General features: G+C 72.0%; 52 protein-coding genes (1 of these 52 cut by a window edge). 21 read left to right on the top strand and 31 right to left on the bottom strand.

Going from position 1 to position 56,188, the window contains the following annotated elements; translation table 11 throughout:
- The 3 genes in view from ABT170_RS34650 to ABT170_RS34640 are tightly spaced (each overlapping or abutting the next) and all read right to left on the bottom strand, a layout consistent with a single transcriptional unit that may run on beyond the window.
- Window positions 1–1,067 carry the 5' portion of an L-aspartate oxidase gene (locus ABT170_RS34650; protein WP_351874175.1) on the bottom strand. It extends 661 nt beyond the left edge of the window, so only the first 1,067 of its 1,728 coding nucleotides appear in the window; the start codon lies at window positions 1,065–1,067; its stop codon lies off the left edge, out of view.
- Window positions 1,064–2,146, bottom strand: coding sequence for a pantoate--beta-alanine ligase (panC, locus tag ABT170_RS34645; protein WP_329942992.1), 1,083 nt, complete (start codon window positions 2,144–2,146; stop codon window positions 1,064–1,066). The genes ABT170_RS34650 and panC overlap by 4 nt, the downstream gene beginning before the upstream one ends.
- A complete protein-coding gene (locus tag ABT170_RS34640) occupies window positions 2,143–3,078 on the bottom strand; it encodes a Rossmann-like and DUF2520 domain-containing protein (RefSeq protein WP_329942991.1) in 936 nt (311 codons plus the stop codon). Before ABT170_RS34640 ends, panC begins: the two co-directional genes overlap by 4 nt.
- A 261-nt stretch (window positions 3,079–3,339) precedes the next feature.
- Here ABT170_RS34640 and ABT170_RS34635 point away from each other — a divergent pair, with 261 nt between their 5' ends.
- Window positions 3,340–4,506, top strand: coding sequence for a threonine aldolase family protein (locus ABT170_RS34635; RefSeq protein WP_351874171.1), 1,167 nt, complete (start codon window positions 3,340–3,342; stop codon window positions 4,504–4,506).
- A gap of 113 nt (window positions 4,507–4,619) precedes the next feature.
- Here ABT170_RS34635 and ABT170_RS34630 read toward each other — a convergent pair whose 3' ends face one another.
- On the bottom strand, window positions 4,620–4,787 hold the full coding sequence (locus ABT170_RS34630; protein ID WP_351874168.1) for a hypothetical protein: 168 nt from the start codon (window positions 4,785–4,787) through the stop codon (window positions 4,620–4,622).
- Window positions 4,788–4,890: 103 nt separating this feature from the next.
- Between ABT170_RS34630 and ABT170_RS34625 the strand changes: the two genes are divergently transcribed.
- Window positions 4,891–6,003: a DUF5937 family protein gene (locus ABT170_RS34625; RefSeq protein ID WP_329943032.1), complete on the top strand. Its 1,113-nt coding sequence runs from the start codon at window positions 4,891–4,893 to the stop codon at window positions 6,001–6,003.
- Window positions 6,004–6,049: 46 nt separating this feature from the next.
- Here the strand turns inward: ABT170_RS34625 and ABT170_RS34620 are convergent, their stop codons facing one another.
- Window positions 6,050–6,724, bottom strand: a complete 675-nt coding sequence (locus ABT170_RS34620) for a response regulator transcription factor (protein WP_329942988.1) — start codon at window positions 6,722–6,724, stop codon at window positions 6,050–6,052.
- A 61-nt stretch (window positions 6,725–6,785) separates the two neighbouring features.
- Complete coding sequence (locus ABT170_RS34615; protein ID WP_329942987.1) at window positions 6,786–7,988, bottom strand: sensor histidine kinase; 1,203 nt, start codon at window positions 7,986–7,988, stop codon at window positions 6,786–6,788.
- A 96-nt stretch (window positions 7,989–8,084) separates the two neighbouring features.
- Between ABT170_RS34615 and ABT170_RS34610 the strand changes: the two genes are divergently transcribed.
- Window positions 8,085–9,107, top strand: coding sequence for an SAM-dependent methyltransferase (locus tag ABT170_RS34610; protein ID WP_351874163.1), 1,023 nt, complete (start codon window positions 8,085–8,087; stop codon window positions 9,105–9,107).
- A gap of 147 nt (window positions 9,108–9,254) precedes the next feature.
- Window positions 9,255–10,397 carry an NADH-quinone oxidoreductase subunit D gene (locus ABT170_RS34605; protein WP_329942985.1) on the top strand — a complete coding sequence of 381 codons (1,143 nt, stop codon included), beginning with the start codon at window positions 9,255–9,257 and terminating at the stop codon, window positions 10,395–10,397.
- A gap of 88 nt (window positions 10,398–10,485) precedes the next feature.
- On the opposite strand, the gene ABT170_RS34600 is transcribed toward ABT170_RS34605, so the two are convergent.
- The 4 genes from ABT170_RS34600 to ABT170_RS34585 all read right to left on the bottom strand — a co-directional run bounded on the left by ABT170_RS34600 (window position 10,486) and on the right by ABT170_RS34585 (window position 14,326).
- The gene (locus ABT170_RS34600; protein ID WP_351874160.1) at window positions 10,486–11,553 is read right to left on the bottom strand and encodes a hypothetical protein; all 1,068 of its coding nucleotides are present in this window, start codon (window positions 11,551–11,553) and stop codon (window positions 10,486–10,488) included.
- 217 nt (window positions 11,554–11,770) lie between these two features.
- A complete protein-coding gene (locus ABT170_RS34595; RefSeq protein ID WP_329942983.1) occupies window positions 11,771–12,745 on the bottom strand; it encodes an ABC transporter substrate-binding protein in 975 nt (324 codons plus the stop codon).
- 117 nt (window positions 12,746–12,862) lie between these two features.
- Entirely contained in the window at window positions 12,863–13,537 is a 675-nt protein-coding gene (locus ABT170_RS34590) for an ABC transporter permease (RefSeq protein WP_329942982.1), read from the bottom strand.
- 3 nt (window positions 13,538–13,540) lie between these two features.
- Window positions 13,541–14,326 (bottom strand): ABC transporter permease, encoded by a 786-nt coding sequence (locus tag ABT170_RS34585; protein ID WP_329942981.1) that lies wholly within the window; start codon window positions 14,324–14,326, stop codon window positions 13,541–13,543.
- A gap of 141 nt (window positions 14,327–14,467) precedes the next feature.
- On the opposite strand from ABT170_RS34585, the gene ABT170_RS34580 reads away from it, so the two are divergent.
- Entirely contained in the window at window positions 14,468–15,649 is a 1,182-nt protein-coding gene (locus ABT170_RS34580; RefSeq protein ID WP_329943031.1) for an ABC transporter ATP-binding protein, read from the top strand.
- A 28-nt stretch (window positions 15,650–15,677) separates the two neighbouring features.
- Here the strand turns inward: ABT170_RS34580 and ABT170_RS34575 are convergent, their stop codons facing one another.
- Window positions 15,678–16,799 carry an alpha/beta hydrolase gene (locus ABT170_RS34575; RefSeq protein WP_329942980.1) on the bottom strand — a complete coding sequence of 374 codons (1,122 nt, stop codon included), beginning with the start codon at window positions 16,797–16,799 and terminating at the stop codon, window positions 15,678–15,680.
- Between the two features lie 143 nt (window positions 16,800–16,942).
- Between ABT170_RS34575 and ABT170_RS34570 the strand changes: the two genes are divergently transcribed.
- The 6 genes from ABT170_RS34570 (at window position 16,943) to ABT170_RS34545 (ending at window position 21,848) form a co-directional block, all read left to right on the top strand.
- Complete coding sequence (locus tag ABT170_RS34570; RefSeq protein WP_329942979.1) at window positions 16,943–18,772, top strand: phosphatidylglycerol lysyltransferase domain-containing protein; 1,830 nt, start codon at window positions 16,943–16,945, stop codon at window positions 18,770–18,772.
- 30 nt (window positions 18,773–18,802) lie between these two features.
- The gene (folP, locus tag ABT170_RS34565) at window positions 18,803–19,663 is read left to right on the top strand and encodes a dihydropteroate synthase (protein ID WP_502970607.1); all 861 of its coding nucleotides are present in this window, start codon (window positions 18,803–18,805) and stop codon (window positions 19,661–19,663) included.
- A complete protein-coding gene (locus tag ABT170_RS34560; protein ID WP_329942978.1) occupies window positions 19,660–20,133 on the top strand; it encodes a nuclear transport factor 2 family protein in 474 nt (157 codons plus the stop codon). Before folP ends, ABT170_RS34560 begins: the two co-directional genes overlap by 4 nt.
- A 191-nt stretch (window positions 20,134–20,324) precedes the next feature.
- On the top strand, window positions 20,325–20,684 hold the full coding sequence (gene folB / locus ABT170_RS34555; protein ID WP_329942977.1) for a dihydroneopterin aldolase: 360 nt from the start codon (window positions 20,325–20,327) through the stop codon (window positions 20,682–20,684).
- Window positions 20,681–21,292: a 2-amino-4-hydroxy-6-hydroxymethyldihydropteridine diphosphokinase gene (gene folK / locus ABT170_RS34550; RefSeq protein ID WP_329942976.1), complete on the top strand. Its 612-nt coding sequence runs from the start codon at window positions 20,681–20,683 to the stop codon at window positions 21,290–21,292. Before folB ends, folK begins: the two co-directional genes overlap by 4 nt.
- A gap of 73 nt (window positions 21,293–21,365) precedes the next feature.
- Window positions 21,366–21,848: a DUF3180 domain-containing protein gene (locus ABT170_RS34545; protein ID WP_329942975.1), complete on the top strand. Its 483-nt coding sequence runs from the start codon at window positions 21,366–21,368 to the stop codon at window positions 21,846–21,848.
- Between the two features lie 61 nt (window positions 21,849–21,909).
- Here ABT170_RS34545 and folE read toward each other — a convergent pair whose 3' ends face one another.
- The 6 genes from folE to dacB form a co-directional block, all read right to left on the bottom strand.
- Window positions 21,910–22,515, bottom strand: coding sequence for a GTP cyclohydrolase I FolE (folE, locus tag ABT170_RS34540; protein WP_329942974.1), 606 nt, complete (start codon window positions 22,513–22,515; stop codon window positions 21,910–21,912).
- 161 nt (window positions 22,516–22,676) lie between these two features.
- Window positions 22,677–24,734 (bottom strand): ATP-dependent zinc metalloprotease FtsH, encoded by a 2,058-nt coding sequence (gene ftsH / locus ABT170_RS34535; protein WP_329942973.1) that lies wholly within the window; start codon window positions 24,732–24,734, stop codon window positions 22,677–22,679.
- 221 nt (window positions 24,735–24,955) lie between these two features.
- Window positions 24,956–25,495: a hypoxanthine phosphoribosyltransferase gene (gene hpt, locus ABT170_RS34530; protein ID WP_073719669.1), complete on the bottom strand. Its 540-nt coding sequence runs from the start codon at window positions 25,493–25,495 to the stop codon at window positions 24,956–24,958.
- 99 nt (window positions 25,496–25,594) lie between these two features.
- Window positions 25,595–26,704 (bottom strand): tRNA lysidine(34) synthetase TilS, encoded by a 1,110-nt coding sequence (gene tilS / locus ABT170_RS34525; RefSeq protein WP_351874150.1) that lies wholly within the window; start codon window positions 26,702–26,704, stop codon window positions 25,595–25,597.
- Between the two features lie 184 nt (window positions 26,705–26,888).
- On the bottom strand, window positions 26,889–28,025 hold the full coding sequence (locus ABT170_RS34520) for an Rv3626c family coenzyme F420 biosynthesis-associated protein (protein ID WP_329942971.1): 1,137 nt from the start codon (window positions 28,023–28,025) through the stop codon (window positions 26,889–26,891).
- A 49-nt stretch (window positions 28,026–28,074) separates the two neighbouring features.
- A complete protein-coding gene (gene dacB, locus ABT170_RS34515) occupies window positions 28,075–29,592 on the bottom strand; it encodes a D-alanyl-D-alanine carboxypeptidase/D-alanyl-D-alanine endopeptidase (protein WP_351874146.1) in 1,518 nt (505 codons plus the stop codon).
- A gap of 86 nt (window positions 29,593–29,678) precedes the next feature.
- Here dacB and ABT170_RS34510 point away from each other — a divergent pair, with 86 nt between their 5' ends.
- Both ABT170_RS34510 and ABT170_RS34505 read left to right on the top strand, forming a co-directional pair.
- Complete coding sequence (locus ABT170_RS34510) at window positions 29,679–30,173, top strand: inorganic diphosphatase (RefSeq protein ID WP_003968257.1); 495 nt, start codon at window positions 29,679–29,681, stop codon at window positions 30,171–30,173.
- Window positions 30,174–30,376: 203 nt separating this feature from the next.
- Window positions 30,377–32,107 (top strand): threonine/serine exporter family protein, encoded by a 1,731-nt coding sequence (locus ABT170_RS34505; protein WP_329942969.1) that lies wholly within the window; start codon window positions 30,377–30,379, stop codon window positions 32,105–32,107.
- A 138-nt stretch (window positions 32,108–32,245) separates the two neighbouring features.
- Here the strand turns inward: ABT170_RS34505 and ABT170_RS34500 are convergent, their stop codons facing one another.
- Window positions 32,246–32,962 carry a DedA family protein gene (locus ABT170_RS34500; RefSeq protein ID WP_329942968.1) on the bottom strand — a complete coding sequence of 239 codons (717 nt, stop codon included), beginning with the start codon at window positions 32,960–32,962 and terminating at the stop codon, window positions 32,246–32,248.
- Between the two features lie 145 nt (window positions 32,963–33,107).
- Between ABT170_RS34500 and ABT170_RS34495 the strand changes: the two genes are divergently transcribed.
- From ABT170_RS34495 to gad, 4 genes are all read left to right on the top strand, one after another.
- Entirely contained in the window at window positions 33,108–33,473 is a 366-nt protein-coding gene (locus ABT170_RS34495; protein WP_266922612.1) for a YbjQ family protein, read from the top strand.
- Window positions 33,474–33,544: 71 nt separating this feature from the next.
- Window positions 33,545–34,840, top strand: a complete 1,296-nt coding sequence (locus tag ABT170_RS34490) for an ion channel protein (protein ID WP_351874141.1) — start codon at window positions 33,545–33,547, stop codon at window positions 34,838–34,840.
- 193 nt (window positions 34,841–35,033) lie between these two features.
- Complete coding sequence (gene wrbA / locus ABT170_RS34485; protein ID WP_329942966.1) at window positions 35,034–35,660, top strand: NAD(P)H:quinone oxidoreductase; 627 nt, start codon at window positions 35,034–35,036, stop codon at window positions 35,658–35,660.
- A gap of 17 nt (window positions 35,661–35,677) precedes the next feature.
- Window positions 35,678–37,105 carry a glutamate decarboxylase gene (gene gad / locus ABT170_RS34480; protein ID WP_351874138.1) on the top strand — a complete coding sequence of 476 codons (1,428 nt, stop codon included), beginning with the start codon at window positions 35,678–35,680 and terminating at the stop codon, window positions 37,103–37,105.
- 61 nt (window positions 37,106–37,166) lie between these two features.
- On the opposite strand, the gene ABT170_RS34475 is transcribed toward gad, so the two are convergent.
- From ABT170_RS34475 to ABT170_RS34455, 5 genes are all read right to left on the bottom strand, one after another.
- Window positions 37,167–37,913, bottom strand: a complete 747-nt coding sequence (locus ABT170_RS34475) for an ABC transporter permease (RefSeq protein ID WP_329943029.1) — start codon at window positions 37,911–37,913, stop codon at window positions 37,167–37,169.
- A gap of 116 nt (window positions 37,914–38,029) precedes the next feature.
- On the bottom strand, window positions 38,030–38,980 hold the full coding sequence (locus ABT170_RS34470; protein WP_351874135.1) for an ATP-binding cassette domain-containing protein: 951 nt from the start codon (window positions 38,978–38,980) through the stop codon (window positions 38,030–38,032).
- Window positions 38,981–39,058: 78 nt separating this feature from the next.
- A complete protein-coding gene (locus tag ABT170_RS34465) occupies window positions 39,059–39,700 on the bottom strand; it encodes a PadR family transcriptional regulator (protein WP_351874132.1) in 642 nt (213 codons plus the stop codon).
- 107 nt (window positions 39,701–39,807) lie between these two features.
- Window positions 39,808–41,265 carry an aldehyde dehydrogenase family protein gene (locus tag ABT170_RS34460; RefSeq protein WP_329942962.1) on the bottom strand — a complete coding sequence of 486 codons (1,458 nt, stop codon included), beginning with the start codon at window positions 41,263–41,265 and terminating at the stop codon, window positions 39,808–39,810.
- 58 nt (window positions 41,266–41,323) lie between these two features.
- Window positions 41,324–42,205: a Sco1979 family transcriptional regulator gene (locus ABT170_RS34455; RefSeq protein ID WP_266922606.1), complete on the bottom strand. Its 882-nt coding sequence runs from the start codon at window positions 42,203–42,205 to the stop codon at window positions 41,324–41,326.
- A 338-nt stretch (window positions 42,206–42,543) separates the two neighbouring features.
- On the opposite strand from ABT170_RS34455, the gene ABT170_RS34450 reads away from it, so the two are divergent.
- Window positions 42,544–43,086 (top strand): ATP-binding protein, encoded by a 543-nt coding sequence (locus ABT170_RS34450; protein WP_329942961.1) that lies wholly within the window; start codon window positions 42,544–42,546, stop codon window positions 43,084–43,086.
- Between the two features lie 106 nt (window positions 43,087–43,192).
- Here the strand turns inward: ABT170_RS34450 and ABT170_RS34445 are convergent, their stop codons facing one another.
- On the bottom strand, window positions 43,193–43,435 hold the full coding sequence (locus ABT170_RS34445; RefSeq protein WP_014155487.1) for a DUF397 domain-containing protein: 243 nt from the start codon (window positions 43,433–43,435) through the stop codon (window positions 43,193–43,195).
- A 265-nt stretch (window positions 43,436–43,700) separates the two neighbouring features.
- On the opposite strand from ABT170_RS34445, the gene ABT170_RS34440 reads away from it, so the two are divergent.
- A complete protein-coding gene (locus ABT170_RS34440) occupies window positions 43,701–44,186 on the top strand; it encodes a hypothetical protein (RefSeq protein ID WP_329942960.1) in 486 nt (161 codons plus the stop codon).
- Window positions 44,187–44,194: 8 nt separating this feature from the next.
- On the opposite strand, the gene ABT170_RS34435 is transcribed toward ABT170_RS34440, so the two are convergent.
- The 3 genes from ABT170_RS34435 to ABT170_RS34425 form a co-directional block, all read right to left on the bottom strand.
- On the bottom strand, window positions 44,195–46,393 hold the full coding sequence (locus ABT170_RS34435) for an FUSC family protein (protein ID WP_329942959.1): 2,199 nt from the start codon (window positions 46,391–46,393) through the stop codon (window positions 44,195–44,197).
- Between the two features lie 37 nt (window positions 46,394–46,430).
- Entirely contained in the window at window positions 46,431–47,615 is a 1,185-nt protein-coding gene (locus ABT170_RS34430; RefSeq protein ID WP_329942958.1) for a DUF2786 domain-containing protein, read from the bottom strand.
- Window positions 47,616–47,680: 65 nt separating this feature from the next.
- Complete coding sequence (locus tag ABT170_RS34425; RefSeq protein ID WP_329942957.1) at window positions 47,681–48,604, bottom strand: NADP-dependent oxidoreductase; 924 nt, start codon at window positions 48,602–48,604, stop codon at window positions 47,681–47,683.
- A gap of 172 nt (window positions 48,605–48,776) precedes the next feature.
- Here ABT170_RS34425 and ABT170_RS34420 point away from each other — a divergent pair, with 172 nt between their 5' ends.
- Window positions 48,777–50,501 carry a bifunctional 3'-5' exonuclease/DNA polymerase gene (locus tag ABT170_RS34420; protein ID WP_329942956.1) on the top strand — a complete coding sequence of 575 codons (1,725 nt, stop codon included), beginning with the start codon at window positions 48,777–48,779 and terminating at the stop codon, window positions 50,499–50,501.
- 27 nt (window positions 50,502–50,528) lie between these two features.
- Here the strand turns inward: ABT170_RS34420 and ABT170_RS34415 are convergent, their stop codons facing one another.
- From ABT170_RS34415 to ABT170_RS34400, 4 genes are all read right to left on the bottom strand, one after another.
- A complete protein-coding gene (locus ABT170_RS34415) occupies window positions 50,529–51,959 on the bottom strand; it encodes a hypothetical protein (RefSeq protein ID WP_351874124.1) in 1,431 nt (476 codons plus the stop codon).
- 60 nt (window positions 51,960–52,019) lie between these two features.
- The gene (locus tag ABT170_RS34410) at window positions 52,020–52,529 is read right to left on the bottom strand and encodes a SigE family RNA polymerase sigma factor (RefSeq protein WP_351874121.1); all 510 of its coding nucleotides are present in this window, start codon (window positions 52,527–52,529) and stop codon (window positions 52,020–52,022) included.
- A 162-nt stretch (window positions 52,530–52,691) separates the two neighbouring features.
- Complete coding sequence (locus ABT170_RS34405) at window positions 52,692–53,522, bottom strand: dioxygenase family protein (RefSeq protein WP_329942953.1); 831 nt, start codon at window positions 53,520–53,522, stop codon at window positions 52,692–52,694.
- A gap of 133 nt (window positions 53,523–53,655) precedes the next feature.
- Entirely contained in the window at window positions 53,656–55,014 is a 1,359-nt protein-coding gene (locus tag ABT170_RS34400) for a carbohydrate-binding protein (protein WP_329942952.1), read from the bottom strand.
- A gap of 300 nt (window positions 55,015–55,314) precedes the next feature.
- Here ABT170_RS34400 and ABT170_RS34395 point away from each other — a divergent pair, with 300 nt between their 5' ends.
- A complete protein-coding gene (locus tag ABT170_RS34395; RefSeq protein WP_329942951.1) occupies window positions 55,315–56,070 on the top strand; it encodes a phosphotransferase in 756 nt (251 codons plus the stop codon).
- Window positions 56,071–56,188 lie beyond the last annotated feature (118 nt).

Below are 56,188 nucleotides of genomic sequence, written 5' to 3'. Positions count from 1 at the left end.
TGCGCGGCGGGCGCGACCGGGACCGGTTCGGTGACCGGGTCGATGCCGTGGGCGCGGCAGGCCGCCAGGATGGTGGGGAAGCGCCGCTCCCACATCTCGGCGCCGAAGTGCCGGGCGTCCAGATACATGTGCTCGGTGCCGCGCAGGTGCATCTGGCGGGTGATGGCCTTGGCGACGATGTCGCGCGGGGCCAGCTCGGCCAGCTCGTGCTGCCCGAGCATGAAGCGCGTACCGGACGCGTCGACGAGATGGGCGCCCTCGCCCCGTACCGCCTCGGACACCAGCGGCTGCTGTCCCTCGGAGTCCGCGCCGAGGAAGAGCACGGTCGGGTGGAACTGGACGAATTCGAGGTCGGAGACCTCCGCTCCGGCCCGCAGCGCCAGCGCCACCCCGTCCCCGGTGGAGACCGAGGGGTTGGTGGTGGCGGAGAAGACCTGGCCCATGCCGCCGGTGGCCAGGACGACGGCGGGGGCGCGGACCGCGCCGACGCCGTCGTGCTGGCCCTCGCCCATGACATGCAGGGTGACGCCCGCCGTACGGCCTTCGGCGTCGGTGAGCAGGTCCAGGACCAGGGCGTTCTCGACGGTGTGCAGGGCGGCCTCGCGGACCGCCTCGACCAGGGCGCGGGAGATCTCGGCACCCGTCGCGTCGCCGCCCGCGTGCGCGATGCGCCGGCGGTGGTGGCCGCCCTCCCGGGTCAGCGCGATGTCACCGCTGTCCGTGGTGTCGAAGTGGGCACCCGTCCCGATGAGCCGGCGCACGGCGTCGGGGCCTTCGGTGACCAGGGTCCGCACGGCCGTCTCGTCGCACAGTCCGGCGCCCGCGACGAGGGTGTCGTCGAGGTGCTGCTCGGGGGTGTCGCCCTCGCCGAGCGCGGCCGCTATGCCGCCCTGGGCCCAGCGCGTGGAGCCGTCGTCGAGGCGGGCCTTGGTGACGACGACGGTGGCGAGGCCCGCGGCGGCGCAGCGCAGGGCGGTGGTGAGACCGGCCACGCCGGAGCCGACCACCACGACATCCGCGTCGATGGCCCAGCCGGGGGCGGGGGCGGTCAGCCGTATTCCGGTCACGTGAGGGCTCCGAAGGTCAGGGGGATGTTGTCGATCAGGCGGGTGGCGCCGACCCGGGCCGCGATGGCGAGGATCGCCTCCCCGCTCTCGCGGTCGTCGGGGATCTCGGTGAAGTCCGACGGGTCCACGAGGGCCAGGTAGTCCAGGACGAGCGGCTGCCGTTCACGGGCGGCGTCCGCGAGGACGAGCTGTGCGGCGGCCCGCACGGCGGCGGGTCCGCCGCCGGGCCGGGCCAGCGCCACCGCCTGGGCGTCGGCCGCCGCCCGGGACTCGCCGAGCGCGGTGAGCCCGGCGGCCCGGTCCGCACTGGCCGCCGTGGCCTGTGCGCGCTCGTGCAGGGCCTGCTGGGCGGCCAGTCTGTCCCGGGCCGCGAACAGGGCGCGCGGCAGGGCGAGAGCGGTGTGCCGTTCCTCCGGGGAGAGGAAGCGGTTGCGGCTGGAGAGCGCCAGGCCGTCCGGGTCGCGCACGGTGGGTACGCCGGTGATCCCGACGCCGAAATTCAGGTCGCGCACCATGCGCCGGATCAGCGCCAGCTGCTGGGCGTCCTTCTGTCCGAAGAACGCCTCGTCGGGGCGGGTGAGGTGGAGGAGCTTGGCGACGACGGTGAGCATGCCGTCGAAGTGCCCGGGGCGGGCGGCTCCTTCGAGGCGCTCGCCCATGGGGCCCGCGGTGATCCGGACCTGGGGTTCGCCGCCGGGGTAGACCTCGTCGACGGAGGGGGCGAAGACCGCGTCGGCGCCCGACAGCCCGGCGAGCGCGAGGTCGGCGTCGAGGGTGCGCGGGTAGCGGTCGAGGTCGGCCGCCTCGCCGAACTGGAGCGGGTTCACGAAGACGGTGACCACGACCTGTCCGGCCGGACCCGCGGCGGCGCGGGCGGCCCGGATCAGGGTGGCGTGGCCTTCGTGGAGAGCGCCCATCGTCATGACGACCGCGCGCCGGGCGCCGGCCGGGCGGCGGAGGGCGTCCAGCTCGGCGGCGGTACGCAGGAGGGCCGCGCCGCCCGCGGGGGTGTGCGCGGAGGCGGACGCGGGACCGGGCCTCGGGGTGGGCCCGGGTGCCGGGGCCGGTGCGGTGCTCATCGCTCCTCCCCCGGTGTCCGCTCGCCGTCGGCCAGGACGCCGAGCAGGTCCTCGGCCAGCTCCGGCTTGAGCATGCCGTGGGCGAGCGCCCGGTCCGCCGTGGCACGGGCCATCGCGAGATAGCCGGCCACCGTCTGCGGGGCGTGCCTGCGCAGCTCCTCGACATGGGCGGCGACCGTGCCCGCGTCACCGCGCGCGACGGGTCCGGTCAGCGCCGCGTCGCCGGAGCGCAGGGCGTTGTCCAGCGCGGCGCCGAGGAGCGGGCCGAGCATCCGGTCGGGGGCGGCGACCCCGGCCTTCGCCAGCAGCTCCATGGCCTCCGCGACCAGGGTGACCAGGTGGTTCGCGCCGAGGGCCAGGGCCGCGTGATAGAGCGGGCGGGCCTCCTCGGCGATCCACTCGGGCTCACCGCCCATCTCGATGACCAGCGCCTCGGCGGCCAGCCTCAGCTCCCCGGGGGCGGTGACCCCGAACGAGCAGCCGGCCAGCCGCTGGACGTCGACGGAGCTGCCGGTGAACGTCATCGCCGGGTGCAGGGCCAGGGGCAGGGCGCCGGCCCGCAGCGCGGGGTCGAGGACCTTGGTCCCGTACCGTCCCGACGTGTGGACGATCAGCTGCCCCGGCCGGACGGCACCGGTCTCGGCCAGGCCCTCGACCAGGCCGGGCAGGGCGTCGTCGGGGACGGTCAGCAGCACCAGCTCGGCGCGTGCGAGCACCTCGCCCGGCGGCACCAGCGGTACGTCGGGCAGCAGGGCCGCCGCCCGGCGCACCGATGCGTCGGAGACACCGGAAACAGCCACCGGGCGGTGCCCGGCGAGCTGGAGCGCGGCGGCGAGCGCGGGGCCGACCCGGCCCGCGCCGACGACACCGACGGTGAGACGGGCGGGGCGGTCCCTCACGTCGAGGGGTTCCTCAGAAGCTGTTCTTTTCACGCGGCGATGGCCTTCCGTTCCAGTCCGCGGGGGGTACCGGACGACTTCTCTGCATGCTACGCCAGCGTTTCGAATGACCTTCCGGCTGTCCACAGCCTGTGGGTAACTCTGCCGCCCGAGGGAGGTCCGAGGGAGATCGGAGGGGAAGACCGAGGAAGGTCCGAGGGGAAACGGCGTGGTGGAGAACGGCGTGGTGGACAACGGCCGACCCGCGGGGGAGACCGGCTGGGACGTGTCGGCCGTCCGGGTGATGATCGTCCCATGGCACTCACCGAAGAGCAGAAGCAGCGACACCGCAGACTGACCGCGTGGCGGGGATCCCACCGCACGCTGGCCCGGGTATCGGCGGAGGGCACGCTCGGCGAACGGCTGGCCGCGCTGGCGGCCGACGCGGGGTCCGTGCACGACCTCGACGAGTGGACGGACCTCTACGGGGACGGGGTCGTCGCCGAGGTCGAGCGGCGGGTCGCGGAACTGCTCGGCATGGAGGCCGCGGCGTTCTTCCCGACGGGGACGATGGCCCAGCAGGTCGCGCTGCGGTGCTGGGCCGGGCGCACGGGCAACGCGACGGTGGCGCTGCATCCGCTCGCCCATCCCGAGCTGCACGAGCGGGGCGCGCTCGGGGTGGTGAGCGGGCTGCGCACGGTGCACCCGACGTCCGCGCCCCGGCTGCCCACGGCGGACGAGATCCGCGGCTTCCCCGAGCCGTTCGGCACGCTGATGCTGGAGCTGCCGTTGCGGGACGCCGGATTCGTGCTGCCCACCTGGGACGAGCTGGAGGCCGTCGTGGCCGCCGCCCGCGAGCGGGACGCGGTGGTGCACCTGGACGGGGCGCGGCTGTGGGAGTGCGGGCCGCACTTCGGGAAGGAGCTGCGGGAGATCGCGGGGCTCTCGGACAGCGTGTACGTCTCGTTCTACAAGTCGCTCGACGGACTGTCCGGGGCGGTGCTGGCCGGTCCCGAGGTGCTGGTCGAGGAGGCGCGGACCTGGCGTCACCGCTACGGGGGGAACGTCTTCCAGCAGTATCCGGCGGCGCTGTCCGCGCTGCTGGGGCTGGAGCGGGAGCTGCCGCGGCTGCCGGAGTACGTGGCGCAGGCGAAGGTGGTGGCCGGGGCGCTGGCGGAGGGCCTCGCGGCGTCCGGAGTGCCGTGGTTCCGGGTGCATCCGGAGCCGCCGCACACGCACCAGTTCGCGGTGTGGCTGCCGTACGGGAGCGAGGAACTGACCGAGGCGGCGGTGCGGCAGGCGGAGGAGACCGGGGTGACGCTGTTCCACCGGTGGTCCGACGGTGCGCAGGGGGCGGGACTGCCGCCCGGGGTGTCGTTCACCGAGGTGACGGTGTCCTCGGCCGGCCTGGAGTGGACGGCACAGGATGTCCGCGAAGCGGTGGGCGAGTTCGTGGCACGGCTGGAGCGGACGGGAGCCTGACCCGGGGGGTGTTCCGGCCGGGGCGGCCCGGGGTGTTCCGGCCCGAGGTGTTCCGGCCCGGGGCCGGTGGCCTCGGGGGCCGGGCACCCGGGCACCCGGGCACCCGGCCGCTGCTACTTCCCGGCGGACGGGCCCGATGGCCGCGCGGCCCGGCGGGCGCACCAGTGGTCGCGGATCGTACGCAGCGTGTCCCAGTCGTGGCGGCCGGGCAACGGGGGCGGCGCCTCGCCCTGCCGGGCCGCGCGGTAGCTGTCGAGCATCTGCTGCTGAATGGCGTCCATGGCCTCAGCCTGCGCAGGTCAGGGGCCGGCCGCCCGCCGATTGACGACGGCCGTCAAGTGGCGCGTCGGCCCGTTCGCGTACCCGCACTATGGAGGGGTGAGCGTGAACATCGACATCGCGGGCCTGCCCCCGGACCGCATCGTTTTCGAAACCTCGCCCCTCGCCGAGCTGGGGCTGGCCCTGCATGCTCTCTCCGAGCCGGGCCACCACCCGGGCCTGCACGGCTGGGCGACCGCGACCGCCGCCGCGCTGGAACCGGACCTCGCGGACCGGCTGCTGGAGGCGGAGTTCCTCTGGCGCAACACGTTCTCCGACATCTTCATGCCGTTCGCCGGGGTCCGCGGTGGTGACGGCAGGGCCGGGGCGACCCTCGCCGAGGACCTGGACATCCTCGACCGGCTGGACGACGAGCGGTTCGTCGCCGCGGCGCTGGAGTTCACCTGTGCCGGTCTGTACGGGTGCGGGGCGCCGTCCCCACTGGTCAGCGCCGCCATGCGGACCCGGGCACTGGACCTGGCTGCGGCCCGCGGCCCGCAGCAGGTGGAGTTCACCCAGCGGCTGCTGGCCGACCCCGTCACCGTACGGACCTGGATCCGGCGCCTCTTCGAGGACTGCGACCAGGCGTTCTTCTCGGACACCTGGATGCGGGTGCGGGTCCAGCTGGTCGCCGACGCCCGGTACAAGACGGAACTGCTGCGGCGCAAGGGGCTCGGCGAGGCACTGGGCGCCGTCTCCGCCGCGCTGTCGGTGGACACGGACGCCGGCCGCATCAGCATCGACAAGCTGAGCGAGGGCCGGACCAACGCCGCCGACCCTGCGGTCGGCCCCGGGCTCACGCTGATACCGAGCAGCTTCGGCTGGCCGCATCTGATGGTGCTGCACGCCCCGGGCTGGCGGCCGGTGATCCACTACCCGGTTCATCTGCCCGATCTGCCCTCCCCCGCCTCCTTGGAGCTGCTCCAGCTCCGGATGGAGGCGCTGGCCCACCCGATGCGCATGCGGCTGTGCCGCAACCTCGCCCGGTCCCCGTACACCACGGGCGAACTCGCCGACTCCCACGGCATCACGCCCCCCGAGGTCTCCCGGCATCTGTCGCTGCTCAAGAAGGCCGGTCTCGTGACGACGCGGCGGCGGGGCCGCTATGTGCTGCACCAGCTGGACCTGACCGTCGTCGCCCGGCTCGGCAGCGACTTCCTGGAGGGCGTCCTGCGCTGAGGATGCCGCGCGTTCCGCGGTCGCCCGGACGCCCGCGGGCCTCCGGTCAGCCCGCCGCGCCGCCCGCCCGGACCAGCCCGGTCTCGTACGCGAGGACGACGACCTGGACCCGGTCGCGCAGGTTCAGCTTGGTCAGGATGCGGCCGACATGTGTCTTCACGGTCGCCTCCGAGAGCACGAGCCGCGCCGCGATCTCCCCGTTCGACAGGCCCTGTGCGACCAGCAGCATCACCTCGCGCTCGCGCTCGGTGAGCTTCTCGATGTGCTTGTTCCGCGGCTCCTTGGAACTGCTCGGCAGCATCGACGAGAACCGGTCGAGCAGCCGGCGGGTGGTGGACGGGGCGACGACGGCGTCGCCGCTGTGCACGGAACGGATCGCCGCCAGCAGCTCACCCGGCGGCACATCCTTGAGCATGAAGCCGCTGGCCCCGGCCTTCAGCCCCGAGAAGGCGTACTCGTCCAGGTCGAACGTGGTCAGGATGAGCACCTTGGGCGGGTCCTGCTGGGCGCAGATGCGCCGGGTCGCCTCGACCCCGTCCAGTCGCGGCATCCGGACGTCCATCAGCACCACGTCGACGTTCGTGGAGCGCAGGACCTCGATCGCCTCGGCACCGTCACCGGCCTCGGCCACGACCTCCATGTCCGGCTGGGCGGCGAGCACCATCCGGAAGCCGGTGCGCAGCAGCACCTGGTCGTCGACGAGCATCACGCGGATGGCCATGGGGGTCCCTGTCTTCTGATGGAGGTGCGGCGGGTTCGGGAGGGGCACGTGCCCCGGCGGCTCAGCCGGCGGGCTTGAGCGGCAGCAGGGCGCTGATGCGGAAGCCGCCGCCCGGCCGCGGCCCCGCGTCCAGCGTGCCTCCGACCATGCCGACCCGCTCCCGCATACCGATCATCCCGTGCCCGGCACCGTCGGCGCCGCCGTCCTCGTACAGCTCGTGCGCCGCGCCCCGGCCGTCGTCCTCGACCAGCAGCCCGAGGCCGTCGTCGAAGTAGACCAGCCGCACGCTGGCCCCGGCGTCCGGGCCGCCGTGCTTGCGGGTGTTGGTGAGGGCTTCCTGCACGATGCGGTACGCGGTCAGCTCCACCCCGCTGGGCAGCGGGCGCGGGGTGCCCTCGATCTTGAAGTCCACCACCAGACCGGTCTGCCTGACCTGCTCGATCAGGTCCTCGATCTGCTCGACATCGGGTTGCGGGACGTACTCGCCGCTCTCCCGGGTGTCCCCCGTCCGCAGCACCCCGAGCAGCCGGCGCATCTCGGCGAGCGCCTGACGGCCGGTGCTGGAGATGGTCTCCAGTGCCTGCCGGGCCTGGTCGGGCGCGGCGTCCATGACATAGGCGGCACCGTCGGCCTGCACCACCATCACGGACACGTTGTGCGCGACGACGTCGTGCAGCTCGCGGGCGATCCGGGCCCGCTCGGCGGCGACGGCGACCTTGGACTGCGCCTCGCGCTCCCGCTCCAGCCGGGCGGCGCGCTCCTCCAGCTGGCTGAAGTAGGCCCGCCGGGTCCGCATCGAGTCGCCGAGCACCCAGGCGAGCACGAACGGCACCGTCATGATGATCGCCACGAAGGCCGACTGGACCCAGGTGTTCGAGGCGCCCTCCGGCCAGCGCAGCTGCGCCAGTCCGGCCGCGATCAGACTGCAGACCAGGGCGAGGCGGGACGCCCAGCGCTCGCCGACCGCCGCCACCGTGAAGGTGATCACGAGCATGGCGAAGTTCGCGAAGCTGGGCGGGATGTCGAAGATCAGCTGGAGGACGCCCACCAGGATGGTGAGGAGCAGCATCTTCTCGGGTACGCGGCGGCGCAGCGCCACGACGGCGCTGAGGCCGATCGCGACCGGTACCAGCAGCACGCGCTCCCGGGCCGGGCCGTAGTCGTCCACCACGATCGACATGCCGGAGACCCCGAGGAGGAAGACGGCCCAGAAGCAGTCGACGCCCGTCGGGTGTCTGCGGATGAAATCGTAGAGGCGCTGCACGTAACCCAGCGTAGGGACAGAGGATCGGTGCCCGGGTCAACCGGAGGGCCGATCCGGGTCCCGGCACCGTACTCCCCAAGGTGGAGACTTTCCCACGTGACGGATGAGTGGCGTGGGTGGCAGGAGGCGGCCGAGACCGCTTTGTACGGAGAAGGGGGCTTCTACCGGAGCCAGGAGGGACCGGCGGGCCATTTCCGTACGTCGGTCCATGTCTCACCGCTGTTCGCCGCCGCCGTCGCCCGGCTGCTGACCGGAACCGCGCGCGAGCTGGGGACGGAAACGGTCGATCTGGTGGACGTGGGGTCGGGCCGGGGCGAGCTGCTGACCGGGGTGCTGGGCGCTGTCCCGAAGTGGCTGACGGTACGGGCGTACGCCGTGGAACTCGCCGGGCGCCCGCCCGGTCTGGATCCCCGGATCGAGTGGCGCGCCGAGCTGCCGCAGGGGGTCACCGGGGTGCTGTTCGCCAATGAGTGGCTGGACAACGTGCCCACCCGGATCGCGGAGGCGGACGCCGACGGCATCGCCCGCTACGTCCTCGTCCGTCCCTCGGACGGTGCGGAGCGGCTGGGCGATCCGGTGGACGGGGCGGACGCACGGTGGCTGCGGCGCTGGTGGCCGCTGTCCCGGCCGGGCGAGCGGGCGGAGATCGGCCGTCCCCGCGACGAGGCCTGGGCGCGGGCGGTCCGGTCGCTGTCGGCCGGACTCGCGGTGGCGGTGGACTACGCGCATGTACGGGGGGCGAGGCCGCCGTACGGGACGCTGACCGGTTTCCGGGCGGGGCGGGAGGTCCGGCCGGTGCCGGACGGCTCCTGCGACCTCACCTCGCATGTGGCGCTGGACGCGTGTGCGGCGGCGGTGGAGGCGGGGACGGACCGGGGTGCCGTACCGCCGGAGCTCACCGACCAGCGGACGGCCCTGCGTGGGCTGGGCATCAGCGGGGAACGTCCGCCGCTGGCGACGGCCTCGGCCGATCCGGCCGGCTACCTCCGGGCGCTCTCCGCGGCGGGCGAGGCGGCGGAGCTGACCGCCCGGGGAGGTCTCGGCGACTTCGGGTGGCTCACGCACCGGGTGGACCGGACCCCGGACGCCCCCCGCTCCCGCCCGCGCCCGCCGGGGTGACCGGGGCGGCTGCGGTGACCAGGACGGCCGCGGACCCGCACCGGACCGGCGCCGGATCCTCGTCGGGCCCGCACCGGCCCCGCTCCGACGGTCCCCGGATCACGCCCACAGGCCCCGCTCCCCGTCGGTCAGGGAATACTGTCCCGCATGACGGAGACGACAGTCGGCATCGGCGGCGCGGCGGAGAGCACCGACATGGTGCTCAACATCGGACCGCAGCACCCTTCCACGCACGGCGTCCTCCGTCTGCGGCTCGTCCTCGACGGCGAGCGGATCCAGCACGCCGAGCCCGTCATCGGCTATATGCACCGAGGCGCGGAGAAACTCTTCGAGGCCCGGGACTACCGGCAGATCGTGATGCTCGCCAACCGCCACGACTGGCTGTCCGCGTTCTCGAACGAACTGGGCGTCGTCATGGCCGTCGAGCGCATGCTCGGCATGGAGGTCCCGGAGCGCGCCGTCTGGACGCGCACGCTCCTGGCCGAACTGAACCGGGTCCTGAACCACCTGATGTTCCTCGGCTCCTACCCCCTCGAACTCGGCGGGATCACCCCGGTGTTCTACGCGTTCCGGGAGCGCGAGGAGCTCCAGGCCGTGATGGAGGAGGTCTCCGGAGGCCGGATGCACTACATGTTCAACCGGGTCGGCGGGCTCAAGGAGGACCTCCCGGCGGGCTGGACGGGCCGGGCCCGGGAGGCCGTCGCCTCGGTCCGGTCCCGGATGGACGTCTACGAGGACCTGGTGCTCGGCAACGAGATCTTCCGGGGCCGCACCCGTGGTGTGGGGGTGCTCTCCGCCGGGGCGGTGCACGCCTACGGGGTCTCCGGGCCGATCGCCCGCGCCTCGGGGGTCGACTTCGACCTGCGGCGCGACGAGCCGTATCTCGCGTACGGCGAACTCCAGGACACCCTGAAGGTCGTCACCCGCACCGAGGGCGACTGCCTGGCCCGCTTCGAGTGCCTGCTGGAGCAGACGGTCAACGCCCTGGACCTGGCGGACGCGTGCCTGGACCGGATGGCGGACCTGTCGCCCGGACCCGTCAACCAGCGGCTGCCCAAGGTGCTCAAGGCCCCGGAGGGCCACACCTACGCCTGGACCGAGAACCCGCTCGGCATCAACGGCTACTACCTGGTGTCCAAGGGCGAGAAGACCCCGTACCGGCTGAAGCTCCGGTCCGCGTCGTTCAACAACATCCAGGCGCTCACCGAACTGCTGCCGGGCACGCTGGTCGCGGACATGGTCGCGATCCTGGGCTCGCTGTTCTTCGTCGTCGGGGACATCGACAAGTAGTACGGCGACCGAACGGCGAACGATCCGCCCCGCTCGTCCCGCCCCCGACGACGCGCCCCGCTCGCCCGCCCCGACGGCCCCCGCCGGCCTAGGAGATGGCGGTGCGCAGCTCCGCCACGTCCAGCTGTTCGGTCTCGTCGTGCACGGTGAGGTCGATGACCTTGCCCACGGCGCGGTTCTCGCCGGTGCCCGTGCGGTGGACGGCCAGTGCCTCCTCGCCGACCACGTCCGCGAGGTCCTCGTTCTGCACGGCCTCGATCGCGGCGCCGGCCTTCTGCGTGCCGAAGAAGTCGAAGCTGCCCTGCGGGACCAGGTGCCGGCGCGCTGCGGCGTACGGAACGACGGCCGAGGCCTCCGGGGCCGTACGCGGCACATGGACGGGCGCGGTGGACGCCGGGGGGAGCTGCTGCGGCGCGGGCAGGGCGGCCGGCGGCCGGCGGTGCTGGTGGCCGCCCGTACCGGCTGCCGGACCGCTTCCGGGGCCGTCTGCCGGACCGTCTACGGGCTCCGTGGCCGTGCCGGGCGCGTGGGGCGCCGTCCCCGCGTCTGCCGTGAGCTCCCGCTTCCTGGCCTGCTCGGCGGCGCGACGGGCCTCCTGGAGCGCGGCGTTGCGCGGGAGGTCCGCGAGTGCCTGGGCGGCCCGCAGATACGCGCCCGGGGTCGGCGTGGACCGGGCGGCGGGCAGCGCACGCGGGGTGGCGGCCGCTTCGATCGCGAGCTGCCTGCGCCCCTCCAGTGCGCTGGCCCGCTCGGTCTCGGCGTTCGCGTACCGGCGCAGCAGCGCCGCGTGCTCCCCGCGCAGTCCGGCGAGCTCCACGCGCTTGCGGCGCAGCTTCGTCTCCAGCCGGGCGCGCAGCTCACGCGCCTCCTCCAGGTCCTGTTCCAGCTCGGCCGCCCGCTCCTCGGCACGCCACTCGTCGCCGGCGCGCGCCCGCGTCAGTTCGGCGACACGCAGTCCGGCGGACCGGTCCCAGCTGCGCATCAGATACGCGCCGGTGACGGCGGCGGCGGCCACGGCCGCCACCAGTCCACGCAGGACCAGGGGTTCGGCCAGCAGCCAGGCGCCGGCGGCACCGACGACCGACACTCCGGCCACCGCCGAGGGCGGCAGGATTCTGTGAAGGGGTGGCGAATGGCGGTGGCGTCCACGTGGCATGGCCTGAAATTTACCGTGTGTACGGGCGCCTTGGGGGGCCACCCGGGAATCTGTTCCCCGCCGGTTACCTCACGCCCCGCCGAAGCACTTCCGCGACGCCCCGAGAAGCCGGAAAAGCACGGACCGGGCGCCCGGTATCGAGTTCGGCCGGGCGCCGGTACGGAGTTCGGCCGGGCGCCCGATTCCGGTTCATTCGGGCGCCCGTTCCCTCACCTCATCACTTCTTGATCAGGCCCTTCGCCTGCAGATACTCCTTGGCCGCGTCCTCGGGCTTGGCACGCTCGGCATCGACCTTGCGGTTCAGTTCCGCCAGATCCTGTGTGGTGAGTGTGTCGGTGAGCTTCCCGAGCGCATCGGCGATGTCCTGGGCGCCCGCGTCCTTGGCATTGAGCACCGGAAGGATGTTGTCGGCGTTCTGGAGCTTCTTGTCGTCCTCCAGGAACACCAGCCCGTCGAGCACCGCGTCCGTGGTGGTCGTCAGGACCAACTGGTCCTTGCCGTCCTTGACGGCCTGCTTGGACTGCGGAGTGCCGACGCCCTTGGGGTCGATACCGGTGACATCAATGCCGTAGGTCTTCTTCAGACCCGGCGCGCAGAAGGGCCGCACCGCGCACTCGTCACCCGCCGCGATCTTCACCCCGATCTTCGACGCACCAAGATCGGAAAGCGTCTTGAGCTTGTGCTTCCCGGCGAATTCCTCGGAGACCGCGAAGGCGTTCTGGTCGACGGCCGCACCGGCCGGAAGCACCTTCAGCCCGAGCGGGGTGGCGAGCCTCTCCAGTGCCGCGACCGTGGCCGTGGCATCCCCGGATGCCACCGGCTTCTTCTCGGCCTCCTTGGCCCCGTTCACCTTGGCGTTGAGGAATTCGGCGATCGTGGCGGCATATTCGGGTACGACGTCGATCTCGCCCTTCTCCAGCGAGGGTTCGTACAGCTCGCGGTTCTTCACGGTGGTGATCGAGGTGCTGTATCCGGAGTCGGCCAGGATCTGCGCGTACAGCTCGGCGAGCACCTTGGACTCGGTGAACGAGGCGGAGCCCACGACGAGCGAGCCCTTCTTGTCCCCCGAGCCGGCCGCGTCGCCGGAGCCGCTCTTCTCCTTTTCCAGGCTGTCGCCGCCGCAGGCCGCGAGCGACCCGGCCAGGGCCACCATGCCGATGACCGCACCCGCTATGCGCGAGGTCCTGCTCATGTTGTTCTCCGTCCAGACAGAAGAGGGTGGTGAGGGTGAAGCGAGTGACGGACCGCCGGAAGACGGCCGTGCCGGACGCCTCGCGCGCAGCGGTGCGGCGCGGCGCTCCGCACGGCGTCAGACGGTCCGGCGGCGGCGCAGCGGGGACAGCAGCCGGTCCAGGGCGACCAGCACCCCTTCCACCAGCAGGGCCAGCAGGGCGACCAGCACCGCACCGGCGAAGACCTGCGCGGTGTCGTACGTGTTGAATCCGGCGGTGATGATCCGGCCCAGACCGCCGAGGCCGACCATCGCCGCGATCGAGGCGGTGGCCACGACCTGGACGGCGGCGGACCGCAGTCCGGTCATGATCATCGGGTAGGCCAGCGGCAGTTCGACGCGTACGAAGAGCTGCCCGCCGGACATCCCCATCCCGCGAGCGGCCTCCACCACCGACCGGTCCACCTCCGTCATCCCGACATAGGCGTTGGTCAGCAGCGGTGGCACGGCGAACAGCACCAGGGCGATGACCGTGGGGAGATAGCCGGAGTTGCGCAGGGGCGTGACCATGAAGAGGGCCAGGACCGCGAAGACGGGTATCGCCCGGCCCACGTTGGAGATGTTGACCGCGAGCGCACCCCCCTTGCCGATGTGGCCCAGATACAGGGCGAGGGGCAGGGCGATGGCGCAGGCCACCGCGAGCGCCACCCCGCTGACGTACAGATGCTCACCGAGCCGGTGCGCGGCCCCGTTCTCCCCCGACCAGTTGGACCCGGTGACGAGCCAGGTCCAGGCGTCTGCGACGACTCCCACGGGTCAGCCCGCCTCCACCTTCGCGACGGCGGACGGCCCCGCCGCACTCCTCGGTCCCACCGGATCCACCGGACCCCCCGCATTCCCCGGGCCGCCGGATCCGTCCGCCGGGCCCGCCGTCACACGTACGCGGGTCCAGGGCGTCAGCAGCCTCTGGAGCCCGAGCAGCAGCAGATCGGCCGCCACCGCGAGCAGCACACAGAGCACCGACGCCGTCAGCACCTGGGCCTTGAAGAAGCTCGGCAGCGCGTCCTCGATGAGATTGCCGAGCCCGCCCTTGCCGACGAGTGAACCGACGGTCGTCAGCGCGACCGTGGAGACCGTGGCCATGCGCAGTCCCGCCATCAGCGCGGGCAGCGCGAGGGGCAGCTCCACCTCCCAGAGCAGCCGGGCGGGGCCGTACCCCATGCCCCGGGCGGCGTCCTTCGCCTCCCGCGGAACGGCTTCGAGCCCGGCCAGGATGTTCCGTACGAGAATGGTCAGCGAATAGAGCACCAGCCCCGTGACGACCAGCGCGGCGGAGAGCCCGAACAACGGCAGCAGCAGCGAGAACATCGCCAGCGACGGCACGGTGTAGAGCACGGTGGTCAGCCCCAGCACCGGCCCGGCGAAGTGCCGTCCGCGGCGCGCGAGCAGCGCCAGCGGAAAAGCGACCGCGAGGCCGATCAGCACGGAAACCGCCGTGATCCAGATGTGCTGCACGGTCGCGTCGGTCAACTCCTGGCTGCGGGAGCGCAGATACTCCCCGCAGATCCAGTCGTTCGCCACCAGGCAGTTCTCTCCGGCCATCCGTCCCCCACCCCCTGCTTTCCTTCACGTTGCCGCCCCGAACAGATGTCTGGCGAGCCTATCCTCGACCACTGACAATCGCCGAGGCTGTCGCATTCCGGCAACATGTCCTTCACAGAACGCCCGTCACCATGGGGAATGATGATCCGTTTCGAGCACGTCACCAAGCGGTACGCGGACGGCACCACCGCCGTCGACGACCTTTCCTTCGAGGTCGCCGAGGGTGAACTGGTCACGCTCGTCGGACCTTCCGGCTGCGGTAAGACGACCACCATGAAGATGGTGAACCGGCTGATCGAACCGACCGAGGGACGGATATTCCTCGACGGGGACGACATATCCGCCATCGACCCCGTCCGGCTCCGGCGCCGGATCGGCTATGTGATCCAGCAGGTCGGCCTCTTCCCGCACAAAACGGTCCTGGAGAACACCGCGACCGTGCCCCATCTCCTCGGCTGGAACCGCGGAAAGGGCCGTGCGCGCGCCGCCGAACTCCTCGACCTGGTCGGACTTGACCCTTCCGTTTATGGCGGCCGTTATCCGGAACAGCTCTCCGGCGGACAGCGCCAACGTGTCGGCGTGGCCCGCGCATTGGCCGCCGACCCGCCCGTACTGCTGATGGATGAACCTTTCGGGGCGGTCGACCCCGTAGTCCGTGAACGGCTCCAGAACGAATTCCTGAAACTCCAGGCACAGGTCCGGAAAACCGTGCTGTTCGTCACGCACGACATCGAGGAGGCCGTCCGCCTCGGCGACCGGATCGCCGTCTACGGACAGGGCCGCGTCGAGCAGTTCGACTCCCCCGCCACCGTGCTCGGCGCGCCCGCCACCCCGTACGTCGCGGACTTCGTCGGCGCCGACCGCGGTCTGAAGCGGCTGTCGGTGACACCGATCGAGGAGAGCGACCTCGACCAGCCGCCCGTCGTCCACCTCGACGACCCGCTCACCACGGCCACCGAACGGCTCCGGGCCGAGGGCGCGCGCTGGGCGGTCGTCCTGGACGGGCAGGACAATCTGCACGGCTGGATCTCCGCCACCGGAACCGCCTCGGCCGACGGCCGGGGCACGGTCCGCGAGCACGCCCGCCGCATGGAGGCGTGGCTCCCGCTCGGCGCCCCGCTCAAGCAGGCCTTCGCCACCATGCTCCAGCACGACGCGGGCTGGATCGCGGTCATCGACGAGGAGAGCACCGGCCGCTTCCTCGGTGTCCTCACCCCGGCCCGGCTGCACGAGGCCCTGCGCCGCTCGATCGACGCGGACGCCCAGGACCTGCCGCGCGCCGAGGTCGCCGTGGAGACCGTGGCGAGGGTCAGCTCCCCCTGACGGGGCGTCCGCCCTCCCGCCGCGGCGGTCAGTTCTCGCTCAGCCTGCCGCTCATCCAGTCCAGGGCCGAAGGGATCTCCCGCCGCCAGGTGTTGAAGTTGTGCCCGCCGCTGTCGAGCACGATCGAGGACACCCGCGCGGGAGCCTTCACCCGCTTGATGAAGTCCTTGGTCCCCCTGAGGTTCCCCTCGCCCTGACGTGACGTCGTGACCAGGAAGGACCCGCCGGCCGGGGGCCGGTTCTCCAGCGTCCACAGCAGGTCGGCCCGGTTGCGCGCCGCCTCGTCGCCGTGGAACAGATCGCCCGTCGTCGGGTCCTCGGCCGCCTTGTAGTACGCGGACAGCCCGGCGCTCACCGAGAACCGGTCCGGGTGGTGCAGCCCGATCTTCAGCGCGCAGTAGCCGCCGGTCGAGTTGCCGATGATGCCCCAGTTGCGGGCCCGCTTCCCGACCCGGTACGACTCCGAGATCGCCCGGGGCAGGTCCTTCGCGAAGAACGTCTCCGCCTGCGGCCCGTCGGCGATGTCCACGCACTCGGTGTCCCTGGGCGGCGCCACCGTGGGCCGCAGCATCACCAGGATCATCGGCTGCGCCTTGCCCGCCTTCACCCGCTCCAGCGCCGTCTGCGGGTAGCGGAGCCCCTTGAACAGGTTCTCGGCCGTGCCCGGGTAGCCCGTGAGCACGACGACGGCCGGGAACTTCCGCCCGGCGTAGGCCGGCTGGAAGTACTCCGGCGGCAGATAGACGTACGCCGGGCTCTCGATGCCCGAGGCCCGCCCGGAGACGACGACCTTGTCGATCCGCCCGCCCTTCGTGGGCCGGCTGCCGCCCGGCACGTCCGGCCTCTGGGTGCCCACCCGGACCATGTTCCCGGAGGCGGCCGAACCGGGCGCGTGGTCGGTGACCACGCCCAGCTCCTGCTGCTGCCCGAAGAGGTCGGCCCAGGAGCCGTAGAAGAGGAACGAGTTGTTCGCCATCAGGCCGACCGAGACGAACACCGCCACCTGGGTCGCCAGCAGCAGCCCGATCCGGCCCGCGACCGCGCGGACACCTCGCCGCGCCAGCCGCGGCCACAGCCAGATCGTGGCGGCGAACAGCAGGACGGCCAGTGATGCCGCCAGCGCCAGAACTGCCTTGCTGGTGAGACCCATGAGTGAAGTCGAGCTTTCTGTGCAGGAAATTTCCGGAATGCGGAGGAACCCACTCCCCGGAAGCCTCGTCCTAGAGGGCGCACATCGTCCGTAGGGGCTTCGGCCGACGGACCTAACAATCTCTCGCGGAGCCACGGGAAGCGATGTCTGTCACGCTAGATGGGGATAAATCAGGGTCGGTTCCGCCACGTGTACGCAAGTTCGTACGCGGGCCGCGCCCCGAATCCATACCTGCCCTGGTCGGCAGCGCCTGCGCCGTCGTCGGTCTGATCGATGTCGCCGCGGGTATCTTCCCCCGATTCCGGCACAGCCGGATGCACACCGTCGCCGAGGTGCTCCCCGGCGCCCTCGGCCCGTTCGCCGCGGCGCTCTCGCTGAGCGCGGGCCTGCTGCTGCTCCTGCTGGCGCACGGACTGAAGCGGCACAAGCGCAGGGCCTGGCGGGCCGCCGTGGTGCTGCTCCCGGCGGGGGCCGCCGCACAGTTCGCGTACCGTCACTCGGTCGTCGGCGTCCTCGTCTCCCTGACGCTGTGCTACCTGCTGGTGCGCCACCGGAGTGAATTCCGCGCGCTTCCCGACCCGCGGAGCCGTTGGAGGGCACTGGCCAACTTCGTGCTGCTCGGCGCGGGTTCGCTCGTGCTCGGGCTGGTCATCGTCAGCGTCCACCCCGGCCGGGTCGTCGGGAACCCGTCCATCGCCGACCGCCTCCAGCACGTGATGTACGGACTGTTCGGCTTCGAGGGTCCCGTCGACTACGCCGGGCGGACCTCCTGGACCGTGGCGTACTCGCTCGGCGCCCTCGGCCTGCTGACCGCCGTCACCACCGTGTACCTCGCCTTCCGCCCCGAACACCCGGCCGCCCGTCTCACCGAGGACGACGAGGCGCGGCTGCGGGCGCTGCTGGAGCGGCACGGCGGCCGCGACTCGCTCGGCCACTTCGCGCTCCGCCGCGACAAGGGCGTCGTCTTCTCCCCCAGCGGCAAGGCCGCCGTCTGCTACCGGGTGGTGTCCGGGGTGATGCTGGCCAGCGGCGACCCGATCGGCGATGTGGAGGCCTGGCCCGGCGCCATCGAGCGCTTCATGGACGAGGCGAAGGCCCACTCCTGGACCCCCGCCGTGATGGGGTGCAGCGAGACCGGCGGCGAGGTCTGGACCCGCGAGACCGGGCTCTGCGCCCTGGAGCTGGGTGACGAGGCGGTGGTGGACGTCGCGGATTTCTCCCTCGCCGGGCGGGCCATGCGGAACGTGCGCCAGATGGTCAAGCGCATCGAACGTAACGGTTACGAGACCCGGGTCCGGCGCGTACGGGACATCGGCGACACCGAACTGGAACGCATCCGGGCTGCCGCCGCCGACTGGCGCGGCACCGACACCGAGCGCGGCTTCTCCATGGCGCTCGGCCGGATCGGCGACCCCGGCGACGGCGACTGTGTCATCGCCACCGCCCACCTCGCCGGCTCCGGCCCCGAGGAGTCCCCGTACGGGGACCTGAAGGCCGTGCTCCACTTCGTGCCCTGGGGGCGCGACGGCATGTCCCTCGAACTGATGCGCCGCGACCGCTCCGCCGACCCCGGCATGAACGAGCTGCTGATCGTCGCCTCCCTCCAGGCCGCCCCCAGGCTGGGCGTCACCCGGGTGTCGCTGAACTTCGCGATGTTCCGCTCGGCACTCGCCCGGGGCGAGCGGCTGGGAGCGGGACCGGTGCTGCGCTGCTGGCGCGGGCTGCTGATCTTCCTCTCGCGGTGGTTCCAGATCGAGTCGCTGTACAAGTTCAACGCCAAGTTCCGGCCGCGCTGGGAACCCCGCTTCGTCGTCTACCGCACCGGCCGTGACCTGCCCCGCATCGGCTTCGCGGCGATGCAGGCCGAGGGCTTCGTGAACCTCTCGCTGCCCCGGCCGTTCCCGGCCCGTCGCCCCCGCCCGTGCCCTCATCAGGCCCAGCGCGGCCAGGAGCCCGGGGTACGCGCGGCGTAACCGGCCGCCGTACGGGCCTACGCTGGTCGTATGAGTACGTTGCGCGGACGGGGCACGGTGCGAGGCCTGCCGGAGTGGGACCGCTGTGCGGTCATGGGAGTCGTCAATGTGACCCCCGATTCCTTCTCCGACGGGGGCCGCTGGTTCGACACCAGGGCCGCGGTCAAGCACGGCCTCGACCTGGTGGCCGAGGGCGCGGACCTGGTCGATGTCGGCGGTGAGTCGACCCGGCCGGGCGCCAGCCGGGTCGACGAGTCCGAGGAGCTGCGGCGGGTGGTCCCCGTCGTGCGGGGGCTGGCCGCCGAGGGGGTCACCGTCTCCGTGGACACCATGCGGGCCCGCGTCGCCGAACAGGCCGTCGCCGCCGGTGCGGCCCTGGTCAACGATGTCAGCGGCGGCCTCGCCGACCCGGACATGGTCCCGGTCGTCGCCGCCGCCGGTGTGCCGTTCGTCGTCATGCACTGGCGCGGCTTCAGCGAGTCCATGAACAGCCGGGCGGTGTACGAGGACGTCGTCGCCGAAGTCGTCACGGAGCTGCGGGAGCGGATGGACGCCGTGATCGCCGGCGGGGTGGCCCCCGAGCGCCTGGTGATCGACCCCGGGCTCGGCTTCGCCAAGGACGCCTCCCACGACCTCTCGCTCGTCGCGCACCTGGGCGAGCTGCGCGCCCTGGGACGCCCGCTGCTCGTCGCCGCCTCCCGCAAGCGGTTCCTCGGCCATGTCCTGGCCGGGCCGGGCTCCGCCCCGCCGCCGGCCCGTGAGCGCGACGCCGCGACCGCCGCGGTCTCCGCCCTCTCCGCCAGCGCGGGCGCCTGGGCCGTCCGGGTCCACGAGGTCCGGGCCACCGCCGACGCCGTGCGGGTCGCCCGTGCCGTGGAAGGAGCCGCGTGAACGACGACCGGGCACAGGCCGCCGAGGACATCGCGGAGGTCGAGCAGGCCAACACGGCCTTCTACGAGGCGATGGAACGCGGGGACTTCGAGGAGCTCTCCGGCCTCTGGCTGCCGGGCGAGGACCTCACCGTCTCCTGCGTGCACCCGGGCTGGCCGGTGCTGACGGGCCGCGGCGAGGTACTGCGCAGTTACGCGCTGATCATGGCGAACACCGAGTACATCCAGTTCTTCCTCACCGATGTCTCCGTCGCCATGACCGGCGACACCGCGCTGGTCACCTGCACGGAGAACATCCTGAGCGGCGGCCCGGCCGAGGAGGGCAACTCCCTGGGCCCCCTCGTCGGACAGCTCGTCGTCGCCACCAATGTGTTCCGCCGCACGTCCGACGGCTGGAAGCTCTGGTCGCATCACGGCTCTCCCGTGCTGACCGAAACCGGTGAGGAAGAGGACGAGGAGAACGCCTCCTGAGCGGGTACCCGCCAGGTGGGGGTTGGGCTCCGGAGCCACGGGGTAGGGGCCGCTACCAGCCCCGTGAGGTCCTGTCCATAGCCCCCACGGGCGAGCACTGTCGGTGCTCGCAGGTAGATTCGAAGGAAGGCACATCGCCGCCCGCACGCGGTCGTGTGCCTCGACGACCAACGACAGCAGGAGTGATTCGCGTGGATCGTGTCGCGCTGCGCGGCCTCAAGGCCCGTGGGCACCATGGCGTCTTTCCCCGGGAACGGGAAGAGGGCCAGACCTTCATCGTGGATCTGGTGCTCGGCCTCGACACCCGCCCCGCCGCGGCGGCCGACGACCTGTCGCGCACCGTGCACTACGGCGTGGTCGCGGAAGAGGTCGTCGACGTCGTCCAGGGCGAACCGGTCGATCTGATCGAGACGCTCGCCGAGCGCATCGCCCAGCAGTGCCTCAGGCACGAGGGAGTCCAGGAAGTGGAGGTGATCGTGCACAAGCCGGACGCCCCGATCACCGTCCCCTTCGACGACGTCACCATCACCATCACCCGGAGCCGAGCATGACTGCGTTTTCCACCGAGGGGCAGAGCGACCCGACCGTACAGCCGGTCCCCGCCGCCGTGGTCGAGCAGGTGGACGCCGCGGACATCACCCTCTCCAACCCCAAGCGGGCGGTGCTCTCGCTCGGCTCCAATCTGGGCAACCGCCTGGAGACCCTCCAGGGCGCCATCGACGCGCTGGAGGACACCCCCGGCCTCCGGGTCAAAGCGGTCTCCCCGGTCTACGAGACGGAGCCCTGGGGCGTCGAGCCCGGCTCCCAGCCCTCGTACTTCAACGCGGTGGTCGTTGTGAGGACGACGCTGCCCCCGTCCTCCCTGCTGGAGCGCGGTCAGGCCATCGAGGAGGCCTTCGACCGGGTCCGCGACGAGCGCTGGGCACCGCGCACGATCGACGTCGACATCGTGTCGTACGCCGATGTGGTCTCCGACGATCCGACGCTCACGCTCCCCCACCCCCGCGCCCACGAGCGGGCCTTCGTGCTCGCCCCGTGGCACGACGTGGACCCCGGGGCACAGCTGCCCGGGACCGGAGCGGTCGCCGACCTGCTGGCCGGGGTGGGACGCGAGGGCGTACTGCCCCGCGGCGATCTGGAACTCCGGCTGCCCGAGTAGTCGTTAGGCTCGAAGGACACGGGCCGCCCGGAGGCGGCCGGACCGGCAACGGCGGCGAAGGGCGGCTCACGCGGTGAAGCAACTACGGCTCAGGGTGCTGGCGGGCCTCTTCGCCGCCGCCGGGGTGCTGTCCTGGGGCGTGGCCAGGCTCTGGGACTCGCTGGACAGCCTGCCGAGCGTGCCGCTGGCCGCCCCGGTCGTGCTCGCGGTGATCGCGGTGGTCCTGCTCGCCACGGCGATCTCCATCCGCGCCCGGCTGCGCGCCCAGCGCGAGCGCCGGCCGGGAGCGAAGGGCGTCGAGCCGCTGATGGCCGCCCGCGCGGTCGTCTTCGGCCAGGCGAGCGCGCTGGTCGCCGCTCTGGTCGCCGGGATGTACGGCGGCGTGGGTGTCCATCTGCTCGGCTCCCTCGACATCCCGCCCCGTCGCGACCAGGCCATCTACGCGGGCCTCGCGGTGGTGGCGGGTATCGCCGTCATCGCGGCCGCGATGTTCCTGGAGCGGGTCTGCCGCCTCCCCGAGGACCACGACGACGACAAGAGCACGGCCGCCGCGTGAGCGGCCCCCGTGCCCCTGTCCCCTTCGCCGCTGAACCGCCCCGGGCCGCAGCCGTACGGCGTCAGCGCGCCATGATGAGGCTCATCGCCTCGGCCCGCGTCGCGGGATCGCGGAGCTGACCGCGTACCGCCGAGGTGATCGTCTTCGCGCCGGGCTTGCGGATGCCCCGCATCGACATGCACATGTGCTCGCACTCGACGACGACGATCACACCGCGCGGCTCCAGTATCTGCATCAGCGACTCGGCGATCTGCGTGGTGAGGCGCTCCTGCACCTGCGGGCGGCGGGCGTAGACGTCGACCAGCCGCGCCAGCTTCGACAGACCGGTGATCTTCCCGGTGGTCGCCGGGATGTAGCCGACGTGCGCGACACCGCGGAACGGCACCAGGTGGTGTTCACATGTGCTGAACACCTCGATGTCCTTCACCAGCACCATCTCGTCATGGCCCAGGTCGAACGTGGTCGTGAGAACGTCCTCGGGCTCCTGGTACAGGCCCGCGAATATCTCCTTGTACGCACGTGCCACCCGCCCCGGCGTCTCCCGCAGGCCCTCACGGTCCGGGTCCTCGCCGACCGCGATGAGCAGCTCGCGTACCGCCGCCTCGGCCCGCTTCTCGTCGAACTCGCCGATCGAACCCTCGCCGTCCAGCGTCACCGGGTCGGTCATCTGTGCCTCGTTCCTCTGTGCTGTCACAAGCGCGGGCTGCGCAAACCCCGCAGGCATACGGAAAAGCCGCGCCCCCACAGGCTAAAACCTGGGGGGCGCGGCATCCATTCCGGGCCCGGCGGGACCTCCATGACAGGGGTCACACCGGAGTCGGCGCGGGGCTAACTCTCCGGACGCTCCTCCGGAATCGCCTCGGTGGACGGGGCGATGTCCTTCGTCAGGTCCTTCGGGGCGATCTCCGCCGGAGCCGCCGAACCATTGGCGGTGGAGGCGCCATTGGTGAGGGCCAGCTCCTTGGGCGAGAGCACCGGCGGACGCGTCGACGGGGTGCGCCGGGCGGAGCCGGTCCACGCCGGGCGGGCCGGGCGCTTCACGATCGGGGCGAAGATCTCGGCGATCTGCTCCTTGCCGAGCGTCTCCTTCTCCAGGAGTTCGAGGACGAGGGCGTCGAGAATGTCGCGGTTCTCGACGAGGATCTCCCAGGCCTCGTTGTGCGCGGTCTCGATGAGCTTCTTGACCTCTTCGTCGACGAGCGCCGCGACCTCTTCCGAGTAGTCGCGCTGGTGCCCCAGCTCCCGGCCCAGGAAGGGCTCGGTGTTGTCGCCGCCGAACTTGATCGCGCCGAGCCGCTCCGTCATGCCGTACTGCGTGACCATCGCGCGGGCCGTGGCACTGGCCTTCTCGATGTCGTTCGCCGCGCCGGTGGTCGGGTCGTGGAAGACCAGCTCCTCGGCCGCGCGCCCGCCCAGCATGTAAGCCAGCTGGTCGAGCATCTCGTTGCGCGTCGTGGAGTACTTGTCCTCCTCCGGGAGCACCATCGTGTATCCGAGGGCGCGACCGCGGGAGAGGATCGTGATCTTGTGGACCGGGTCCGACTGGGGAGAAGCCGCCGCGACCAGGGCGTGGCCGCCCTCGTGGTACGCGGTGATCTTCTTTTCCTTCTCGGACATGATCCGGGTCCGCTTCTGCGGGCCCGCCACGACGCGGTCGATGGCCTCGTCGAGCATGCTGTTGTCGATCAGTGTCTTGTTGCTGCGCGCCGTGAGGAGCGCGGCCTCGTTGAGCACGTTCGACAGGTCGGCACCGGTGAAGCCGGGTGTACGGCGGGCGACGGCGCCGAGATCGACGTCCTTCGCGACCGGCTTGCCCTTCTGGTGCACCTTGAGGATTTCGAGGCGGCCCAGCATGTCCGGGCGGTCGACCGCGATCTGCCGGTCGAAACGTCCCGGGCGCAGCAGTGCCGGGTCGAGGATGTCCGGGCGGTTCGTGGCGGCGATCAGGATGACGCCGCCCTTCACGTCGAAGCCGTCCATCTCGACGAGCAGCTGGTTGAGGGTCTGCTCGCGCTCGTCGTGACCGCCGCCCATACCGGCACCGCGGTGCCGGCCGACAGCGTCGATCTCGTCGACGAAGACGATCGCCGGGGCGTTCGCCTTGGCCTGCTCGAAGAGGTCACGGACCCGGGAGGCACCGACACCGACGAACATCTCGACGAAGTCGGAACCGGAGATCGAGTAGAACGGCACGCCCGCCTCACCCGCGACAGCGCGGGCGAGCAGCGTCTTGCCCGTACCGGGCGGCCCGTACAGCAGGACGCCCTTGGGGATCTTGGCGCCGACGGCCTGGAACTTCGCCGGCTCCTGGAGGAACTCCTTGATCTCGTGGAGCTCTTCGACAGCCTCGTCGGACCCCGCCACATCGGCGAACGTCGTCTTGGGGGTGTCCTTGGTGATCAGCTTGGCCTTGGACTTGCCGAACTGCATGACCTTGGATCCGCCGCCCTGCATCTGATTCATCAGAAACAGGAAGACGACCACGATCAGGACGAAGGGCAGCAGCGAGAGGAGGATCGAGACGAACGGGGACTGCTTCGACGGCGAGACGGTGTAACCCTTCTCGATGTCACCGCTCTCGAACTTCTTCTGCAGTGTGTCGGCGAGCTCGACACCCTGGTTGCCGATGTAGCTCGCCTGGAACTTGCTGCCGGACTCGCCGTCGAGCTTCTGGCCGTCCTTCAGCTCAATCTTGAGATTCTGTTCGTCACCGGTGGTCAGCTTGGCCTGCTCCACCTGGTCCTTGCTGATCGCCTGGATCACCTTGCCGGTGTCCACCGTCTTATAGCCGCCAGACGAGCCGACGACCTGCATCAACACGACCACGGCGAGGACGGCCAGCACGATCCACATGACCGGCCCACGGAAGTATCGCTTCACGTCCATCCATACGGAGCGAAGTCGCCCCGTCCCTCCTGCCCGTAGGTAAATGCTGCTGTGAGATAAAGACTGTTCTTCGGACGGTACCCCAGCATTGTCGCCTGCGACGGCCTGGGACGTCCGGGAATCCCGCTTTCGAAGCCTTCAACGGCGGGAAAACAGTGAGGGTTCCCCAGAGTCCGCCCGGCTTCGGGGACGGTTCGGGGTGGTTCGGACCCTTCGGGGCGTCAGCCGCCGTAGACGTGCGGGGCGAGTGTGCCGACGAAGGGAAGGTTGCGGTACTTCTCCGCGTAGTCCAGCCCGTAGCCCACGACGAACTCGTTGGGGATGTCGAAGCCGATCCACTTCACGTCGATCGCGACCTTCGCGGCGTCCGGCTTGCGCAGCAGGGTGCACACCTCCAGCGTGGCCGGCTCCCGGGAGCCCAGGTTGGACAGCAGCCAGGACAGGGTCAGACCGGAGTCGATGATGTCCTCGACGATCAGGACGTGCTTGCCCTTGATGTCGGTGTCCAGGTCCTTGAGGATCCGGACGACGCCGGAGGACTGGGTCCCCGCGCCGTACGAGGAGACGGCCATCCAGTCCATCGTGACGGGGGTGGACAGCGCGCGCGCCAGGTCCGCCATGACCATCACCGCGCCCTTGAGGACACCGACGATGAGCAGGTCCTTGCCCGCGTACTCCGCGTCGATCTTCGCGGCCAGCTCGACGAGCTTCGCGTCGATCTCTTCCTTGGTGAGGAGCACCGACTGAAGGTCGGTACCCATGTCCTTCTCGTTCACCCGCGTCTCTTTCTTCGCCCGTCGGACCCGGGGCTGCCCCCGGGCCCGGCCGGCTGTTTCGCCTGCATTTCAGCCGCTTGCGCTTCAGCTCTGCCGAATCACCAGTCTGCCACCCTGCCGCCGGGCTTCGACGCGGCCCGGCAGGTTGAGGGCCCGCTGGCCGCGCCAGCCGGTGATCAGGCGGTCGACTTCCTCGATGTGCCGGGCGAAGAGCGATCCGGCCGGCGCACCGGCGTCGATCACGGCCCGGCGCAGCACCCGGCGGCGTACCGCGGGCGGCAGGACGTAGAGCTTGGCGCACTCCAGCCGGCCGTCGTCGTCGCGCACGGAGGCCTCGGCCTCGGCGGCCCAGGTGTCGAGGGCGTCGGCATCGTCGCGGGAGAGCTGGGCCGTACGGGCGAGTGCCTCGACGACTCCTTTGCCGAGGGCCTTCTCCAGGGCGGGCAGGCCCTCGTGGCGGAGCCGGGAGCGGGTGTAGGCGGGGTCGATGTTGTGCGGGTCGTCCCAGACGGGGAGCGACTGGACCAGACAGGCCTTGCGGGCGGTCTGCCGGTCGAGCTGGAGGAAGGGGCGGCGGTAGCGGTCGGCCGGTCCGGACGCGGCGGCCATGCCGGAGAGCGAGCGGATGCCGGAGCCGCGGGCGAGGCCGAGCAGAACCGTCTCCGCCTGGTCGTCGCGGGTGTGGCCGAGCAGGACGGCGGCGGCGCCGTGGCGCTCGGCGGCGGCGTCCAGCGCGGCGTAGCGGGCGTCGCGGGCGGCCGCCTCGGGTCCGCCGTCGCGCCCGACGTCCACGGCGACGGACTCGACGGGGTCGAGATCCATGGCGGTGAGCCGGGCGACGACCTCTGCGGCGCGCAGGCCCGATCCTGCCTGGAGGTTGTGGTCGACGGTGATGCCGCCGGCCCGGACGGCGAGCTTGCGGGACTCGAAGGCGAGGGCGGAGGCGAGCGCCATGGAATCGGCGCCGCCGGAGCACGCGACGAGCACGAGGGGGGTGGCGGGCCGTTCGGGGAGTGCGGTGCGGGCGGCGCCCGCGCCGGCGCGGGCGAACCGGATGTGCTCGGCGCGCGGGGAGTGCTGCGCCTGTTCCGGATGCCGGTCGTGGTCGAAGTGCCGGCTGTAGTCGGTGAGTACGTCGTGAAGTACGCGGCGGACCGCCAGGCGTATCGCCGCGACCGCAGGATGGGGACCCATGTCCGGTGCCCTTCATGAAGTTCGGGGTGCGTCGGGTGCCGGAACAGGTGTGTCCCGTCACTCAGAGTGCGTCGATGGTGACAGAGCAAAGCTGTTCATCGAGCATTGCACGCCTACCCATGCCCTTATGGTCCCTCGGATGGGTGATTGGAGGGGCATTCTCCGGCCGTCGGGCCGGGTCGGCTCATGACTCTGCCTTACGGTGCACCCGCGCGACCCAGTCCGCCGGGCTGGCGATCTCCGCCTTGGTCGGCAGGGTGTTCGGCGAGGTCCAGACCCGGTTGAAGCCGTCCATGCCGACCTCGTCGACCACGGTCCGGACGAACTTCTCACCGTCGCGGTACTGCCGCAGCTTGGCGTCCAGGCCCAGGAGCTTGCGCAGCGCCAGGTCGAGACGGCTCGCCCCGCGCGCCCTGCGCTGCTGGAACTTCTCCCGGATCTCGCCGACGGAGGCGACCACGTCGGGGCCGACGCCGTCCATCACGAAGTCCGCGTGCCCTTCGAGCAGCGACATCACGGCGGTGAGACGGCCGAGGATCTCGCGCTGACCGGGCGTCTGGACGACCTCGACCAGGCTGCGCCCGCCGTCCTCGCCCCGCTCGCCCTCGGGGCGGCTGCCGCCGGAAAGGGACTGCGCGGCCTCGCGCAGCCGCTCCAGGACGGTCACCGGGTCGACGTCGGTCTCGTCGAGGAAGGACTGGATCTCGCCCTGGAGGTGGTCACGGAGCCAGGGCACCCCGGTGAACTGGGTGCGGTGGGTCTCCTCGTGGAGGGCCACCCAGAGCCTGAAGTCGTGCGGGTCGACGTCGAGTTCGCGCTCGACGTGGACGATGTTGGGGGCGACGAGCAGCAGCCGGCCGCCGCCGTTGGCGGAGCCGGGCAGCTCACGGGTGGCGGGGGCGAACGTCTCGTACTGGCCGAGGATCCGGGAGGCCAGGAACGACAGCAGCATGCCCAGTTCGACGCCGGTGACCTTGCCGCCGACCGCGCCGAGCACGGCGCCGCCCGCCCCGCCGCCGCGGCGGTCCTGCATCTTCTCCAGGAGCGGGCGGAGCAGTTCCCGGAAGCCCGCGACGTTGGCGCGGATCCAGCCCGCCCGGTCGACGACCAGGACCGGGGTGTCCTCCGGTTCGGTCCCCTCCGGGATCATCCGGGTGAAGTGACGGACGTGCTCCTCCGAGGCCTTGGCATGCCTGCGGAGCTCCGCGACGACGGCGCGGGCCTCCTCGCGGCTGATGTCGGGGCCCGGCCGGACCAGTCGGGTCGCGGTCGCAACCGCGAGCTTCCAGTCGACCATCTCGGCACCACCGATGCTCGTCATGCGTCAACCGTACGTGAGGGTGTCGCCCGGTGGTGGGGTGTTGCCCCGCTCATCGGGTGTTCCCGGTGAGCGCGGTGGCCAGGGCGTCGAGGGCGGATTCGGCCTCGGCCGCCGACGGGGTGCCGGAGGCGAGGAAGGCGAAGGCCAGGAGCCGGCCCCGGTGGTCGACGACCGTTCCGGCGAGGGCGTTGACGCCCGTGAGGGTGCCGGTCTTGGCGCGGATCAGACCGGTGCCGCCGGAGGTCCTGGTGTAGCGCTCGCCGAGGGTGCCGCTGAAGCCCGCCACCGGGAGGCCGGTGAGCACGGGGCGGAGTTCGGGGTGGTCCGGGTCGGCGGCGCGGGCCAGCAGCGCGGCGAGCGTTCCCGCGGAGACCCGGTCGTCGCGGTCGAGGCCGCTGCCGTCGGCGAGGCGGGCGCCGGTCATCGGCACCTTCAGCTTCTTGAGCTGTGCGGTGACGGCACGCCGGGAGCCCTTGAAGTCGGCCGGTTCGCCCGCCGCGAGCGCGGTCTGCCGGGCGAGCGCCTCCGCGATGTCGTTGTCGCTGTTGGTCAGGGCCCGTTCGACGAGGGCGGACAGCGGGGCGGAGCGGTGGGTGGCGACCGGCTCGGACGTGGCGGGGGCGCGGCCGGCGCGGGGTTCGGCCCCCGTGTCGACGCCGTTGTCGCCGAGATACCCCGCGAAGGCGCGGGCGGCGTCCCCGGCCGGGTCCTCGCTGCGCGGGGCCGGGCCGCGGTCGCTGCGGTCGAGGCGGCCCTCGTCGGCCATCAGGGCGCTGACGGGGGCGATGTTCTCGTTGGGCCCGATGGGGTGCAGGGCGGGCCCGGAGTAGCGGGAGGTGTCGTAGCGCAGGTTCGCCGCGGTGACGCCCTTCGCGCGCAGGGCCCGCGCGGTACCGGCCGCCAGCGAGCGCAGGGCGGCCTTGTCCAGGGTGGGGTCGCCGCCGCCGACGAGGGTCACGGTGCGCAGGTCGGGCGAGGCCCGGACCGTCGTGGTGATGCGGTGGCCGGGGCCGAGGGCGGAGAGCGCGGCGGCAGCCGTGGCGATCTTCACGGTGGAGGCCGGGGTCATCAAGGTGGCGGCCCCGTGCCCGTACAGCTGCTCGCCGGTGGCCGTGTCGATCACCGCGGCGGTGGCGCGGCTGCCGAGCGCGGGCGCGCCGAGCAGCCTGCCGAGGGCGGTGGGGAGACCGGCTGTGTCCTTGGGGGCCTTGGGAGCCTTGGGGACCTCCCGGCCGGCGGTGGTGCCGAGCGCGCTCAGCACGGCGGGCGCGCTGGGGGCGGGGGCCGGTCCGCCGGGCACCGTCCGGCCGTGATGTGCGCCACCTGTACGATCCCGGGCGGCAGCCCACTCCTGCTCGGCCTTACGCTGACCGGAGTCCCAGGGACCGGCGGCGATGACGGCGCCGGCCGCGACGACCAGGCCGAGCAGCGCGGAGCCTGTGACGAGCGGCCAGTTGTCCGACCCGAACGTCTTCTTCGGGTCCCTCAGCTTGTCCTTGAGCGTGTCTTTCAGTCCGCCCCACTTGTTCAACGGCTTGATCGAGGGTCTTTCCACCGGATCGGCCACCGTTGACCAGCCCCTTTCGCGAGCACTCTTCTGCGTGGGGGACACTTAATCACCAGTCGTATGTGTTGATCATGGAGGAGCCACCCGTGGAGTTCGACGTCACCATCGAGATTCCCAAGGGTTCGCGGAACAAGTACGAGGTGGACCACGAGACCGGCCGGATCCGTCTGGACCGTCGCCTCTTCACCTCGACCAGTTACCCCGCCGACTACGGATTCGTCGAGAACACCCTGGGCGAGGACGGCGACCCGCTGGACGCGCTGGTCATCCTGGACGAGCCGACCTTCCCCGGCTGCCTCATCAAGTGCCGCGCCATCGGCATGTTCCGTATGACGGACGAGGCCGGCGGCGACGACAAGCTGCTGTGCGTCCCGGCTTCCGACCCCCGGGTGGAGCACCTGCGCGACATCCACCACGTGTCGGAGTTCGACCGCCTGGAGATCCAGCACTTCTTCGAGGTCTACAAGGACCTGGAGCCCGGCAAGTCCGTCGAGGGCGCCGACTGGGTCGGCCGCGCCGAGGCGGAGGCTGAGATCGAGGCCTCGTACAAGCGTCTTGAGGCCCAGGGCGGCGCGCACTGACGCAGCTCTTCCGGTTCCGTTTGTGAGCCGGTCGGCCGTACGGGAACGGGCGGCACACCCTCGTGGGTGTGCCGCCCGTTTCCTGTTCTCCCGCGCGGTGTGCCCGGTTCGCGCGGGAGCCCGTTCGCGTGCGGGTCCCATGTCCGTGGCCATACTGGGCACAAGTGCCGCCAAGGGTGTGCAACGACGAGGAGCGGGGTCGAGTGGTGGCGGAACAGGGCGGTCCCGAGGACCAGAAGCCCCAGTCCGACGAAGCGCGCAGTGCCTTCTCCGCGCCTGCCGGGACGGGCCGGCCCGCCTCTCCGCCCGAGGACGACCATCCGACGTCGGAGTTCGCCCTGCCGCCCGGTGTGCAGACCGATGCGCCCGGCGGCTCCGGCGCGGGGTCCGGTACCGCCTCCGGTGGCGGTACGGGCAGCGGCTCGGGCGGCGGGTCGAACTCCGACACGCTGAGTTCCGCTTTCGCGCCGCCCCGGACCTACAGCGCCCAGCATTCGCCGCCCGCGTTCACTCCGGCGCAGGGCATTCCGATGATCCGGCTGACCAAGGAAGCCCCCTGGCAGGACCGGATGCGCACGATGCTGCGGATGCCGGTGACCGAGCGCCCGGCCGCCGAGAGCGTGCAGCGGACGGACGACGTGGGCCCCGCCGTGCCGCGCGTGCTCGACCTGACGCTGCGTATCGGGGAACTGCTGCTGGCGGGCGGCGAGGGCGCCGAGGACGTCGAGGCGGCGATGTTCGCGGTGACCCGTTCGTACGGTCTGGACCGGTCCGAGCCCACCGTCACCTTCACCCTGCTGTCCATCTCGCACCAGCCGTCGCTGGTCGACGACCCGGTGACGGCGAGCCGTACCGTACGCCGCCGGGGAACGGACTACACCCGGCTGGCCGCCGTGTTCCGGCTGATCGACGACATCACCACGGAAGAGGCCGATGTCTCGCTGGAGGAGGCCTACCGGCGCCTCGCGGAGATCCGCCGCAACCGGCACCCGTACCCGGGCTGGGTGCTGACCGCCGCCGCCGGGCTGCTCGCCGGTGCGGCCTCGGTCCTGGTCGGCGGTGGCGTGCTGGTCTTCCTCGTGGCGGCGGCCGGCGCGATGCTCGGGGACCGGCTGGCCTGGCTCTGCGCCGGGCGCGGGCTGCCGGAGTTCTACCAGTTCATGGTCGCGGCCATGCCGCCCGCCGCGATGGGCGTCGCGCTGACCCTGACCCACTCCACCGACATCCGTCCGTCCGCGGTGATCACCGGTGGGCTGTTCGCGCTGCTCCCCGGGCGGGCGCTGGTCGCGGGTGTGCAGGACGGCCTGACCGGCTACTACATCACCGCCGCGGCCCGGCTGCTCGAAGTCATGTACTTCTTCATCGGCATCGTCACCGGGGTGCTGCTCATCCTCTATCTGGGGGTGCAGCTGGGGGTCGGGCTGAATCCGGAGGCGCGGTTCGTGCCCAACGACCGGCCGGTGCTGCAGATCCTGGCGTCGATGGCCCTGAGCCTGGCGTTCGCCGTCCTGCTCCAGCAGGAACGTTCCACCGTGCTCATGGTGACGCTCAACGGGGGCGTGGCCTGGATCATCTACGGGGCGATGGCCCGTACCGGTGACATCTCCCCCGTGGCGGCCACGGCGGTGGCCGCCGGACTGGTGGGCCTGTTCGGGCAGTTGTTCTCGCGCTACCGGTACACATCCTCGCTGCCGTTCATCACGGCGGCGATCGGTCCCCTGCTGCCCGGTTCGGCGACCTACTTCGGGCTGCTGGGTGTGGCCCAGGGCGAGCTGGACACGGGGCTGGCCTCGCTGTCGACCGCGGTGGCGACCGCGCTGTCCATCGCGATCGGGGTGAACCTGGGAAGCGAGATCTCCCGGCTGTTCATGCGGGTGCCGGGCACGGTCGAGGGCGCGACCCGCCGCGCGGCCAAGCGGACACGCGGCTTCTGAGCTCCGCTTCCACACCGCGGCGCCCCGCACTCGGAAGGGCGCCGTGCGCGAAACGGCCCCGTACGCGAAGCGGCGCCCCCTCCGGATGCCGGAGGGGGCGCCGTTCGCATGGGTGTCCGGGTGGTGCGGAGGCCCGGCTCAGCGCTTGGCGTGCCGGCCTCGCTGGCCGGAGGAAGGGCTCCCGCCCGTCGGCGGACGGCCGTCGCCGTCACGCTGCTCCCGGGCCGCAGCCTTCTTCGACTTGCTGCGGGCGCGCAGGAACTCGATCACGATCGGCACCACCGAGATCAGCACGATCAGGATGAGGATCAGCTCGATGTGCGCGTGCACGAAGTCGATCTTGCCGAGCAGGGCACCGAGCACCGTGACGCCGACGCCCCAGAGGATGCCGCCGATGATGTTGTACGTGATGAACGAGCGGTAGTTCATCCGGCTGACACCGGCGATGATCGGCGTGAAGGTCCGCACGATGGGCACGAAGCGGGCCAGGACCAGCGACTTCGGTCCGTACTTCTCGAAGAAGTCGTGGGCCTTCTCCACGTTCTCCTGCTTGAAGAGGCGGGAGTCGGGACGCTTGAAGAGGGACGGGCCCACCTTCCGGCCGAAGAGATAGCCGACCTGGTCGCCGATGATCGCCGCCAGCGCCACCAGGGTGCAGACCAGCCAGAGCGGGTATTTCAGATCGCCCGTGGTCACCAGCAGCCCCGTGGTGAACAGCAGGGAGTCGCCGGGCAGGAAGAAACCGATCAGCAGTCCGGACTCGGCGAAGACGATGAGAAGAAGGCCGGGAAGTCCGAAGGTGTTGAGCAGATAGTCCGGGTCCAGCCAGCTCGGGCCGAGCGCAAGCGTATTCAAGGGTCCGGGCTCCAGGATCGTTCGATGGCGGCTGCGTGGCCGCCCCAAGCTATCAACGCCGGAGCTGGGCTTCGGGTTCCAGTGGCGTACGCGAAAATGCGCACCGTACGAACCGGGGCAAAGCTGTCCTCAGGAGGTGCCACTCATGGGCATTGAGGATTACGGCGGCGGCCAGGCGGCCCAGGCGGACGTGCTCGTCGTCACGACGAACGACGTACCCGGTCACCAGGTGACACAGGTGATCGGTGAGGTGTTCGGGCTGACGGTGCGCTCCCGTCACCTCGGCAGCCAGATCGGCGCCGGGCTGAAGTCGATGATCGGCGGCGAGCTGAAGGGGCTGACCAAGACCCTGGTCGAGACCCGCAACCAGGCGATGGAGCGGCTCGTCGATCAGGCGAAGGCGCGCGGCGCCAACGCGGTGCTGATGATGCGCTTCGACGTCACCGAGGCGGCCGATGTGGGCACGGAGGTCTGCGCGTACGGGACGGCGGCGGTGATCAGCAAGACCTAGCGCGAGACGGGGCGGGGCACACGCGCCGCGTTATGAGGGTTATGAGGCTTTTACGCCGTTATGGTGAGCCGGTGGCCCCTGACTCCCCCGCTTCCACGCCCCCCGCACCCGTCTCCCCCGCGCCCACACCCGCCCGGCGGCTGCTGCCGGCCGTGCTGCCCGCGCTGGTCGTGGGCGTGGTCTCCGCCCTCGTCCTGCTCGGCGTGAGCCTGGCCGCGGAGCGCCTCCAGGACGTGCTGTGGGAGACCCTTCCCGACGCGCTCGGCGTCGGCCGGTACTCCTCGCTGTGGATGATCGTGATGCTCACCGCGACCGGCCTCGCCGTCGGACTGGTCGTCCATACCGTGCACGGCCACGGCGGCCCCGATCCCGCCACCACCGGCCTCGTCGACGCCCCCATGAAGCCCGGTGTCGTCCCGGGACTGCTGCTGGTGACCATGCTGGCGCTGGCCGGCGGGGTGAGCCTCGGCCCGGAGAACCCGATCACCGCCGCCAACATCGCGCTCGCCTTCTGGCTCGGCCGCCGCGCCGCGCCCGGCGCGCCGGCCGAACTCTGGGTCTCGCTCGCCGCGGCCGGCACCATCGGCGCCCTGTTCGGCACCCCCGTCGCGGCGGCCCTGATCCTCTCGGAGGCCCTCGCCTCGCGGGGCGACCCGGGCGCGCTCTGGGACCGGCTCTTCGCCCCGCTCGCGGCGGGCGCGGCCGGGGCGCTGACCATGACGCTGATCGACCATCCGAGCTTCGACCTGTCCCTGCCCGGCTACACGCAGCCGAAGTGGGGCGATCTGCTCGCCTCGCTCGTGATCGCCTCGGCGGGAGCGCTGCTCGGACTGGTGGCGGTGTACGCCTTCCCGGTGGCGCACCGAGCGTTCCGGGCCCTGCGGCACCCCGTGCTCGCCCTCACGGCGGGCGGGCTGCTGCTGGGGCTGCTGGGCGCGCTGGGCGGACATCTCACCCTCTTCAAGGGGCTCGAAGAGGTGAAGGAGATCTCCGCCGACCCATCGGGGTGGTCGGCCGGGGAGTTCGCGGTGATGGCCGTGGTGAAGATGGCCGCCCTGACCATCGCCGCGACCTGCGGCTTCCGGGGCGGCCGGATCTTCCCGGCCGTCTTCGCCGGGGTGGCCCTCGGGCTCTGCGCCCATGCGCTGGTCGACGCGGTGCCGCCCGCCGTCGCGGTGTCCTGCGCGGTTCTCGGTGTCCTGCTCGCCATCACCCGGCAGGGCTGGCTGAGCCTGTTCACGGCCGCGGTGCTGGTCAGCGACACGGCCGTACTCCCCCTGCTGTGCGTGGCCACCCTGCCCGCCTGGCTGCTGGTGACCGGGCGCCCCCAGATGCAGCTGCACGAGGACGGCACGCCGCTGAGGTGAGGGGCACGGGGACGCAGGGGCCACGGGCGTGCGGGCCCAGAGGCCGCGCGACGCCCGGCGGTCCGGACGCCCCGGGTGCGGCACCCGACGAGCCATGCGCGACGAATGTCCGTATCGTCCCCTTCGTAGAGCTACGCCTCGCTTCAGTCATGCCCGGGTTTCAGCGCCGGATCGGTTCGACGGAGGTCTCCGCATGTCCACGCCCGTCAATGTCGCCGTCATCTACTACTCCTCCACCGGCACCGTCGCCGCGATCGCCAGGGCCATCGCGCGGGACGCCGAGAAGGCCGGTGCGGAGGTACGGCTGCGCAAGGCCGGGGAACTCGCCCCGCAGGCGGCCATCGACTCCAACCCCGCGTGGGCCGCCAACGCGAAGGCGACCGAGGACATCGCCGAGGTCGCGCCCGACGACATGATCTGGGCGGACGCGGTGATCTTCGGCTCGCCGACCCGGTACGGGAACGTCACCGCCCAGCTCAAGCAGTTCATCGACACGCTCGGCGGCCTGTGGCAGGCGGGCAAGCTCGCCGACAAGGTGTACAGCGGCTTCACCTCCAGCGCCACCGCCCACGGCGGCCAGGAGTCCACGCTGCTCGCGCTCTACAACACCATCCACCACTTCGGCGGAATCCTGGTCGCGCCCGGCTACACCGACCCGACGAAGTTCGTCGACGGAAACCCGTACGGCACCTCGCACGTCGCGGGACAGGGCGACATCCCGGTCGGTGAGCAGACCCTGACCGCCGCCCGCGTCCAGGCGGAGCGGGTCGTGAAGTTCACCCGGGCCATCAAGGCCGGCCTCAGGGCCACCGAGAGCTGAGCAGAGGACACGACACCATGGCGCTCCACCGAGGTGCCCATCCGCACCGGACCGAACCCACCGAGGAGCGGCGCCGGCTCGCCCTCAACCCCTTCTTCGGCGAGGCGGACCCGGCCGCGGGGATGGAGTTCGCGCCGCCCACGCACCGGCTGCCGGACGGTCCGCTGCCGCCCTCGACGGCGTACCGGCTCGTCCATGACGAGCTGATGCTCGACGGCAACTCCCGCCTCAACCTGGCCACGTTCGTCACCACCTGGATGGAACCCCAGGCCGGGGTGCTGATGGGCGAGTGCCGGGACAAGAACATGATCGACAAGGACGAGTACCCGCGCACCGCCGAACTGGAACGGCGCTGTGTGGCGATGCTCGCCGACCTGTGGAACGCGCCCGACCCGGCGGCGGCCGTGGGGTGTTCGACCACGGGGTCGAGCGAGGCGTGCATGCTCGCCGGACTGGCGCTGAAACGGCGCTGGGCGGCCCGGAACGCCGACCGCTACCCGGCCACCGCCCGGCCCAATCTGGTGATGGGCATCAATGTGCAGGTCTGCTGGGAGAAGTTCTGCACGTTCTGGGAGGTCGAGGCGCGGCAGGTCCCGATGGAGGGTGGCCGCTTCCACCTCGACCCGCAGGCCGCGGCGGACCTGTGCGACGAGAACACCATCGGTGTCGTCGGCATCCTCGGCTCCACGTTCGACGGTTCGTACGAGCCGGTCGCGGAGCTGTGCGCGGCCCTGGACGAACTCCAGGAGCGTACGGGTCTCGACATCCCGGTCCATGTGGACGGGGCGTCCGGCGCGATGGTGGCGCCGTTCCTGGACGAGGACCTGCTGTGGGACTTCCGGCTCCCCCGGGTGTCGTCCATCAACACCTCCGGGCACAAGTACGGGCTCGTCTACCCCGGGGTCGGCTGGGCGCTGTGGCGCTCGGCGGCCGAACTCCCGGAGGAGCTGGTCTTCCGGGTCAACTACCTGGGCGGCGACATGCCGACGTTCGCGCTGAACTTCTCCCGGCCCGGGGCCCAGGTGGTGGCGCAGTACTACACGTTCCTGCGGCTGGGCCGGGAGGGCTACCGGGCCGTCCACCAGGCGTCCCGCGACGTGGCGGGCGGCCTGGCCCGCGCGGTCGAGGAGCTGGGCGACTTCCGGCTCCTGACCCGGGGCGACGAGTTGCCGGTGTTCGCCGTGACGACGACGGCGGACACCCGGACGTACGACGTGTTCGACGTGTCCCGCAGGCTGCGGGAGCGCGGGTGGCTGGTGCCCGCGTACACCTTCCCCGCCAACCGCCAGGATCTGTCGGTCCTGCGCGTGGTGTGCCGCAACGGGTTCTCGGCGGATCTGGCGGAACTCCTGATCGAGGATCTGCGGCTGCTGCTGCCGGAACTCCGGGCGCAGCGCCATCCGTTGAGCCACGACCGCGGCCCGGTCACCTCGTTCCACCACTGAGGCGGCGGCGCCCGGTGAACCGTTCAGCGGCTCACCGGGCGGCTACCCGGCGGGCGGCGGCTCAGCGGTTCAGCCGGGCGAACCTCCGTACCGCGAGCGGGAGGAACACCGCGACCAGGGCCACCGGCCAGAGCACCGCCAGCAGTTCGGCGTGGGAGGCCGCCCAGGAGCCGGTCGCCCCGCCCGGGTTGCCGAACAGACCGCGCACCGCCGTGGCCGTCGCCGACATCGGATTCCACTCGACCACCGCGCCCAGCCAGCCCGGCATCGACTCGGGGGAGGCGAAGACGTTGGAGAGGAAGCCCACCGGCCAGACCAGGATCTGGACCGCCTGCACCATCTCCGGCCTGCCCGCCACCATCGCCAGGTGGATGCCGACCCACAGCATCGCGAACCTCAGCAGGAGCAGCAGGCCCACCGCCCCCAGGGCCGCGGCGAGTCCGTTGTGCCAGCGCCAGCCGACCGCGCAGCCGACCCCGATCATCACGGCCAGGGCCGCCACCGACTGGAGCATGTCGGCGACGCTCCGGCCGACCAGCACCGCGCCCGGGACCATCGGCATCGAGCGGAACCGGTCGATGACACCCTTGCCCAGGTCCTGGGTGACCGCGAGCATCGTCGCCTCCAGGCCGAAGGCCATGGTGAGCGCGAGCATGCCGGGCACCAGGAACTCGGTGTTGTCGCCGTCGACGCCCCGGCCGCCGCCGACCAGGTAGTTGAACATCAGGAGCAGCATCACCGGGAAGACCAGGCCGACGACCACCTGGACCGGCTGCCGTGCCCAGTGGGCCAGTTCGCGCCGGGTCATCGTCCAGGAGTCGGCCAGGGCCCAGCCGATCCCGCCGGTACGGGACGCGCCCGCCCCGAGGTCCGGCGTACCGGAGTCCGCCGTCCCGCTGTCCGATGTGCCGATCGTCGCCGCGCTCATGCCGCCACCTCCGTGTGGTCCGCCTTCCGGTCGGTGAGGGACAGGAACACCTCGTCCAGGGTCGGGCGGCGCACCGCGATGTCCTCCGCCTCGATGCCCGCCTCCTCCAGCGCCCGTACGGTCCGGGTCAGGGCGGCCATCCGGTCCGGGGCCGGGGCGCTGAGGAGCCGCCGGTCCTCGTCGACGACCAGGCCCGCGCCGGGCAGGAGCGCCGCCGCCTCCCCCAGCCGTGCCGCGTCACGCACGATCACATCGACCCGGTCGCCGCCGACCAGTGCCTTCAGCTCGTCGGCGGTGCCCGCCGCGGCCACCCTGCCGCTGTCGATCACCGAGATCCGGTCCGCCAGCTGGTCCGCCTCCTCCAGATACTGCGTGGTGAGCAGGACCGTGGTGCCGCCGCCGACCAGGGAACGGACGGCGTTCCACACCTCCGTCCGGCCGCGCGGGTCGAGGCCGGTCGTCGGCTCGTCCAGGAACAGCACCTGCGGTCCGGTGATCAGCGACGCCGCCAGATCGAGCCGTCTGCGCATGCCTCCGCTGTACCGCTTGACGGCCTTGCGCCCGGTGTCCGCGAGCCCGAACCGCTCCAGGAGTTCGTCCGCCCGCGCACCCGCCCGGCGTGCGCCCAGGTGGTACAGCCGCCCGAACATCTCCAGGTTCTGCCGGCCGCTCAGCTCCTCGTCCACCGCCGCGTGCTGCCCGAGCAGGCCGATCCTGCGCCGCACCTCGCCCGCCCGGTCGCGGACGTCCAGGCCCGCCACCTCCACCCGGCCCGCGTCGTGCCGCAGGAGCGTCGACATGATGCGTACGGCCGTGGTCTTGCCGGCCCCGTTCGGGCCGAGCACACCGTGCACGGTGCCCCTGGCGACGGCGAGGTCCAGCCCGTCCAGGGCGCGCTTGTCCCCGTACCGCTTGCGCACGCCCTCCATGACGATCGCGTCGGTCAAGATTCCCGCCACCCTTCCGTAGTCAAACTTGACTAGCGGGGCAAAGGTAACCGGCCCGAAGGCATTCGTCAAACTTGATTAGTGGTCGTCCCCCAGATCGGGGATCCCTGTCGCGTACGGGTTCTCCTCGCCCTCCGCGAGGACCCCGACGAACGACTCGCCCTCACCCGCGAAGGTGTACGCCCCACCCTCGATCCGCTCGATCAGCCCGCGCGTCCACTCGGCACCCGCGTCCGCCGAATGCACCCACAGGTTCATGATCTCGCCGATGTGCCCGAGCGATTCGGGGCCGCCCTCGGGGGTGTAGTACTCCGTGACCGAGGACCGCCACGACTCGATGACGGCGATCCGCTCCCGGAGCAGCGCCACCGCCTCGGCCCGCTCCAGATCGACGATGAAGCCGACGGCGGCCGAGAGCACGTCCATCTTCTGGTCGTACGAGGTGATGGCGGAGCGCAGCAGGGTGCGGTACTCCTGGACCCCCCGGCCGGTGATCTCGTACTCCGTGCGGGGCGGGCCGCCGGCCGTGGACGGGGCGGTCTCGTGCGCGAGCAGCAGTCCCTGCTTCGCCATCTGCTTCAGGGCGTGGTAGATCGATCCCGGCTTGGCGTTGGACCACTCGTGCGCGCCCCAGTACTCCAGGTCGTTGCGGACCTGATAGCCGTGCGCGCGGCCGTGCTGACGCACGGCGCCGAGGACGAGCAGCCGGATCGCGGACATACCGCCCTTCCTTCCTAATCAACTTTGACTAGGGTATCCCGCGCCGGGGCGGGCCGTCCGGAGGGGACGCCGGAGGCAGATGCCCGCGCGGGAGGGCGCGGCGGACCTCAGAGGGGGAAGACCGTCCGGCCGTGCTGGATCGACATCCACTTCTGCGTGGTGAAGGCCTCCACGACCGCCTCACCGTTCAGCCGCCCGGTCCCGGACAGCTTCTCGCCGCCGAAGGCGACCAGCGGATCGTCCTGCACGGTGGAGTCGTTGACGTGGAACATCCCGCTGACGATGCGCCGCGCGAACCGCACCCCGCGTTCGGCGTCCGCGGTGTGCACGGCGCCGCTCAGGCCGTACGGGCTGGCGTTGACCATCCGTACGGCCTCCTCCTCGCCGTCGAACGTCATCAGCAGCGCTACCGGGCCGAAGATCTCCTGGGCCAGCAGCGGCGAGTCCTCCGGGATTCCGGTCAGGACGGTCGGCCCGACGACATTGCCCCGGATACCGCCCCGTACGAGCGCCGTCGCCCCGTCCGCGACCGCCTGTTCGACCAGGGCGGCCAGCGCGTCGGCCTGGAAGGTGTTGATGACCGGGCCGATCCGGGTCTCCGGGTCGCGCGGGTCCCCGGCCTTGAGCGCGGCCACCTCGGCGGTGAACCGCTCGGTGAAGCGCTCCGCCACCCGCCGGTCCACCAGGATGCGGTTGGCCGCCATGCTGACCTGCCCCTGGTACAGGAAGCGGCTGAAGACGGCCGCCTGGACCGCGTACTCCACATCCGCGTCCTCCAGCACCACCAGGGCGCTGTTGCCGCTGAGCTCCAGGATGGTCCGCTTGAAGAGCCCGGCGGCGGTGGCGGCCACATGGCGGCCCGTCCGGTCCGAGCCGGTGAAGGAGATCACCTTGGGCACGGGGTGGGCGATGAAGGCGTCGCCTATCTCGGCGCTGTCGGTGACCACCACATTGAGCAGCCCGGCCGGCAGCCCGGCGTCCTCGAAGATCCGGGCGATCAGCGCCCCGCCGACGACCGGCGCGTTCTGATGGGGTTTCACGACGACCGCGTTGCCCAGCGCCAGGGCGGGCGCGACCGACTTCATCGTCACCAGGAAGGGGAAGTTGAAGGCGCTGATCACCCCGATGACGCCGATGGGCAGCCGGTAGAGGCGGTTCTCCTTGCCGTCCGTCACCGAGGGCAGCAGCCGCCCCGTGGGCCGCAGCGCCTGCCGGATCGCCTCGCTCAGGAATTCCCGGCCGCCGCGGACCTCGTACTCCGCCCTGATCCGGGTGCCGCCCAGCTCCTCCATGACCGCTTCGACGATTTCACCGGTGCGCTCCTCCGTGATGCGCAGGGCGCGTTCCAGAACGGCACGGCGTTCGTACGGATTGGTGGCGGCCCACTCCTGCTGGGCACGTTCGGCCGCGCGGTAGGCCCGGTCGACCTCCACCGCCGTGGCGACGGTGATGGAACCGAGTTTCTCACCGTTGTAGGGATTGAAATCGATGATGTCCCACGAGCCGCTTCCGGTCAGCCACTCGCCGTCGATGTACTGGTGGGCCAAGGCGTGGAAGTAGGACATGCAATCCCTTACTGCAGGCGTTCGCAGACTCCTGATGCGACGTCATCGTACTGACAAATCATGTCAGTTGGAGTAGTCCACGAAGGAGATCCCGGCTCTCTTCCGGGCCGGGGCTGTCCTCGTGCAGCCGCACCATGGCCTTTTCGTACTGTGCGACCTCCTCGGGCTTGTCCACATAGAGGGCGCTGGTCAGCTGCTCCAAATAGACAATGTCCGACAGATCGGATTCCGGGAAACGCAGCATCGTAAATGAACCGCTCTCGCCCGCATGCCCGCCAAAACTGAAGGGCATCACTTGAAGCGTGATGTTCGGCTGCTCCGACATTTCGATCAGATGCCGCAATTGTGCGCGCATCACCTCGCGTTCGCCGTACGGACGGCGCAGCGCGGCTTCGTCGAGCACGGCGTGGAAGCGGGGTGCGCGCTCGGATACGAGGGCCTTCTGGCGTTCGAGGCGCAGTGCCACGCGGCGGTCGATCTCCGCGGCGGGCGCTCCGCGCATGCCCCGGGAGACGACGGCATGGGCATAGGCCTCGGTCTGCAGAAGACCGTGGACGAACTGGACTTCATAGATACGGATGAGCGAGGCCGCTCCCTCCAGACCCACATATGTCTGGAACCAGCCGGGCAGCACGTCTCCGTAACTGTGCCACCAGCCCGCCACGTTGGCCTCCCGGGCCAGCCCGAGGAGGGAGTCGCGCTCCGCCTCGTCCGCGACACCGTAGAGCGTGAGCAGGTCCTCGATGTCCCTGGCCTTGAAGCTCACCCGTCCCAACTCCATGCGGCTGATCTTCGATTCGGAGGCGCGGATGGAGTAGCCGGCCGCCTCACGGGTGATGCCGCGCGACTCACGCAGCCTTCTGAGCTGAGAGCCCAGCAGGATGCGCCGCACCACAGATCCACTCGACTCGCCTGCCGACACTGGTCCGACCCTCCCCATCGCTTACCGGGCACCGGGGTCCCCCCTGAACCCCGGTGCCGGATTCTGCCACCAAAACGCTTCAGCCCGTACTCATTCGATTACGGAAATGAGAAGCCGTCCTGAAAGCTCCGAAACTGACCGACGGAAGAAATGAGTAAGAATCGGCACGCTTTCGGGCAGGTCCGGCGCGTGCACGTGCATCTGCCCTTGCATCTGCCCTGCGCATTCGGAACCATGGTCCTTGCGCACCTGCGTGCTCGTGTTGTGCCGCTGTACCCCCCGCAGTACCGCTACAGGCAGTGCCGCTACAGCCGCGAATCCCGGGAGTGCCTCGTATGGGGACGAATGGATCGACGATGCTCGAGCCGTTAAGGCAGGGGCTTCCCCCCATCGACCCCTCAGCGGTCGCCGGATCGGCATCGTGCACGCTTCCCGCCCGCTACGAAGCGGTCAGCGGGGCGCGGAAGTTCACCCGAACGACGCTCAGTCAGTGGGAGCTGACCGACCGTTTCGACGATGTCGCGCTCGTGGTGTCCGAACTCGTCACCAACGCCCTGCGGCACGCGCTGCCCGACGACGTGCCGCGCGACCCCCAGGAACCGGCGGTGCGGCTGCACTTGATGCGCTGGACCTCACGCCTGGTGTGCGCCGTGCGCGACCCCAGCCAGGAGAGCCCGGTGGCCGGTGAGGCACCGGACTCCGCGGAGTCGGGCCGCGGCCTGTTCCTGGTGGAGTCCTTCAGCGACAGCTGGGGCTGGCACCCCTCACCCGTACCGATGGGTGAGCCGCACTGCGCGGCGCTGCGCGGCAAGGTGGTCTGGGCGCTGTTCCGGCTCACGGAGAACACACTGACGGACAGTACGAAACCGCAGGAAACCGCCGGAATCCGTGCGGAATAGCAAGCGGTGAACGCACGGGGGCCGGCGGCCGGGGTACGGCGGGCGGCGGCGAGGGGTACGGCGAGCGGCGGCCGGAGCGGTATCGCCCGGCCGGGAACGCGCGGCCTCAGCCGCCCGTCGCCAGGTGGTCGAACTCCCCGTCCTTGACGCCGAGCAGCAGCGCCTCTATCTCGGCGGGCGTATAGACGAGTGCGGGCCCGTCGGGGTGGCGCGAGTTCCGCATCGCCACATTCCCTCCGGGCAGTTTCGCGAACTCCACACAGGACCCCTGGGAGTTGCTGTGTCTGCTCTTCTGCCAGACGACTCCGCGAAGCTCTGTGGCCGCCATGCCGTTGTACACGTCGTGCACAGGACGCTCCCCGAGTTGCAAGGTGCAAGTGTCAACTAGCTCGGATCATAGCTGTGTTCATATGCCAATGCATGAGCAGATGCACGTGCACACGGGGTGTTCCTTTGACTACAGCTTTACGCCCGACCCCGCTCCCCCGAAGTGAGACCCGGAGAGAGAGACGTACAGCACGTCTATTCCGCTCCCGGTTAACGGAGTTGATCCCATCACCCCTGGTAGCTTGGCGCGGACTTTCGACCATGAAATCCACAAGGGGGAACTCCACGTGATCAGGTTTGTACGCACCGGCGCCGTCGTCGCCGCCGGGCTGACCGCCGCGCTCGCGCTGACCGCCTGCGGCAGCGACAGTGACGGCGGCGACAAGGACAAGGCCGCCGGCGCCGGGCAGAGCGCGGCTCCCGGCGGCGGTGCGGAGAACGGCTCCGGGGATTCCGCCGGTAAGGACGCCGCATCGCTGGAGGGCACCTGGGCGGGGCTCACCGACGGCAAGGCCGTGGCCCTCTCCGTCGCCTCCGGCAAGGTCGCGCTCGTCGCCGACCAGGCCGTCTGCCAGGGCGAGGTGAAGGACATGGGCGAGCCGATGCTGTCCCTGAAGTGCAGCGACGGCGGCACGGAGCGCACGATGGGCTCCATCGGGTCCAACGACGGCAAGACCCTCGTCGTCTCCTGGGAGGGCGGCGCCAAGGACACCCTCGCCAAGACCGAGCCGGGGAAGATGCCGACGGGCCTGCCGGGTCTGCCCACTCCCTGACGGGCGCCTCAGCCCCGGGGCGGCTGGGACCTGGTCACGTCACTGCGTCTGCTGCCGCCCCGTTCGTCGAGCGCCTGCGAGAACTCCTCCAGCGCTTCGAGGAGCAGCGCCGCGCCCTTGCGCACGACCGGGTCGTGCGCCGGGGCGGTGCCGTCCGCCGGCACGTCCCAGTGCGCCACCGCCTCGGCGACCTGCCGCCAGTCCGGGACGCGTCGCTCCCGTACCGCCCTCGCGCCCTGTTCCGTCGCCCGGTGCAGTGCCTCGGCCAGGTCGGCGGCGCCGGGCACGGAGGCGGCCGAGGCGGCCGGGAGGTGGGCCTCCAGCAGCATCGCGGACCGGCCGAGCTCGGCCAGCGCGTGCTGGGCGTCGGCGGCGGCCGAGCGGGAGATGCCGCGGTGGCGTACGGGTTCGTGCTGGGCGGTCGCCAGCGCCTCCTGCCAGGCGACCCGGGCCTCACGGGTCGCCAGCAGCGCGGTCCGTACGTCCTCGTGGCTGTCGGCCGTCGGATCGGCGAACTGCGCGACGACCGTGGCCGCGTAGCGCCCGTCCGAGACCAGCCAGTCGGCCAGCCGGTTGCGCAGCCGCGGCGTTTCCCAGGCCGGGTAGAGGGCGTACGAGACCATCGCGAGCAGTCCGCCGACCAGGGTCAGCACCACGCGTTCGAGGACGGTCTGGGACCAGTCGTCGCCCGCCATGCCGAGCAGGAAGACGACATACGCGGAGATGCAGACCTGGCCGACGACATAGCCGGTGCCCATCAGCAGGTACATCAGCCAGGCGCAGAACACCGCGAGGACCGCGGCGACCGTCACGCCGGGGTGCACGGCCTGCACGATCCCGCTCGCGAGCCCCACCCCGATCAGGGTGCCGCCGAAGCGGGCCACGGAGCGCGAGTACGTCTGGGAGAAGTCGGGCCGCATCACCATGACGGCGGCCATCGGCGCCCAGTAGCCGTGGCCGTACGGCAGCGCGGTACCGATGAGGAACCCGACGGCGGCCACCACGGAGACCCGGATCGCGTGGCGCAGGATCGGGGAGCCGTGGTGCAGCTCCCGGCGCATCGCCTTCAGGATCACCGGGACCAGCCGGAGCAGGGTGGGCCGGCGCCGGGTCTCCACTCCGGTGTGGGCGAGGTCGGACGGATGGGCCGGATGGGCGGCGGTGTAGGGGTCGGGCGGTTCGGACGGGCGGGAGGCGACGCGTTCGGCCGCGGCCCGGGTGCCGGCACCCTCGGCGATCTCGATGACGTCGGAGAGCAGCGCGTCGAGCCGGTCGGCCGCGCGGCGGGCCGGTCCGACGAGGATCACCTCGTTGTCGGGCGTGCGCAGGACACCGAGGTCGGTGGGGGCGAGGTGGACGGGGTCGCCCTGCCGGACCGCGCGGGCCGCCGCGTCCAGTACGGAACCGGCGGCGCCCAGCAGTTCGCGCACCCAGACCCGCTCCAGCCCCTCGGCGGGCACCCCCAGCGCCGGGTCCGCCAGGGAGGCCAGCACCGGACGCAGCCGCTCGGCCACGCCCCGCGCACCGTGCAGTTCGGCGGGGCGGCGGCGGGCCTCGCGGGGGGTGACGGCGGCGGCGTTGCGGGCGGTCATCAGGGGCAGCGGGTCGAAGGGCGCCACCGGGTCCTGCCGCAGCCTGCGGGCGTAGTCGGCCTCGGCCGCCAGGGCGTCGGCGAGCGCGTCGCGCTGGGCGCCCCATCGGCGTACCGGGAACAGCACGACCAGCGATGCCTGGATCAGCCCGCCGACCGCGATCATCCCGGCGTGCGCGGCGGCGTCCGCGACGGAGGTCGGCAGGGTGACCGTCACCAGCATGATCGCGACGTTCGACGCCGCGATGATGCCGCCCGTGGGGCCCGCCGCCCAGGCCATCCCGGCGGCGAACGTCCAGAGGGCGAGCAGGCCCATGAAGGGGATGGTCTGCGAGCCGACGAGATAGCCGAGGAACGTCGACACGCCGAGGCTGGCACCGGAGACCAGGGCGAGGACGGGGCGCGGGCGCCAGCTCCGCTGGAAGGTGGCGATGGCCGCCTGGAACGCGCCGAACGCGGAGCTGGCGGCGATCACGGGCCCGAACAGCGCGAGGCTCACACCGATGACGAGGGCGAGGCCGGCCGCGCCGCGCAGCGCGATGAGCGGTTCGGGACTGCTCCGCTCGATCGTCAGCCCCTCGCGGGCGGTCTCCTTCAGCGCCCGGAGCCAGCTCATGGGTCCGAGCCTAGCCGGGATTACGGGCAACTCGCCCTTACCGGGCGATTTCGCCTTCGCGTCCGCCCATCCGGGCACGGTCGGCGGCAGCCGCTCCATGGGTCCATCCGGCCTCGTCCACGGCGCCCCGGACCCGGGTCGTGGTGGTGCGCGGGAACATCCGCTCGGCCGTTTCGGTGACCGCGACGTCCCGGGCGGCGAGCACGGGGAGCAGCCCGCCGGGAGCACCGCCGCCGTCACCGGACGCGGTGCCGGCGTCCGCCGCCGCCGTGACGCGTTCGGTGTCCGCGGCGAGCCGGCTGCCGAGACGCTGGGCGTACGCCATCAGGAAGGACTGCCGGAACGTCTTGGTCCGCTTGCGGCCGCCGGCCCGCTGGGCCGCCTCCGCCCCGGTCATCGCGGCCGTGCCCTGCACCAGCAGGGAGGTGAAGAGCAGTTCCACGGCCTCCAGATCGGACTCGAAGCCGACGACCGTGGTGAAGCCGAGGTCGCTGTTCCACACGGCGCGGCAGCGGTTCGCGGAGGCGACGGCGTCGAGCAGGATCGCCTTGGCCGTCTCGTACGGGGCGTCGACCCCGATCCGGCGGGCGCCGGGCGCCCGGCCGCCGTGGGTCCGGGCGGCGAGCAGCGCCTCGTCGATGCTGTGCCGGGCCATCAGCTCCTGCGCCTTGGTGGTCAGCGCCTCGGCCTCCTCCGGGAAGCCGGTCGCCTCCGCCTTCGCCAGCAGCGCCCGGATACGGGTGAGCATCCGGGGCTCGTCGTGCGCGGGCGGCAGGTGCGGCAGGCCGGTGACCGTGCCGGGCGGCGGACCGACCGGTTCGATCGAGGGCAGCCGCAGCAGCACCCGGTACAGCTCCAGCAGGTCGGCCGCGTAGGTGAAGCGGTCGGGGCGGTTGCGCGGGGCGGGGGCGGGCAGCTCGGCGATCCGGTCCGCCCAGCGGGGCGGGAGCGCGGCGTACCGGGCGGTCTCCGCCGTGATCAACCCCGCCACCAGGGACGCGCCGCGCTCGCCGTTGTCGCGCAGCTCCCGCCGTACGAAGCGGACGAGGTCGGCGGGGTCCCAGCCGCGGTCCCAGGCGCGGCGGACGAACTCCTCCCCGCGGGCGTGCAGGGCGTCGTCCGAGGACGGGTCGGCGGCGAGGAGCGAGGCGCCGGTGTCGAGTGCGGAGTCGTCGTCGGAGTAGAGGGCCGCCGCGCATGCCTGGTCGATCACCGGTTCCATCCGGCCAGGGTAGGCGGGGGCGCCCCGGGACGACCGGGGCCCCTCGGGCCGGCGGGAGGCGCCGGTCAGTCCTCCGGTGGCAGCAGGACGAGCTTTCCCCGGACGTGGCCCGCCTCGCTCAGTTCATGGGCGGTCCTCGCCTCGGCCAGGGGCAGGGTCCGGGCGACCGGTACGCGCAGTTCTCCCAGGGCCGCGCGGCGGGCGTTACGGGCCAGGCGTTCGGCCGACGGGCCGCCGCCGCCCGCCGAGAACGCGACGCCCAGCTTCCCCGCGTCCGGGTCCGCGATGGTGACGATCCGGTCCGTCGTACCGCCGCGCAGCTCGATGGAGTCCGGCAGCGCGCCGCGGCCCGAGGCGTCGAACACCGCGTCCACGCCCTGCGGCGCCAGCTCGCGGACCCGGGCGACCAGACCGTCCCCGTACGCCACCGGGACCGCGCCCAGCACCCGCAGATAGTCGTGGTTGGCCGGGGAGGCGGTACCGATGACCGTGGCGCCCCGGGCCGCCGCCAGCTGGACCGCGGCGGAACCGACCGCTCCGGCCGCGCCGTGCAGCAGCAGGGTGTCGCCCTCGGCCACCTCCAGCTCGTCCAGCACCCGGGAGGCGGTCTCGGTCGCGACGGGCAGCGCGGCGGCCTCGTCCCAGGCCAGCCCCTCCGGCTTGCGGGCGAGGGCAGCGGCGGCGGCCAGGGCGTGGGTGGCGTAGGCGCCCGTGGCGCTCCAGCCGAGCACCTCGTCGCCGGGGGCGAACGCGGTGACGCCCTCGCCCGTCTCCTCGACCACCCCGGCGAACTCGGTGCCCGGGGTCGCGGGCAGCGGGGTGGGGAAGGCCTGTTCCATCCAGCCGTGCCGGATCTTGTAGTCGATCGGGTTGACCCCGGCCGCGCGGACCTTCACCCGGACCTGGCCGGGGCCCGGTCGCACCTCGTCCACCCGGGCCAGGCGCAGGACGTCGGGGCCGCCGAACTCCTCGTAAACGATCGCTTCCATGCGTCGATCCTCGCGGCCCGGCTCCGCTCGGGCGACCCGGAGACCGGGTGGGCGGGGCCGGTCGGGGGGGGGGGGGCGGGGCCGCTGGGGGCGGGTGGAGGGGCCGGAGCCGGGCGGGGACGGGGGCGCGGGGTCCCGGGCGGTGTCAGTGGTGGGTGTCAGACTCGGAGCCATGACCGAACGTTGGGCTCTGGCCACGGCAGAGGGCGGCGGTGCGCTGCTCGTGCCGCTGGCACGGGACGGCACGCCCGCCGGCCCGGTCCTCGCCGAGCCCGACCTCGCCGAGGCCGTCAGGTCCCGGCCCGACGTGGTGCGCTGGGTCTGGCGGTCGACCGGCGAGATCTATCCCCGGCTGCTCGCCGCCGGGGTCCGGGTCGAGCGGTGCTACGACATCGAGTGCGCCGAGCTGCTGCTGCTCGGGCACGAGGGACGGCTCGGTGAGCCCCGGTCCGCCGCCGCCGCCTGGGCCCGGCTGAGCCATGCCCCCGTACCCCCCGACCCGCCGCCCCGTTCCGCCGAACCGGGCTCGCAGTCCTCGCTCTTCGAGCCGCCCTCGGGGACCGATGTGTCCTTCGAGGGACTTCTCGCCGTCTACGCCGATCAGGTGCGGCGCCATGACGCGTGCGCCCACCCGGGGCGGATGCGTCTGCTCACCGCCTCCGAGTCGGCCGGCATGCTCGTGGCCGCCGAGATGTACCGGGACGGGCTGCCCTGGCGGGCCGATGTGCACCGGGACGTGCTCGACGAACTGCTGGGCGAGCGGTACGCGGGCGGCGGCGAGCCCCGCAGACTGGCCGAGCTGGTGGACGAGGTCTCGGCGGCCTTCGGCAGACGGGTGCGTCCCGATCTGCCCGCCGATGTGATCAAGGCGTTCGCGCAGGCCGGGATCAAGGTGAAGTCGACCCGGCGCTGGGAGCTCGCGGAGCTGGACCACCCGGCCGTGGAGCCGCTCATCGCCTACAAGAAGCTCTACCGGATCTGGACCGCGCACGGCTGGAGCTGGCTCCAGGACTGGGTGCGCGAGGGACGGTTCCGCCCGGAGTACCAGCCCGGCGGCACGGTCAGCGGGCGCTGGACGACCAACGGCGGCGGGGCACTCCAGATCCCCAAGGTGATACGGCGGGCCGTGGTGGCCGACGAGGGATGGCGGCTGGTCGTCGCGGACGCCGATCAGATGGAGCCCAGGGTCCTGGCCGCCATCTCCCGCGACCCCGGGCTGATGGAGGTGGCCGGCCATGACGGCGACCTCTACAAGAGCCTGTCCGACCGGGCGTTCCACGGCGACCGCGACGACGCCAAACTCGCCCTGCTCGGCGCCGTCTACGGCCAGACGTCCGGGGACGGCCTGAAGAACCTCGCGGCCCTGCGGCGGCGCTTCCCGCGCGCCGTCGCCTATGTCGACGACGCGGCGAAGGCCGGTGAGGAGGGGCGGCTCGTACGGACCTGGCTGGGGCGCACCAGCCCGCCCGCCGCCGGGGCGGACGACGACGCGGGCGGCGAGGCCGGGCTTCCGCAGGAGGACGGCGGGGCAACGGCGGGCGGCGGAGAGGGCGCGGACGAGCGGGGCGGCGAGTTCCTCCCGGGGTACGCCTCCTCCCACTCCCGTGCCCGCGGGCGCTTCACCCGCAATTTCGTGGTGCAGGGCAGCGCCGCCGACTGGGCGTTGCTGCTGCTGGCGGCCCTGCGGCGGACGCTGTTCACGGCCGGGCTCCGCGCCGAGCTGGTGTTCTTCCAGCACGACGAGGTGATCGTGCACTGCCCGGCCGAGGAGACCGGCACCGTCGTCGAGGCGATCCGCGCGGCCGGGGAGCTGGCCGGGCGGACCGCCTTCGGACCGACGCCGGTGCGGTTCCCCTTCACGACGGCGGTCGTGGAGCGGTATTCCGACGCCAAGTGAGCACCGGGCCGCGAGCCGGGAGGCGCGCTACTTCTGCTGGAGCTTCAGCCACTCGGGGCTGGTCGCCAGCGCGGTCAGCTGCTCCATCGTCAGCGCGGGCTCGTCCCGGGTGGCGGGCGCCGACTGCTCGCCGGAGTTGAAGGCGGAGACGACGACCCGCATGCCGTCCGGACGCATCGTGTCGGCCGTCCACTGGACGACCCCCTCGCCTCCCTTCTCCCCGGGCTGCTGGGTCGTCCTGAGCCTCGTTCCGTCGGGCAGCGTCTCGGCACCGGCGTAGAGCGCGTCTGCGGCGTCCCGCATGTCCCGCTGCACATTGATCTGCACCAGCGACCTGCCCTTGCCGTCGTCGGCGACGGCATAGGCGAACTCACCGCCCTCGTGCCGCTTCTCCACGACCGGGAGGCCCTTGGGCAGGAGCTTGAGGAAGGTGGGCATGAGCGTGCCGTAGTCGAGTTCCGGGGCCTGGCCGCCCGCGGGCGGGGTCCCCGGACCCTTGCCGGTGTCCGTCCTGTCCCCCCTGTCCGGCTTCAGCGCCAGGGCCAGCCGTTGCCACTGCGAGGACTTGCTCAGCTCGACGAGCGCGTCGCCGCCGAGCACCGGCTTCGGGCGGGTGGCCACGCCACCGCCGCCCAGCACCCCGTTGTACGCGCGCAGGTCCACGGTCACACCGGTCCTGGTGAAGAACAGGGCCCGCGCGGCGCTGATCCCGCCGTACCCGCCGCGCTTCGTCCCCTTGCCGGCCTTGTCGCCCCCGGCGAGTGCGCCGTCCTTCGTGAGCGCGCCGTCCTTCGCGAGTGCGCCGTCCTCGCCGGGCCCGTCGCCCGTACGGTCCGGGATCCCGCCGGGTTCCGAGCCGCCGCAGAGGGTCAGTTTCGCGTCGTACACCGACCCGCTCCCCTTCTCCCCGGCGGAACCCCCGGCGCCGGGCACCGCGCCGGTGCTCTCCTCGGCCGCCCAGGAACGGACCTCCTCGCCACAGATTCCGTCGCCGGTCTCTCCCACCCGGCGCGCCTCGGTGGCGTACAGGGAGACGGAGACCGTGCCCCTGCCCTTCCCGTCGTCGTACACCACGGACGCCTCGGCACGGTCCGGACCGTCCGCGCCGCCGCTGACCCGGCCCCTGCCCTGTTCGGTCTTCCCCGCCGGCAGCAACGACTGAAGCGTCCGCACCATCGCGTCGTCGGAGATGCCTCCCCCGGCCCCGGCGGACACGGTCCGCTCCCCGCTCGCCACTCCGGAGGTGGTGCCGGACCCGCCGAGCAGTCCGCCCGCGAAGGCCCCGCCCGCGCCGACCAGCGCCAGCGCCAGCACGCTGCCGGTCACGGCTGCCGTCCGGCGCCGCTGACGGCGACGGCCCGCTTCGATCCCCCCGGCCACCACACCGGGCCGGTCTCCGAGGTCGAAGATCTCCCCCGTCCGGCGCAGTTCATCGCTGAGTTCTTCTTCAAAGGGCATGGCAAACCACCACTTCTCGGTCCGAGTCATGAATGTCGTACGGCGCCGTCCGGCGCCCGGTCAGCGGGCCGCGAACTCCGTGATGCTGCCCCCCAGCAGCTCGCGCAGCCGGGCGAGCGCGCGCACACAACGGGTCCGTACGGCCGCCGAGCTGACCTGGAGCGCCTCCGCGGTCTCCTCGACGCTCCGGTCCTCCCAGTACCGCAGCACCACCACCGCACGGTCCTTGGGAGCCAGCTGCGCCAGCGCCCGCAGCAGCGTCATCCGCAGCGCCGGGTCATCGCCCGCCGCCGTCCCGCTGTCGGGCAGTTCGGCCTGGGGACGCTCGGCCGCCGAGCGTCGACGGCGGTGCGTCAGAAACGTGCGTACGAGCACGGTCTGGGCGTAGGCCGCCGGGTTGTCGATGCGGTGGGCGCGGCCCCACAGCATGTACATGCGGCCCAGCGTCTCCTGCACCAGGTCCTCGGCGAGGTGAACGTCGCCGCTGGTCAGCAGACAGGCCGAACGGTACAGATGGCTCGCGCGTCCGGCCGCGAACTCTCTGAAGTCCTCCGTACGCGACTTCCTCATGCCCTCCCCGTTCGCCCGGCCGGGTCCCGTTTCCCGGCCCGCACCCCTTCGACGCGACGGGCCCCCGGAAATGTTTCAGACGAACGGCGGAAGGGCCCCGCCCACGCGGAGATCCGCGTGGACGGGGCCCTCGGGGCGGTGGAGCGCCCCCGCTGCCGGTGTCTACCCGCGTTCCCACAACGCGGGGACATTCGGCGGTTCCCAGCCCGCCGTGGCCACATGGGCCTGGAGGCAGCGGTAGGCGACCCCGCCATGGGTGACGCGGTCTCCCGCGCGGTAGGAGGTGCCCGCCGCCCAGGTGCCGCCCGTGGGCGGATCGGTGGGCGGATCGGTCGGGCCGGGTGTCTGGGCGATGTCGAGGACGAAGTCGAACGTGCCCTCCCGCCCGTTGCCGACGTTGCGCACGTTCATGAGCAGCGCGGGGTCGAACAGCGCGTCCGTGTTGTTGCGCGGCTCGTTGGGGAAGTACAGCTGCGTGGTGAGCACCGGGCGGCCCGGGGCCTGGACCTTCACATGGATGTGCCGGGTGCGGCCGGGGTAGAGGCCCGCCACGATGGTGGTGAGACTGAACGCCCCCTTGGCGTCGGTGAACTGGTGGCCGCGGAAGCCGAATCCGCTCATGTCGTAGCCACCGTTGGTGTCGGCCTGCCAGAAGTCCAGGAGCACTCCCGGGATGGGCTTGCAGGCGCGGCCGAAGACATAACCGCTGACGGTGAGCGGGACGCCGGGGGTGCTCGGCGTCACCAGGCTGGTGCGCAGGGGGGAGTTGGGCTTGAAGTACGGGCCCTCCATCTGCGGCGGCGTCGGGTCGTCACCGTCGTCGCACGCCGGGGTCGGCGTGAGCGGGGTGCCGTTGGAGCCGGCGTCACGGGCGAGGGCCACCCCTCCCCCGGCGAGCAGGGGGGCGGCGGTCGCGACCAGCGCGGCCTTCAGGATGCTCTTGCGGCTGATCCGGCGACCGTTGGGGAGGTCGTCGCTTGCTTCTGGGTTCATGTCGGATCCTCGGGGTTCCTCGGAACGGGAGGGGCGGGGACAGGAGCGGGAGGAGCGGAGCGATCAGGAGGAGCGGGAGGAGCTGGGGTCGCGAGAAGGAGCTGGGGTCGCGGGAGGAGCTGGAGGTACGGGGTCAGACCTGCTGCCAGAGCGCGGGGACGTTCGGCGGGGTCCAGCCGGGCTGCGCCTGGTGGCCCTGGAGGCAGCGGTACGTCGATCCGCCGTACGTCACCGTGGCGCCCGCGGCGTAGGTCGTGCCGGCCGCCCAGGTGCCGCCCGGCTCGGTCGGCACCTCGGTGGGCGGGTCGGTCGGCGTCCCGCTGGTGACCAGGGTCAGCCCGTACGCCTGGAGCGCGGGGTTGAGCGGCTGGAAGTACGTCGTACCGCCCTGGGAGCAGTTGCCCGAGCCGCCGGAGGTGACACCCTGCGCCTGGCTGCCGGTGATGAACGAGCCGCCGGAGTCGCCGGGTTCGGCGCAGACGTTGGTGCGGGTCACGCCGGAGATGGTGCCCTCCGGGTAGGTGACGCTGGTGTTGAGCTGCTGGATCGTGCCGCAGTGCCAGCCGGTCGTGGAACCGGAGCGGCAGACCGAGGAGCCGACGACCGACTGGGTGGAGCCGGTGACGGTCACATCGCCGTTGCCGTAGCCGTTCACCAGGGCGCGGGGCGTCCAGTTGGCGTTGGTGGCGACCCAGGCGTAGTCACGGCCGGGGAAGGTGGAGCCCTGGAAGGAGCCCTGCGCCTGCTGGTTGTAGCCGCTCGTGCTCACCCCGGGCGTGCCGCAGTGGCCGGCGCTGACGAAGCCGTTCTGCGTGCCCTTCTTCACGGGGAAGCCGATGGAGCAGCGGCCCGAGCCGTTCATGTAGTACGCGTCGCCGCCGCGCAGGTCCGCGTAGGTACGGGGCTTTTCGGTGGTCCCGGCGACGGTCACCAGGTCGCGGCGGACCTTCGCGGCGGTGAGGAAGGCGTCGGCGGCCCGGGTGTTCACGGCGTTGACGACGACCCGGTTGGCGCGCACATCGACGTACCAGACCGGCACGCCCTTGGGCGCCTTGCTCAGGGCGACCTCGTCCAGCGCGGACTTGGCGGCTTCCAGGCGGTCCAGGCTGTGGCCGACGACCTCGGCCCGCGCGCCCGCCGCGGTGATGCTCGCCGTCTCGGAGGCATCGGTGGTGGCAACGGTGAGGGTCGCGTCGGCGCCGCCGACCCTGGCCCCGGCGAAGCTGGCGCCGAGGGACTTCTCCAGCCCGGCGGCGACGGCGGCGGCACGGTACTCGTTGCCTATCCGGCTCCTCGCCGCGTCGGCGTCGAGGCCCAGATCGCGCTCCATGGCCCGGAGCAGACCGGGCGAGAGGCTGGCGGAGGCGGGCGTCGCGGCACCGGTGGGGTCGGCGGACGCGATACCGGTCAGACCTGCGAGCCCCAGCGCGCCCACGGCGACAGCGGCGGTACAGGCGGCGAGTGCGCGTCTGCGGAGCGTGGCGTTGTCCACGTAACTCTCCTCGATTTCGGGGGGCCTTGGGGCCGGGGGGTGGCAGACCCAAGGGGAGTTCCGGGCTCCCGGGTGGGGAACCCGGGGTGTGCCGGAGTCGGGAATTGCCGAAACCGTAGTCGGGCACCGGAGGGCCGAGGAGATCCCGTTCACCCCCTCACTTCGCGTTATGGGGCGGCCCCCGAAGCGTGCCGCCGGACGCGTGGGAGACCCGCCCGCAGGCCGGTGGCCTGGTGCCCGGCCGTCGCCGGGACGTCGGGCGGCTCCCTTTCGCGGGTACGCCCGGGTAGGTTCGGCCTCATGCACACAGGCCAACTTCTGGGCTCGGGACGCACCGCCGACGTGTACGCACTCGACGGCTCCTGGGTCCTTCGCCGCTACCGCGACAGCACCGATGCCACCCCCGAACTGGCCGTGATGTCCTACCTCTGCGCCTTCGGGTTCCCCGTCCCACGCATCGGCCCGCCCGCCGAAGGGGCCCGCGCCACCGATCTGGTGCTGCAACGGCTGACCGGCCCGACGATGGCCGAGGCCCTGTCGGCGGGGACCCTACGGGCGGCGGAGGGCGGCGCGCTGCTCGCCGGGCTGCTGCGCGAGCTGCACGCGGTCCCGGCCCGCCTCTCCCCGGACCCGGAGGAGCACATCCTCCATCTCGACCTGCATCCGGAGAACGTGATCCTGACGGAGCGGGGACCGGTGGTGATCGACTGGAGCAACACCGCGGAGGGCCCGCCGGGTCTCGACCGCGCCATGTCGGCCCTGATCCTGGCCCAGGCCTCGCTGGCCCCGCCGTCCGCGCCGTCCACGGCCTCCGCGGATTCCCCGGCCTCCCCAGCCTCCACGGCTTCCCCGGCTTCCCCTGCGGGCGCGGGGACGGCGGCGGTCGTCCGCGCACTGCTCACGGCGCTGCTCGGGGAGATGGCCGCGGACGGGGGCGTGAGCGTCGCCGACCTGACTCTCGCCCGGACCCGCCGGGCGGCCGACCCGCGGCTGACGGAGCACGAGACGGCCGCGCTGGACGAGGCGGTGGCGCTGGTCCGCAGCCATGTGCCGTGAGCGGGGCGCGGCGCACGGTGCGCGGCACATGCCGTGAGCCGGGCGGGCGCTTCGGCCCCGGCGACGATCCGTTGTATCTGACGATGCCGGTGCAGGTCGTGGTCTCGGACGCGGGGAC

This window comes from Streptomyces sp. NPDC001787 (assembly GCF_040297465.1).
GTDB lineage: Bacteria > Actinomycetota > Actinomycetes > Streptomycetales > Streptomycetaceae > Streptomyces.
This window is presented reverse-complemented; position numbering and strand designations above follow the sequence as displayed.

Bases quoted from the DNA above. Each gene is read 5' to 3' on its own strand.
- panC (WP_329942992.1), bottom strand. From the start codon at position 2,146: ATGAGCACCGCACCGGCCCCGGCACCCGGGCCCACCCCGAGGCCCGGT.
- ABT170_RS34635 (WP_351874171.1), top strand. From the start codon at position 3,340: ATGGCACTCACCGAAGAGCAGAAGCAGCGACACCGCAGACTGACCGCG.
- ABT170_RS34630 (WP_351874168.1), bottom strand. From the start codon at position 4,787: ATGGACGCCATTCAGCAGCAGATGCTCGACAGCTACCGCGCGGCCCGG.
- ABT170_RS34620 (WP_329942988.1), bottom strand. From the start codon at position 6,724: ATGGCCATCCGCGTGATGCTCGTCGACGACCAGGTGCTGCTGCGCACC.
- ABT170_RS34605 (WP_329942985.1), top strand. From the start codon at position 9,255: ATGACGGAGACGACAGTCGGCATCGGCGGCGCGGCGGAGAGCACCGAC.
- ABT170_RS34600 (WP_351874160.1), bottom strand. From the start codon at position 11,553: ATGCCACGTGGACGCCACCGCCATTCGCCACCCCTTCACAGAATCCTG.
- ABT170_RS34595 (WP_329942983.1), bottom strand. From the start codon at position 12,745: ATGAGCAGGACCTCGCGCATAGCGGGTGCGGTCATCGGCATGGTGGCC.
- ABT170_RS34585 (WP_329942981.1), bottom strand. From the start codon at position 14,326: ATGGCCGGAGAGAACTGCCTGGTGGCGAACGACTGGATCTGCGGGGAG.
- ABT170_RS34580 (WP_329943031.1), top strand. From the start codon at position 14,468: ATGATCCGTTTCGAGCACGTCACCAAGCGGTACGCGGACGGCACCACC.
- ABT170_RS34575 (WP_329942980.1), bottom strand. From the start codon at position 16,799: ATGGGTCTCACCAGCAAGGCAGTTCTGGCGCTGGCGGCATCACTGGCC.
- ABT170_RS34570 (WP_329942979.1), top strand. From the start codon at position 16,943: ATGTCTGTCACGCTAGATGGGGATAAATCAGGGTCGGTTCCGCCACGT.
- folP (WP_502970607.1), top strand. From the start codon at position 18,803: ATGAGTACGTTGCGCGGACGGGGCACGGTGCGAGGCCTGCCGGAGTGG.
- folK (WP_329942976.1), top strand. From the start codon at position 20,681: ATGACTGCGTTTTCCACCGAGGGGCAGAGCGACCCGACCGTACAGCCG.
- folE (WP_329942974.1), bottom strand. From the start codon at position 22,515: ATGACCGACCCGGTGACGCTGGACGGCGAGGGTTCGATCGGCGAGTTC.
- ftsH (WP_329942973.1), bottom strand. From the start codon at position 24,734: ATGGACGTGAAGCGATACTTCCGTGGGCCGGTCATGTGGATCGTGCTG.
- hpt (WP_073719669.1), bottom strand. From the start codon at position 25,495: ATGGGTACCGACCTTCAGTCGGTGCTCCTCACCAAGGAAGAGATCGAC.
- tilS (WP_351874150.1), bottom strand. From the start codon at position 26,704: ATGGGTCCCCATCCTGCGGTCGCGGCGATACGCCTGGCGGTCCGCCGC.
- ABT170_RS34520 (WP_329942971.1), bottom strand. From the start codon at position 28,025: ATGACGAGCATCGGTGGTGCCGAGATGGTCGACTGGAAGCTCGCGGTT.
- ABT170_RS34495 (WP_266922612.1), top strand. From the start codon at position 33,108: ATGGGCATTGAGGATTACGGCGGCGGCCAGGCGGCCCAGGCGGACGTG.
- wrbA (WP_329942966.1), top strand. From the start codon at position 35,034: ATGTCCACGCCCGTCAATGTCGCCGTCATCTACTACTCCTCCACCGGC.
- gad (WP_351874138.1), top strand. From the start codon at position 35,678: ATGGCGCTCCACCGAGGTGCCCATCCGCACCGGACCGAACCCACCGAG.
- ABT170_RS34475 (WP_329943029.1), bottom strand. From the start codon at position 37,913: ATGACCCGGCGCGAACTGGCCCACTGGGCACGGCAGCCGGTCCAGGTG.
- ABT170_RS34465 (WP_351874132.1), bottom strand. From the start codon at position 39,700: ATGTCCGCGATCCGGCTGCTCGTCCTCGGCGCCGTGCGTCAGCACGGC.
- ABT170_RS34460 (WP_329942962.1), bottom strand. From the start codon at position 41,265: ATGTCCTACTTCCACGCCTTGGCCCACCAGTACATCGACGGCGAGTGG.
- ABT170_RS34455 (WP_266922606.1), bottom strand. From the start codon at position 42,205: ATGGGGAGGGTCGGACCAGTGTCGGCAGGCGAGTCGAGTGGATCTGTG.
- ABT170_RS34450 (WP_329942961.1), top strand. From the start codon at position 42,544: ATGCTCGAGCCGTTAAGGCAGGGGCTTCCCCCCATCGACCCCTCAGCG.
- ABT170_RS34435 (WP_329942959.1), bottom strand. From the start codon at position 46,393: ATGAGCTGGCTCCGGGCGCTGAAGGAGACCGCCCGCGAGGGGCTGACG.
- ABT170_RS34430 (WP_329942958.1), bottom strand. From the start codon at position 47,615: ATGGAACCGGTGATCGACCAGGCATGCGCGGCGGCCCTCTACTCCGAC.
- ABT170_RS34425 (WP_329942957.1), bottom strand. From the start codon at position 48,604: ATGGAAGCGATCGTTTACGAGGAGTTCGGCGGCCCCGACGTCCTGCGC.
- ABT170_RS34420 (WP_329942956.1), top strand. From the start codon at position 48,777: ATGACCGAACGTTGGGCTCTGGCCACGGCAGAGGGCGGCGGTGCGCTG.
- ABT170_RS34415 (WP_351874124.1), bottom strand. From the start codon at position 51,959: ATGCCCTTTGAAGAAGAACTCAGCGATGAACTGCGCCGGACGGGGGAG.
- ABT170_RS34410 (WP_351874121.1), bottom strand. From the start codon at position 52,529: ATGAGGAAGTCGCGTACGGAGGACTTCAGAGAGTTCGCGGCCGGACGC.
- ABT170_RS34405 (WP_329942953.1), bottom strand. From the start codon at position 53,522: ATGAACCCAGAAGCAAGCGACGACCTCCCCAACGGTCGCCGGATCAGC.
- ABT170_RS34395 (WP_329942951.1), top strand. From the start codon at position 55,315: ATGCACACAGGCCAACTTCTGGGCTCGGGACGCACCGCCGACGTGTAC.